The organism is Micromonospora sp. CA-244673, from assembly GCF_050948395.1.
GTDB lineage: Bacteria > Actinomycetota > Actinomycetes > Mycobacteriales > Micromonosporaceae > Micromonospora.
Genome location: NZ_CP192019.1, coordinates 7,061,929 through 7,116,687, shown reverse-complemented (window position 1 = coordinate 7,116,687; position 54,759 = coordinate 7,061,929). Strand labels below are relative to the sequence as shown.

Genomic DNA, 54,759 nt, shown 5'->3' with positions numbered 1-54,759 from the left:
CGCCACGCGTACGCGTGACCTGAGCAATGCGGTGCTGGACCGGGCGGCCCGGACGCGCTATGGGGCGCGCAGCTCGACCAGGGTCACCTGCGGCGGCGCGCCGACCCGGACCGGCGGGCCCCAGAAGCCGGCGCCGTTGGTGACGTAGACCTTGGTGCCGTCCACCTCGCCGAGACCGGAGACCACCGGCTGCTGGAGCTTCACGAGCAGGTTGAACGGCACCATCTGGCCGCCGTGGGTGTGCCCGGAGAGCTGGAGGTCCACGCCGAACTTCGCCGCCTCGTGCGCGGCCACCGGCTGGTGGGCCAGCAGCACCACGGGGCGGCTCGGGTCGCGGTCGCCGAGGGCCGCGGCGTAGTCGGCGGGGGCGGCCAGCCCGGTGCCGGTGGCCGTGACGTCGTTGACCCCGGCCAGGTCGAGCACGCCGCCCCGGGCCCGGATCTCCTGGCGCTCGTTCTGGAGCACCCGCAGGCCGAGCCGGTCCACCTCGCGCACCCACTCCTCCACACCGGAGTAGTACTCGTGGTTGCCGGTGACGAAGAAGCTGCCGTAGCGGGAGCGCAGGTCGCGGAGCGGTTCCGCGGCCGGGCCCAGCTCGGCCACCGAGCCGTCGACCAGGTCACCGACGACCGCCACCAGATCGGCGTCGAGCCGGTTGATCATCGCGACGATCCGCTCGGTGTGCGCCCGGCCGCGCAGCGGCCCGAGGTGGATGTCCGAGACGGTGGCGATGCGCAGCCCGTCCATGGCGCGGGGCAGCCTCGCGAGCGGGATCTGCACCCGGTCCAGCCGGGGCGCTCCCATCGCGGTGCGTACGCCGTACCCGGTGACGCCCGCGGCCGTGAGCCCGGCGAAGATCGCGGCCCCCCGGGCGAGCAGCAACCGGCGGGACGGGTCGTGGTCCGGCCGGTCCCCGGCGGGATCGCGGCCGTCCCGCGGTCCGGCCGCGCGCGGCCCGCTGTCCTCGCCAACCGGCAGCTCGGCCGACCCGGCGGACTCCGCCGCCACCGGCGCGGCGGGCGGCTCCGCGAGCGCGACGGGCGACGTGGCGGTGGGGCCGGTCGCCGCCGGTTCCGCGACGTGGCCGGTCGCGGAGGTGTCCGCCCGGCCGCCGCCGCCCGCCGGCACGAGCGCCGGCCCGCCGATTGCGCCGGTCGCGGCCCGCTCCCGGCGGCGCAGCACCAGCTTCGCCACCGCCATGGGCACTTCCAGCACCAGCAGCAGCACCAGCAGGTAGAACATCAGGGCCAGCCACAGGTAGCCCGGCCAGGCCAGCCAGTACGAGCCGTTGCGGGTGCCGACCATGGTCGCGGGCACCAGCAGCGCCAGCAGGAGCGCGATCACCCCGCCGGTCTTCCGCAGGCGGCCCGGGCGGGTGGTGTCCCGCACCAGCCGCTTCCACAGGTAGAGGTGGATCAGGGCGGTGACGAGCACAGCGAAGCCCACGAATGTCGCCATCGCCAACACGGGAGCCTCCCTCAGCCGCCGGCGAAGGGCGGCAGCACGTCGACCGTCGCCCCGGCCGGCAGCGGTGCCTGACGATCATGGCAGGCCACCCCGTCGACCAGGAAACTCGCCGCCTTCAACACCATGGCCAGCCGTTCGCCGTGCCGCTCGGTCAGCTCGTTGAGGAGCGCGTCGAGCGACCGGCCCGCGGCCACGGTCTCCTCGGCGCGGCCGGCCGCGGCCCGCGCGCCGGCGAAGTAGCGGACGGTGAGCTGCACCGGTCAGCCTCCGATCGCCGACATGGGGCGGGCGGGTTGCAGGAAGGTGGGGTCGTCGATGCCGTGCCCGGCCCGCTTGCCCCACATCGCGGCACGCCAGCGCCGGGCCAGCTCCTCGTCGTCCGCCCCGGCGCGCAGCGCGGCGCGCAGGTCGGACTCCTCGGTGGCAAAGAGACAGTTGCGGACCTGACCGTCGGCGGTGAGCCGGGTCCGGTCGCAGTCGCCGCAGAACGGCCGGGTCACGCTCGCGATCACGCCGACCCGGGAGGGGCCGCCGTCCACCAGCCAGGTCTCGGCCGGGGCCGCGCCCCGCTCGCCGGGGTCGGCGGTCAACGTGAACTCGGCGCGCAGGGCGGCGAGGATCTCGTCGGCGACGACCATGGTCGACCGGTCCCAGCCGTGCTGGGCGTCCAGCGGCATCTGCTCGATGAACCGCAGCTCGTAGCCGTGGGCCAGGGCGAATCGGAGCAGCGCGGGCGCCTCGTCGTCGTTGACCCCGCGCATCAGCACGGCGTTGATCTTCACGGGGGTGAGCCCGGCCGCCGCCGCGCCGGCCAGCCCGGCCAGCACGTCGGCGTGCCGGTCCCGCCGGGTCAGCCCGGCGAACCGCGCCGGGTCAAGGGTGTCCAGCGAGACGTTGACCCGGTCCAGCCCGGCGGCGCGCAGGGTCGGGGCGAGGCGGTCCAGGCCGATGCCGTTGGTGGTCAGCGAGATGCGCGGGCGGGGCTCCAGCGCGGCCACCGCCGACACGATGCGGGCCAGGCCGGGCCGGATCAGCGGCTCGCCGCCGGTGAAACGGACCTCGGTGACGCCGAGCCGGTGCACCGCCACCCGGATCAGCCGGACGATCTCGTCGTCGTCGAGCAGCTGCGGCCCGGCCAGCCAGGGCAGACCCTCGGCGGGCATGCAGTAGGTGCAGCGCAGGTTGCACTTGTCGGTCAGCGAGACCCGGAGGTCCCGGGCGACCCGGCCGTAGCGGTCGACGAGGACCCCGTCGGTCGTCGTCGGGGCGGCGGTCACCCGTCGACCGTAGCGCGTCCGGTGCCGCGCAGCGCGGCGCGGGCGACGGAGTCCACCGCGGCCCGGTACGCGGACCCGAACAGCGCGGTGTGCACCAGCAGCAGGTGGAGTTGGTGCAGCGGCGCCCGCTCCCGCCAGCCGTCGGCCAGCGGCCACGCCTCCCGGTAGGCGGCCGTGATCCGGGCGAGGTGCGGCGGGCCGCCGAAGAGGGCGAGCTGCGCCAGGTCGGTTTCCCGGTGGCCGCCGTGCGCGGCGGGGTCCACCAGCCAGACCCGGTCGTCGAGGCCCCACAGCAGGTTGCCGGGCCAGAGGTCGCCGTGGATCCGGGCCGGTGGCTCGTCGCCGCCGAACTCGGCGATCCGGTCGATCAGCTCCTCGACCCGGCCGGCCTCCCCGCTCGTGAGCGCCCCGTTGTCGACCGACATCCGCAGGTAGGGCTGCAGCCGCCGCTGGGCGAACCACTCCGGCCAGGGGCCCGGGTCGGGCGTGTTGTCCTGCGGCAGCGCCCCGATGAACCCCGGCCACTCGGCGCCGAAGGCGGGGGCCCCGGCGCGGTGCAGCCCGGCCAGCTCGCGGCCGAACAGCTCGGCCGCCTCCGGCGTCGGCTCGCCGGACTCGACCCAGTCGAGCGCCAGCAGCTCGGGCAGCGCCACCACCACCTCGGGCACGGCGACCGTGCCGGCGTCGCGCAGCCAGCGCAACCCGGCCGCCTCGGCCGTGAAGAAGCCCTCGGGTGCGGCCCGCTCCGCGTGCTCCGGCCAGGTCTTGGCGAAGACCGAGTGCCCGTCGTCCAGGGTGAGCCGGGACGCGGCGCAGATGTCCCCGCCGGAGACCGGCGTCTCCCGGATCCGCTGGTGCGTCAGGAAGGTCGGCAGGTGCTCCGGGTGTGCCCGCAGGTACGCCAGGTCCATGAGCGCAACGTAGCCGGTCCGTGGGGGCGGTGCGGGCCGTGTGCGGCTCCGCGCCGTGCCGCGCCTCCCCGACCTGGGCCGATACTCTCCGTATCTGTGGACAACCGGCGTGTCGTCCACAGGGCCTGTCGGGGTGGCACCCGTTCGCCGCACGCTCCCGGCATGAACTCCATCGAGCGTCCCCGCCTCGCCGTCCGCTCGCCGGCCGACCTCGTGGCCGCCGTGCCGTACCTGCTCGGCTTCCATCCCGCCGACAGTGTCGTGGTGGTGGCGATGCGCGGCCGGCGGGTCGTCTTCGCCGCCCGGGGTGACCTGCCCGAGCCGGGCAGCGACCCGCGCCCGGCCGCCCGGCACGTGGCCGAGGTGGTGGCCCGGCAGGGCACCGACGCCGCCACCGTGATCGGCTACGGTCCGGCCGCCCGCGTCACCGGCGCGGTCGACGCGGTCGGCGAGGCCCTGGACCGGGCCGGGCTGGTCGTCCTCGACGCGCTCCGGGTGACCGACGGACGCTGGTGGTCCTACCTCTGCGCCGAGCCGGCCTGCTGCCCGCCCGAGGGCACCCCCTACGACCCGGCGGCCAGCCAGGTCAGCGCGGCGGCCGTCTTCGCCGGCCAGGTGGCCCTGCCCGACCGCGCCGCGCTGGCCGCGCAGGTGGCCCCGATCGGCGGGCCGGTCCGGGTGGCCATGCGCCGGGCCACCGATCGGGCCCGCCGTCGCCTGACCGGGCTCGCCGGTGATCCCCCGGTCCGCTCGGCGGGGATGGCGGCGGTGCGCACCGCGTTCCGGCGGCACCGGCGCGGCGAGCGGCTCGGCGACGACGAGGTGGCCTGGTTGACCGTGCTCCTCACCCACCTCCCGGTCCGCGACCACGCCTGGTCCCGCACCGACGGCCGGGACGCCGACATCAGCCTCTGGACCGACGTGCTGCGCCGGGCCGAGCCCGAGCTGATCGCCGCGCCGGGCAGCCTGCTGGCCTTCGCCGCCTGGCGAGGCGGGCACGGCACACTGGCCGCGGTCGCCCTGGAACGGGTGCTCGCCGCCCACCCGGGCTATTCGCTGGCCGTGCTCCTCGACGACGCGCTCCGCCGCGGGCTGTCCCCGGCCGAGCTGGACGACTGGCCGACGACCGCCGGCACGGTGCTGCGCCGCCGCAAGCGGCGTCCCCGGCGGTGACCGGGTCAGCCGGCCACGCGCTGCGCCCCGGTGTAGACGTTCATGGTCGCGCCGCGCAGGAAGCCGACCAGCGTCATCCCGGCCTCCTCGGCCAGGTCGGCGGCGAGCGTGCTGGGCGCGGAGACCGCGGCGAGCAACGGAACCCCGGCCATCCACGCCTTCTGGGTCAGCTCGAAGCTCGCCCGGCCGGAGACCAGCAGCAGGTGCCCGGCCAGCGGCAGCCGGCGTTCCCGGACGGCCCAGCCGACCACCTTGTCCACCGCGTTGTGCCGGCCCACGTCCTCGCGCAGCACCACCAGCTCGCCGTCGGCGGTGAACAGCCCGGCCGCGTGCAGGCCCCCGGTGCGGTCGAAGGCACGCTGGGCCGCGCGCAGCCGGTCGGGCAGCCCGGCGAGCAGCTCGGCGGTCACCGCCAGCGGATCCTCGCGCACGGCGAACTGCGAGCGGGTCCGGACGGAGTCGATGCTCGCCTTGCCGCAGACCCCGCACGAGCTGGTGGTGTAGAAGTTCCGGGCCGGATCGGTGACGGGCTCCGGCACGCCGGGAGCGAGCACCACGTCGACCACGTTGTAGGTGTTCGGGGTCTCCGCGCCGGCGCAGAGCTGCGCGGTGCGCACGTCGTCGGCCGACCGGATCAGTCCCTCGGTGAGCAGGAAGCCGATCGCCAGGTCCAGATCGTCGCCGGGGGTACGCATGGTCACGGCGAGCGGTTTGCGCCGGCCCGGTCCCGCCGGGCCCACCCGGATCTCCAGGGGCTCCTCCACCGCCATGGTGTCCTGCCGGCGGATTCGCTCCCGCCCGTCGGCCGCCGCGTCGAGGTCGATCCGGAGCACACCCCGCCGGTCAGTCGCCCGTCCCATGCCGCCCATCCTGCCCCGCGCCCCGGGCCACCCGCACGGCGATGCCGCTGCGGTTACCGTGGGTCGGTGACGGCGTACGCGGCGGTGGTGCTCTCGGGTGGCGCGGCCCGCCGGATGGGCGGGGTGGACAAGCCGGCCCGGCCGGTCGGCGGCCGGCCCATGCTGCACCGGGTGCTGGCGGCGGTGGCCGACGCGGGCGAGCGGATCGTGGTGGGCCCGGCCGGCCCGGTGCCCGAGGGGGTCCGGGTGACCCGCGAGGAGCCGCCCGGCGGGGGCCCGGTAGCCGGGACCGCGGCGGGGCTGGCGCTGCTCGACCCCGGCACCGCCACCGTCGCCCTGCTCGCGGCCGACCTGCCGCTGCTCAGCCCCGCGGCGGTGGCCGAGCTGCGGGCCGCCCTCGACGGCTCGGCCGCCGGCGTGGCCTGCTACGTCGACGACGCGGGCCGCCGGCAGCAACTCTGCGCGGTGTGGCGGGTGAGCGCGCTCCGGACCGCCCTGGACCGGCTCGCCGTCGAGCGCGGCGGCACGGTCGACGGGGCGCCGGTGCGCGCGCTGCTGGCCGGCACACCGGTGCGGGAGGTGTCCTGGTCCGGGTCCGGGCCACCGCCCTGGTTCGACTGCGACACTGACGAGGACGTACGCCGGGCCGAGGAGTGGACGAGATGACGGTGATGGACGACTGGGTCACGGCGGCCTGCGCCGAGCTGGGGCTGGACCCGGCCGAGGTGCCGGTGCCCACCGTGCTCGACCTGGCCAAGGACGTGGCCCACCAGGTGCTGCGGCCGGGGGCGCCGGTCACGGCGTACCTCCTGGGGGTGGCCGTGGGGCGCGGCGCGGACCCGGCGGCGGCGGCCGCCCGGCTGAGCGCGCTGGCCGGCACCTGGCCCGTGGAGCTGGACGGGACCGCCCCCGCCGACTAGCGCCACCGGCCCGCTGTCCGATGCCGGTCGGGGTGATTGGCCCCCCTTCGTGCGTGGGTAGGGTGGCGAGGACGGACGGAGGCGATCATGACGGCAGACCACCCCTCGGCGCCGGCTGGTGAGCCCGCCGGCGCGACGCCGGAGCAGCACGAGTCGATCCTGCTTGACGAGCCGACCACGGCCGACCTGCGGGCGAAGGTGACCGAGGCCTGGCGGGAGTTCGCCCGCGCGTTGGCCGATCGGCTGCGTGGGCTGCCCGCGGGCGCGCACCTGGAGGTCACCCTCGACCCGACCGCCTCCGGCACCGGGGACGCCGTCTACTCGGTGAGCGTGGACGCCGGCGAGGAGGGCCGCCTCTCGGCGCGGGCGGTCGGCAACGCGACGCTGCCGCAGGGCTACCGGCTGGACCGGGCCGCGGTGGCCGACATGATCGCGCTCGGCTGGTCCCCGCCCGGTGTGGTGGCGGGCTCCGGTGAGCAGTTCGGCCTGGACTGCGTCGCCGACGAGGCCACCCGGCTGTCGGCCGTGCTGTCCCGGACCCTGCGCGACGTCTACGGCGCCCCGCACCCCGCCTTCCTGGTCTACCTGGTGCACGACGCCGAGGGGGAGCCGCTGCCGGAGGAGCCGCTCGGCACCGCGCGCAGCGAGTTCGGCCCGGACCGCGACGTGGAGGCCGACCTGGACGAGGCGCTCGCGGCGGCCGCCACGGCCCAGGCGGGCGAGAACGACGTGCTGGCCCTGGAGGAGCGGGTGCGCACGGTCGTCTCGACGATGCTGAAGTCCAAGGCCGACCAGGTGCAGGTCGACTCGGACGGCGACATCAACATCCGCGCTGGCTCGGCGATGGTCTTCGTCCGGGTGCGCGACAACCCGCCCCTGGTCGACGTCTTCTCCCCGGTGCTCACCGAGGTCGAGCCGACCGAGCGTCTCTACGTGAAGCTCTCCGAGCTGACCAACCGCATGCCGATCGGCCGGCTCTACTGCGCCGACGACACGGTGTGGGCCTCGATCCCGGTGTTCGGCCGCAACTTCCAGGCCACCCACCTGATGCTCGCCGTGCAGGTGATGACCGGGCTCGCCGACGAGCTGGACGACCGGCTGCACGGGGAGTTCGGCGGCAAGCGCTTCTTCGGCGAGGGGGACAAGCCGGCCCGCTCCCAGGAACACCGCACCGGCATGTACCTCTGACGCCCGCGGCGGAGGGAACGCCGAGGACGGCCGCGATCGGCCGGCGAGCCGGGGTCCGGCGCGGCGTCAGCGGACGTCGAGGAGGGTCTTGCCGACCGTGGCCCGGGACTGGATGGCGGCGTGCGCGTCGGCGGCCCGTTCCAGCGGGAAACGCTGCCCGATCAGCGGCCGGAGCCGGCCGGCGGCCCCCTCGGCGAGCGCCTGCTCGCTGAGGGCGCGCAGCTCGCCGGGTGTGCCGCCGGGGCGGACCAGGGCCACTCCCCGGGCTGCGGCCTCCGCCTCGGGCACGTCCGCCCAGGCGCCGCCGGCCAGCCCGAAACTGACCATCCGCCCGCCCCGGTCGAGCAGGTCGAAGGCCGCCCGGGCGAGCGGCCCACCCACCCCGTCGAAGACCACGTCCACCCCGCCGACGGCCGCCCGGACACGGTCCGTCCAGTCCGGCTCCCGGTAGTCGACCACCGGATCGAGGCCGCGCTCGCGGAGCAGGGTGACCTTGCGGGGGCCGCCGGCCGCGGCGACGACCCGGGTGCCGGCCGCGGTGGCGAGCTGGGTGAGCAGCCCGCCGACCCCGCCGGCCGCCGCCTCCACCAGCACCCGCTCGCCGGGCCGCAGCCCGGCCGCCCGGGCCAGCATGAGCGCGGTCCGGCCGTCGGCGAGCAGTGCCACGGCCGCGTCCAGCGGCAACCCGTCCGGTACGGGGATCGGGGCGCCCTCGTCCACCGCCACGCGTTCGGCGTACGCGCCGGTGCCGCCGGTGGTGCTGACCACCCGCCGGCCGAGCAGCGCCGGGTCCACCCCGGGGCCGACCCCGGTGACCGTCCCGCCGACGCCGTTGCCCGGGATCACCGGCAGGGCCGCGGTGAACGGGCCGAACCCGGTGGCCCGGAACATCGTCTCGACGAAGGTGATGTTCGCGTGCGCCACGTCGATGAGCACCTGTCCCGGGCCGGGCACCGGATCCGGCGCCGGTCCGGGCACCAGCACCTCCGGCCCGCCGAATTCCCGTAGCCACACCGCCCGCATGTCGCCTCCCCGCTGCCGCCCTCGGAACGTCCGGGTCCAGTTGACGACCTGAAGTGCGGTTCAGGTCAAGCCGACGAGGGGCCGACGCCGGGGGACTCGACCAGCCGGGAGAGGACGATGGTGCTGCGGGACGAGGTGACGAAGGATTCGGCCCGCAGCCGCTCCAGCGCCTCCTCCAGGTGCGCGATGTCGGCCGCCCGCAGGTGCACGAGCGCGTCCGCCTCGCCGGAGACCGTGTACGCGCCGACCACCTCCGGATGCCGGCGGGCGGCGGCGCCGATCTGGGCCGGGGTGGTCCGGCCGGCGCAGAACAGCTCGACGAACGCCTCGGTGGTCCACCCGACGGCGGCCGGGTCGACGACCGCGGTGAAGCCCCGGATGACCCCCGCCGATCGGAGCCGGTCGACCCGGCGCTTGACGGCGGGGGCGGAGAGTGACACCCGCGTGCCGATGTCCGCGTACGAGGCGCGGGCATCCGCCACGAGCAACGCAATGATTCGCTGATCAACCGCGTCTATCTGCAACGTTCCGCCTCTGGGAAGCAATGGTTGTGGCTGTTACCAAAGTTGTACCGTACCTACTCTTGGTGACCGTGAACCAGCAGCGAGTCCCGCGAAAGCGGACATATCTCATGTGCTCGCCCGAGCACTTCGCGGTCGAGTACGCGATCAACCCGTGGATGGACGTGACCGCCCCGGTCGACGCGGAGCTGGCGGTCAAGCAGTGGGACCGCCTGCGGGAGACCCTGGTCGGCCTCGGCCACGAGGTCCACCTGCTCACCCCCGGCCGCGGGCTGCCGGACATGGTCTACGCCGCCAACGGCGCGTTCGTGGTGGACGGCACGGTCTACGGCGCCCAGTTCAAGCACGAGCAGCGGGCCGCCGAGGCCGCCGTGCACCGGGCGTTCTACGAGGAGAACGGCTGGCGGTTCATCGCGCCGAGCGAGACCAACGAGGGCGAGGGCGACTTCGCCTACCTGCCGGAGGCGCACGGCGGGCTGATCCTCGCCGGTCACGGCTTCCGCACCGAGCTGGCCGCGCACGCCGAGGCGCAGGAGGCGCTCCACCGGCCGGTGGTCTCGCTGCGCCTGGTCGACCCGCGCTTCTACCACCTGGACGTGGCGCTCGCCTCGATCGACGACGAGAACATCGTCTACTACCCGGGCGCCTTCTCGGCGGCCAGCCAGAAGGTGCTCACCCAGCTCTTCCCCGACGCGGTGGTCGCGGACGACGAGGACGCCCTGACCTTCGGCCTCAACCTCGTCAGCGACGGCCTCAACGTGGTGCTGAACAGCGAGGCGACCCGGCTGGCCGGCAAGCTCAAGGCGGCCGGCTACCACCCGGTCCCGGTCGAGCTGGCCGAGCTGAAGAAGGGCGGCGGCAGCGTGAAGTGCTGCATCGCCGAACTGCGCCACTGAACGCACGGAAACAGGCGGTCTCCCCGAGGGGAGGCCGCCCGTTTCGCGTGCGCGGGGTGGATCAGCCGAGCGTGGCCAGCTCGTTGATCACGACGTTGGCGAGCATCCGGCCGTCGAGCTGGACCCGGCGCAGGTACCACTTCTGCTGCGGGGTGCGCGACTGGTTGAACTGCCAGGCGCCGCGCGGGCTGTCGATCTGGCCGATCTTGCCGAGCGCCAGGTTGACCTGCTGCGGGGTCGGGTTGTCACCGACCAGCCGGATCGCCTTGTCCAGCACCAGCGCGGCGTCGTACGAGGCCATCGCGTAGGTGGTGGGGGAGGCGTTGTACGTCTTGCGGTACGCCGAGGCGAAGACCCGGTTGGCGGTGTTGTTCAGGTCGGCCGAGTAGTTCAGCGCGGTCTCGATGCCGTTCTCCTCGATCAGCCCTCGCTCCTCGCCCTTCTCGCCGTCGTCGAGCTGGCCGAGCACGGTGCCCTCGGTGAGGAAGCCGGGCGCGTAGATGGGGCCCCGGTAGCCCTCGGCGTAGAGCTGCTTGACGAACTGCACGGCCTGCGCCCCGGTGTAGTGGCAGAAGACCGCGTCGGGTCCGGGCCGCCGGTCCAGGGCCTTGCGGATCGAGCCCGTGTAGACCCCCTTGCCGGGGTTGGGGTAGTCGGGGGTGAAGATCGGGTCATCGGCGAGCCGCCGGCCGCCCTGCTCGTAGCCGCGCCGGAGGCCGTCGATGACGTCCCGGCTGCTCTGGCCCTGGGTGCCGAAGATGGCGATCCGGCTGGACGCGTCCAGCGACTGCCGCAGGTACTCCCCGAGCGCCTCACCGGGCTCGTTCAGGACGTAGGAGGTGCGCCAGATGTAGACGACGCTCTGCAGGCTGATGGGGGAGGCGTTGGAGCCGATCAGCGGCATCCGTGCCTGCTCCACGGCGTCCCGGATGCCGAGCATCACGGCGGAGCTGACCACGCCGGTGAGCGCCAGCACGCCCTCCTTGACCAGCCGGTCGACGGCGGCCTGACCGGTCTTGGCGGTGTCGCCCTCCTCGGCCGGCACCACCGTCACCGGGTGGCCGCCGAGCTGCCCGTCGTTGAGGGTGAGGAACATCTGGAACCCGTTGGTGATCTCGTCCCCGATGACCTTGTTCGGGCCGCTGCCCGGGACGATCAGGCCGATCTTGATCGGGCTGCCCGGCTTGGCCTCGTCGGCGGTGTCGGTCCCGGAGCCACAGCCCGCCGCCAGCCCGGTGGTACCCAGTGCGGCCAGCAGTTGTAGCGCCCGCCTGCGGTTCATCTGCGACACCAATTTCCTTCCCGATGGAGCGGCCAGGGTGCAACGCCCCCTCGGCGTTCTACCTGCTCCGCGACGCTGCGTCAATGCCCGGAAGATCATCGTGAAGCGACCGCAACGCGGCCACGACCTGCGGCCAGGCCGCCGAGTCGGGTGCGATCAGCCCGAAATGCTCACATTCGGGCAGCTCCATCAGCGTGGCGGGACTGCCGGCGGCCCGGGCGGCCGCCACCCAGGACCGGCTGATGGTGATCGGAACCTGCCGGTCGAGAACCCCGTGCATGACTACCGTGCGTGTTTGCACGGGCACCAACGACGATGGATCCGTGGCCGCGTACCGGTCCGGGAAGTCGGCCGGGCCGCCGCCGAGCAGCGCGGCCACCGCGCCGGCGTCCAGGTCCAGCCGGTACGCCTCGGCGAGGTCCGCGACCGGCGCCAGCGCCAGCACGCCGCCGACCGTGGTCGGGGCGTGCGCGGCGACGTACAGCGCCAGGTGCCCGCCGGCCGAGTGGCCGACGACGATCGGTGGGACGGGGGCCACCAGGCCGGGCAGCGCGGCCGCGGCCAGCTTGGGCAGCGCCGCCACCCCGGCCAGCACGTCGGTGAGGGTGTGCGGCCAGCCTCCGCCCGGCTGGCCGGTGCGCCGGTACTCGATCTGGGCGACCGGGTGGCCGAGCGCGGCCAGCGCCGCCGCCATCGGGCCGGTGTGGGTGCGGTCGTACTCGGCCCGCCAGAAGCCGCCGTGCACCACGACCACGAGCCGGCGGGGCGGCCCGTCGCCGGCCGGCCGGCGCAGGTCGGCGCACTGGTCGGGGTGGTCGCCGTAGGCGACGGTGGCGTCCGGCGGCGGGGCCGGCCGGGTCAGCACGGCGCGCGGGTCTGCGGGCATGACGGCGACGGTAGCGCGTCCCGGCCGGGTGGTTCCGGCCCGGCAGCCGGACCGGGCGCGTGCGCGTGGTGGAGGTGGGTAAAGATGGGTCCCATGACCGAAGCGCGCTTCGCCGGACAGGACGACGAACAGGGCAACGATGGCATCCCCGGCACCGTGGTGGTGGTCGGGCCGGATGGCCGGCCGGTCGGCACGGTGCAGACCGAGGAGGGCCAGGGTGAGGATCCGGCCCGCCTGGTCGAGCAGCCCGCCAAGGTGATGCGGATCGGCAGCATGATCAAGCAGCTGCTGGAGGAGGTCAAGGCGGCGCCCCTGGACGACGCCAGCCGGCACCGGATGCGGGAGATCCACGAGCGCTCGATCGTCGAGCTGAAGGAGGGCCTCGCCCCCGAGCTGCGCGAGGAGCTGGAGCGGATCTCGCTGCCCTTCACCGAGGACCAGGCGCCCAGCGAGGGCGAGCTGCGGATCGCCCACGCCCAGCTGGTCGGCTGGCTGGAGGGGCTGTTCCACGGCATCCAGGCGGCGCTGGTCGCCCAGCAGATGGCCGCCCGCGTCCAGCTGGAGCAGATGCGCTCCGGACGGCAGGCGCTGCCCAGCGGCCCGGGCGGCGGGATGGTGCCGGGCATGCCGGGCATGCCGCAGGGCAACGAGGGCCACGCGCCCGGCCAGTACCTCTGACCGGCCGGGGCGCGAGCGCGCCCCGGCCGCTCAGGCCACCCCGAAGACCTGTTCGAGATACGCGGCCACGCCGTCGGAGGTGTTCGCCCCGGCGACCTCGTCGGCGATCGCCAGGACGGCCGGGTGGGCGTTGGCGACCGCCACCGCCCGGCCGGCCCAGGTCAGCATCGGCACGTCGTTCGGCATGTCGCCGAAGGCCAGCACGTCCCGCTCGTCGATGCCGAGTCGCGCCGCGTACCAGGCGAGGCCGGCCGCCTTGGTCACTCCGGCGGCGGAGATCTCCACCAGCCCGCTGTACGACGAGTGGGTCGCCTCGGCCAGCCCCTGCAGGGCGCCGGCCACCACCCGCACGAACACGTCCGGGTCCTGCTCCCCGGCCCGGGCCAGCAACTTCACCGCCGGGACGGCGAGCAGCTCCTCCGGCGACTCGATGGCCCGGATCGCGTCGGCGTCGGCGTCCCAGCGCAGCGGGTAGTGCGCCTCGTGCCGCATCTGCCGGCTGTCCACGATCTCCACCGCGAAGCTCACCTCGGGCACCTCGGCCCGGAGCCGCCGGGCCACCTCGGCCAGCAGCTCGGGGGCGAGTGGATCGGCGCGGAGCACCTCGTCGGTGACCGGGTCGTACACCACCGCGCCGTTCGCGCAGATCGCCGGCAGGGGCTCGGCGAGCTGGTCGTACACGAGCTGGAGCCAGCGGATGGGACGGCCGGTGACCAGCACGACCGGCGTGCCCGCCGCGGAGATCCGGGCCAGCACCGCCGCGGTGCGCGGGCTGAGCGTCCGGTCGTCCCGGAGCAGCGTGCCGTCGATGTCGGTCGCGACGAGCCGAGGTGCCTCTCCCATCACCGGGAGAGTAGTCGGTCCAGGTAGACCGCGACGCCGTCGTCGTCGTTGCGCAGGGTGATCTCGTCGGCCGCGGCCCGCACCTCCGGGTGCGCGTTGGCCACCGCCACGCGGCCCCAGCCGGCCCACTCGAACATCGGCAGGTCGTTCGGCTGGTCGCCGAAGACCAGCACCTCGGCCGGGTCGACGCCGAGCCGCTCGGCGACCACGCTGAGCCCGGTGGACTTGTCCACACCGGGCGGGCAGATCTCGACGAAGCCGAGCCCGGCCTGGGTGAGTGTGGCCAGCTCGGCCGGGACGATCCGGCGGCCGACCGCCAGCAGCTCGTCCACGTGGTGGTCGGCGGTCCGCGCGAACGCCTTGAGCACGTCGCAGGAGAGGCACTCCGCGCGGCTGCGCGCCTCGAACCGGTCCGGGTAGGGCCAGCTCGGGTGGTAGTCGCCCCAGAGCGGCGCGTCGGGCTCGTCCGACGCCTCCACCATCACGGTGAGCGGGCCGACGGCGGCCTCCAGGTCGGCCAGGATCCGGGCCAGCACGCTGCCGGACAGGCGCTCATCGCGCAGCACCAGCGGTCCCGCCGGGTCGCTCTGGTCGACCACCCGGCCCCCGCCGGCCATCACCAGGAAGTCCGCGGCGCGGATGTCGTTGCGGGTCAGCTCGGTCAGGCGCGGCCCCCGGCCGGTGGCGCCGACCACCGGGATCCCCGCGGCCCGCACCCGGTCGAGCACGTCGTGGGTGTAGGCGGAGACGGTCTCGTCGCTGCGGACGAGCGTGCCGTCGAGGTCGGTGGCGATCAGCTTGGGCAGTCCCGGGCGGATCATGGTTCCTCCTTCGCCCGCCGCCGTCGCGTCGGCCGTCCAGGTCCTCGGTGCCGCGGCCACCGGACGGCGGGCAGCAACCGTATCTCGCGGAACGGGTCGCAACCATGGCTTTTCGGCGAATCGGACACCAACCCGCGGCGGCCGTCCGGTGTCCCCCTCACGGCCCGCTCCGCAGGTGCGGTCGGGCGGGCGAAGGGCCTGGTCGCCGGCCGGTCAGCGGGGCGGTTCGGGCCGGGCGAAGGGCGTGGTGGGCTGCACGCTCAGGTCGGCCGGGGCCGGCGGAAGCTCGTCCTCGGCCGCCCGGCGCCGGCTCCGCCCGGACCAGCCGTCCGGCGCCTCGTCGGCCGGCTCCGCCCGGGGCTCGTCCACCCGGCCGTCCGGCCTGGCGCCGGCCCGGCCGGACAGGTGCAGCGCGGCGGCCAGCAGCACCGTGGCGAGGAAGGCGGTGACCAGGCCGCGCCCGTGCTCGACCTGCAACCGCTGCTCGGCGGGGAAGAAGAGGGCGCGGCGGCTCACCTCCTGCAGGGAGAAGGCGGTCGCGGTCAGCACGGCCAGCAGGGCCGCCGCGAGACCGAGACCCGCGAGCCGGGCGTGCTGCCGCACCGGGGGCGCGCCGCGCAGCGCCAGGGCCACGGCGACCGCCAGGCCGAGCAGTCCCACCAGGTACGCCACCCCGAAGCCGCCCACCTCCGCGACCCCGCTCGGAAGCCGGATCGTGCTGCTCCCGTCCGGGCCCTCGTTGGGGACGGTCACCACCAGCCACTCGCCGATCAGCGAGGCGACCGCGGCCACCGCGCCGAGGCCGGCGAGCACCGGCGGAAGGCGGTGGTCCCGGCCCAGGCCGGCGAGTGAGCGCCCGACCCGGCCGGGCGGGGCCGGTTCGGCGTCGCCCCACTCGACGACGGTCGTGTCGTCGGACCGGTTGTCCTGCCTGGGGATGGGGGGATCCTGGGACATCGGCCACCTTCCCGTACGCGGGCCTGGGTCGAATCATGGCACAAGCGGCACCCGGTGACAGGGAGCGCAAGCGCGCAGGCCGGTGCGGGCCGGGCAGCTTTCGGTTAGCGTCGGTGCCATGCCTATCCGTACCGCTTCCGCTCGTTGGCAGGGCAACCTCACCGAGGGGTCCGGCACCGTCCGCACCGGCAAGGGCGGCCTCACCGGCAACTACTCCTTCAAGTCGCGCTTCGAGGAGGGCGAGGGCACCAACCCCGAGGAGCTGATCGGCGCCGCACACGCCAGCTGCTTCTCGATGGCCCTCTCCAAGCAGCTCGCCGACGCGGGCGCCACCGACGCCTCGGTCGAGACCACCGCCACGGTGCACTTCGACAAGACCGACGCCGGCATGACCGTGACCCGGATCGACCTGGAGACCGTCGGCCAGGTCCCGGGCCTGGACGAGGCCGAGTTCACCAAGCTGGCCGAGGCGGCCAAGGAGAACTGCCCGATCTCCCGGCTGCTCTCCCCGGGCGCGCAGATCACGCTGAACGCCCGCCTGGGCTGACCACGCCCGACACGGCAAGGGTGCTCCCACCGGGCGCCCTTGCCGTGTCGCGCGCCGATCGTGAAGGGTGGCCGGGCCGCGTGGCCGTGCAGATGAGCCGGGAGCGGTTCGAGGAGCTCGTCGGCGAGGCGCTCGACGAGGTGCCCGAGGAGCTGCTCGGGCTGATGAGCAACGTGGTCATCCTGGTCGAGGACGACCCGCCGCCGGGCGAGGACCTGCTCGGGCTCTACGAGGGGCACGCGCTCACCGAGCGGGGCTGGGACTACGCCGGCGTGCTGCCGGACCGCATCCTCATCTACCGCAACCCCATCCTGGGGATCTGTGACACCGAGGACGACGTCGTGGACGAGGTGGCGGTGACGGTGGTGCACGAGATCGCCCACCACTTCGGCATCGACGACGCGCGCCTGCACGCCCTCGGGTGGGGCTGACCGGGCCCGCGGCGCGCCCCGCTCGGCTGATCCCCGCTGTTGCGCGGGTCCCCTAACCTCCGGTGCAGGCACATCCCGATGCAGGAGGAAACCCATGCGCAGCGCGCTGTTCTCCGCGGAGAACCTTGAGAAGGAGTCCCAGCAGCCGGGCATGCGGCTGCAGAACTCCAAGATGCTGAAGATCGAGCTGAACGGCGAGGCGATGGCCCGCGTCGGGTCCATGGTCGCGTACCAGGGTCAGGTGCAGTTCCAGGCGCTCGGCTCCGGCGGCATCGGCAAGTTCATCAAGCAGCGGCTCACCGGTGAGGGCGTGCCGCTGATGAAGCTCTCCGGGCGCGGCGACGTCTTCCTCGCCGAGCTCGCCAAGGACGTGCACATCATCGACCTGGAGCCCGGGGACGCCCTGTCGATCAACGGCTCCAGCGTGCTGGCCTTCGACGCGACCCTCCAGTACGACATCAAGATGGTCGGTGGCGCCGGGATGGCGTCCTCGTCCGGCCTGTTCAACTGCGTCTTCACCGGCCACGGCCGGATCGCGATCACCACCAAGGGCACCCCGGTGGTGCTCAACGTCGACCAGCCCACCTACGTCGACCCGCAGGCCGCGGTCTGCTGGTCGGCCAACCTCCAGACCGGCTACCACCGGGCCGAGCAGCTCGGCCTGGGCACGCTGCTGGGCCGGAGCACCGGCGAGGCGTTCACGATGAGCTTCGCCGGTCAGGGCTTCGTCGTGGTCCAGCCCTCGGAGGAGCCTCCGGTGCAGGGCAGCGGCGCCCAGCAGCAGCAGGGCGGCCTGCTCGGCGGCCTGCTGCAGTGACCGTCCGGTGCGCGGGGCGCCCGCTCCGGGCGCCCCGCCACCGTCAGTTCAGCTCGCCGGCGCGCAGCCGGGTCAGCCAGGCCGCCGCGTCCGCGTAGTCGGTGTCGGAGAGGCCGGCCGGAGCGGGGACCGGCCGGTCGCCCGCCGCCGGGCTCCAGCGGTGCCGGGGGTACGACCCGAGGAAGCGCACGTCCGCGCAGACCCGGCGCAGCCCCTGCAACGCCTCGCCGAGGCGCACGTCGCCGACGTGGCCCGTGCAGTCGAGGAAGAAGACGTACCGGCCGAGCGCCTCGCCGGTCGGACGGGACTCGATCCGGGTCAGGTTCACTCCGCGGGTGGCCAGCTCCGTGAGCACCGAGAGCAGCGCGCCGACCCGGTCGTGCGCGATGTAGACCGCCAGCGAGGTCACGTCGTCGCCGGTCGGGGGCGGGGGCGGGCCGGGACGGGAGACCAGCGCGAACCGGGTCACCGCGTCCGGGTGGTCGGCGATCTTGTCGGCGAGCACGGCCAGCCGGTGCCGGGTGGCGCCGATCGGGGCGCAGATGGCGGCGTCGTACTCGCCGTTCGCCGCGCCCGCCGCGGCGGCGCCGTTGGACAGCACGTCGACCACCGTGGCGTCGGGCAGGTGGTCGCGGAGCCAGCCCCGGCACTGGGTGGACGCCTGCGGGTGGGCCGCCACGGTGCGCACCTCGGCCAGCGCGACGCCGGAGCGGGCGGCGAGGACGAATTCGACCGGCAGGATCACCTCACGGGTGATCACCAGGGGCTCCCCCTCGGCCAGCTCGTCCAGGGTCACGCCGACGGCGCCGCCGATCGAGTTCTCCATGGGCACCAGCGCCGCGTCCGCCTCGCCCGCCCGTACGGCGTCCAGCGCCTCGCCCACGCTGCGCGCCGGCGTCCGGCCACCCCGCTCGGCGGCGGGGACGGTGCGCAGCGCCTGCTCGGCGAAGGTGCCCTCGGGACCCAGGTAGACGAAGCGGGTCGGCGGTGTTCCCGGCATGTCGACCAGACTACGCACCGGGGGTGCCGTCGCAGGCCAGGGTCCGGATGCCGGACGGGCCGGCGGCCCGCACCTCCACGCCGCACACGTCGGTGCCCGCGGTGACCAGTTCCAGCGCGGTGGGCCGGCCCCGGGTGACCACCTGGAGTTCCTCGTGCCCGCTGACCGCCAGCACGGTGTACTGCCAGCCCTCCGCGCAGAGCGGGCCCGTCCGCACCGTGACCCGGACGTCGCGGGGCAGCACCCGGGCCGAACCGCGCAGCAGGGCGATCACCCGGTCGCCGGACGGGCCGGACCGGCAGGGCGTGGCGGTCGGGTCCGGGGTGGGCGCCGTGCGGGCCGGCCCGGTCGGGGTCACCGGTGCGGCCGGCGTCGCGCTGGGGGTGGCGGAGGCGGTCGGGGCGGTGGTCGCGGAGGCGGCCGGGTCGGTCAGCTGGGGCGGCGCGCCGCAGCCGGCGAGGGCGAGCAGGGCGGCCAGCACCACCGGGAGGCGTCGGCGGGCGGGGTGGGGCGGGATGCAGGGCACGGTGCGATCCTCGGCATCGACGGATGTCGTCATGGCCGGTCGGCCGAGCCCATCGTAGGAGGATCACCCGGGCGGGTGAAGTCAGGTCTGGACCCGGTGCCCGGCCCGTTCCAGGGCGTTCGTCGCCTCGACCAGTCGCACGGCGGGCACCAGCAGGTGGTCGGTGTCGTACGTGCAGAAGGCCACCACGTTGACCCGGGCCCGGGCGAGCGGGTCGATCAGTGCGGCGAGGGTGCCGGTGACCGCCGCGTCCAGCGGGCCGACCAGCCGCAGGCAGCGCCATTCGGTCTCCACGTCCGCCCCGGCGGGCGCCCGCTCGGCGGGGCAGATCACCGAGACGCCGTCGGCGGTCCAGCTCACCGTCACCACGTCGCGGTCGCCCAGCGCGCCCCAGGTGTGCGGGGGCAGCATGGTGCCGGCCGGCAGGCGGCACACCGCGTACGCGCCCGGCAACAGAGCGACATCGAGCATGAGGGCACCCTACGGCCTCCGCGTGGCTGTGCCCCAGCACCGCCCGGTGCGGCGATCGCCACACATTCCCGCAGGTCAGACCGCCGAGAAGAAGGAGAGCGAGCCGGCCACCTGGCCGTCGGTGAGCACCGGCGTGGAGATGGCGTCGACCGTCGTGCCCGCGTCGGAGCCGGGCCCCTGGACCCGGAGCAGCCCCCGGGCCAGCCGGCCGGAGTGCACCGCCAGCAGCGGCGGGATCTTGTCGGTCTCCTGCTCGGTCAGCTCGCTGGGGCTGGCCGTGAAGTCGACCAGGCGCAGGCCGCCCTCCAGCAGCGGCCGGCCGATCACGTCCTCCGGGGCGCCGAGGCAGAGCAGGTCGCAGCCGGACGAGGAGATCGCCACCACGGTGGTGTCGGCGTCGATCAGCAGGCAGGGCTCGGCGGCCTGGGAGACCATGCCGGACCACCGCCCGACGTTGTCGGACTCCTGCTCGGTGGGCGTCCCCGCCGGAGGCACGAACACTTCCGAGAGCGAGAGTTCGACGTGGGCCACCGCGCCTCCTATGTACACCGACGGTCTGTCCACGCTAGCCGGTCGTCACGACGACCGCCCGACCGCGCTGCGTCTCCGGTGGCCGGAGCCGCACGGGGTCCGGGGCTCGGCGGGACCGGGGGACAGGTGTCGGTGCGACGGTGCCCGGTGCCGGGCGGCCGGCGACGGCGCGGGCCGACGGAACCACCGGGGCGGACCCGCGGACCGCGTGGCGTCGCCGGAGACGTTACCGGCGGGCGGCCCGCTTGTCAGCGGCCGTTCGGCCCTCGTCGTACCACCGGTAGTCGGCCGCTGGACGGTACGTGCCGTTGAGCCACGTCGACGGGGACTGGGCGACCCGGGAGAGCTTCTCGGCGGTGGCCGGACTGATCCGGTTGCCACCGGCCACGAGCAGGCGGTCCAGCTCCCGGTGGGTGGCCATGAGGCAGTCCTTGGGCAGGCCGTAGACGCTGATGACCCCGGAGCCGACGAAGGTCAGCACGGGGCTCACCGGGATCGGCAGGCCGACGGCGTCGGAGAGGGCCTTGCTGGCCCGCTTGGCGTCGCGGCGCGCCTCGGCCACATAGGGCGGACGCTTGCCGTTGATCTGCACGACGTCGCCGGCGACGAGCACCCGGGCCCGGCCGTGGTCGGCGATGGTGACCGCGAAGAGCCCGCTCGGCCCGATGGCCAGGAACCCGGCCCGCTCGTCACGGGTGCGGTCGAGCAGGACGTCCGCGGCGTCGGTGCGGGGCCACTCGATGACGTGCCAGGCGGGGCCGAGGTGGTCGAGTTGACCGAGGGCCCGGGCCCCGGCCGCCTCCAACCGGCGGGCCCCCCGCTCGGCCCGCCGACGGCGGGCCCACTCCAGCGGAGTCGGTCGGGCCGGCTCGAGCACCGAGGTGGACTCGACCCGGGGGTGCGGCACCGAGACGGGCGGCAGTGCCCGGCTCGGTACGGCTCGGCGAGCGGGAAAGACAGTCATCGCGACCTCCGGCAAAAGGTCTCTCGAAGTTATGTCTCCACTACCCTACGTTGCGCCCCCCGGTGCTCGGCAAGTTGGAGCGCCGGAATGAGTGCGGATGAATGCCATATTCATTCACACTTCTTTTCTCGGATGGTGCGGAAGCCTGTCCTAGGCTGCGAAGGTGACCCACTACGTGGACAGCGAGGTCGGTCGGCTCGGCACGGTGCTGCTGCACCGCCCGGGGCCGGAACTCGCCCGCCTCACCCCACGCAACAACGACTCCTTGCTCTTCGACGCTATCCCATGGGTGGGCCGGGCGCAGGAGGAGCATGACGCCTTCGCGGCCGCCCTGCGGTCCCGCGGGGTCGAGGTGCTCTACCTGGCCACCCTGCTCGCCGAGACCCTCGCCGTGCCGGACGCGCGGGCCGAGCTGACCGAGCTGGTGCTCCGCTCGCCCCGGCTGGGCGACACCCTGCGCCGTCGCGTCGCCGACCACCTGACGTACCTCGACCCGGCCGCGCTGGCCGACGTGTTCGTCGCCGGGCTGGCCCACGAGGAGCTGCGGATCGGCCCGGACCGCCCCGGCGGTCTGGTCTGGACACTGATGGACCGGCACGACTTCGTCATCGACCCGCTGCCCAACCTGCTCTTCACCCGTGACTCGTCGGTCTGGATCGGGGACCGGGTCGGGGTGACCAGCCTGGCCATGCCGGCCCGCCGGCCGGAGACCACGCTGACCGACGCGATCTACCGCCACCACCCGCGGTTCGTCGGCACCGAGTTCGTCTACCACCCCGAGCTGGAGCACCTGGAGGGCGGTGACGTGCTGCTGCTCGCGCCGGGGGTGCTCGCCGTCGGGGTGGGCGAGCGGACCACGCCGGCCGGGGCGGAGCGGCTGGGCCGGCAGGTCTTCGCCGCCGGGCTCGCGCACACCATCCTGGTGGTGCCGATCGCCCAGGAGCGGGCCACCATGCACCTCGACACGGTCTGCACGATGGTCGACGTCGACGCCGTGCTCATGTATCCGAACATCGCCAGCGAGCTGTCCGCGTACACGGTCATCGCCGGCGCGGACGGCGAGGACCCGCGGGTCGACGGCCCGGCGCCGTTCCTGCGGGCCGCCGCCGACGCCATGGACCTCGACCAGCTCCGGGTGATCGACACCGGGCTGGACCCGGTCACCGCCGAACGGGAGCAGTGGGACGACGGCAACAACACGCTCGCGCTCGCCCCCCGGCTCTGCGTGGGCTACGAGCGGAACGTGGAGACCAACGCCCAGCTCGAACGGGCCGGCATCGAGGTGATCGCCATCGCCGGGTCCGAGCTGGGCTCCGGCCGGGGCGGGCCCCGCTGCATGTCCTGCCCGCTGGTCCGCGAGCCGCTGGGCCTCAGCGCAGGGTGAGCTGGCGGCCGAGCAGGCCCTGGCGGGCCCGGCGCCCGGCCGCGTCCAGCGGCTCCCGCTCCTCCAGCGCCTCGGCGTACCGCTTGGCGAAGCCGGTCACCGGCTCCTCCCAGTCGGCGGCCGGGACGTCCTCGGGCAGGTCCCAGACCGGCACCAGGCGGCCGTGCGCCCGGAACATGCCGGCGAAGCGGGTGTCGTCGCCCAGGGTCAGCGTGCCGGCCACGCTCAGCCGGGACAGGGCGTCCAGCGCGGCGTCCTCGTCGTCCGGCAGCACCCAGCGCACGTGCGCCTTCTCGGGCACCTGACACCAGTACGCGGCCCGCGCCGCGGCCAGCTTGACCGTCGGGTAGATCGCCGCGTTGGCCCGCTCCAGGGACGCCTGCACGCCCGGGTCGTCGGCGGCGCCCGGGTCGAGCCAGAACTCGAAGCCGTCGTGCATGGTGATCTCCAGCGGCCCGTCCACCAGGATGTCCTGGAGGCGGGGGCCCGGCCCGGGCAGTGGCGGCACGCTCACCTGGCTGCCCGGCTCGGTCCGCAGCGCGCAGAGCAGCGCGTCGGCCAGGTCCCGCGAGACGTCACCGGACTGCTGGTGCCGCTGGAGGCCGATGAAGACCCGCCCGTCCGGCTTGGTCATCGCCGGGGCGGCCATCGGCAGCACGGTGGCCAGGGTCACCGGCCGGTCGCCGTGCTCCTCGACCAGCTCGGGGGTCAGCCGCAGCGGCGCGGAGGCGGCCGGGACCAGTTCGCGCAGGGCGATCCACTCCGGCTCGTCGACCAGGCCCTCGAACGGTCGGGGCACGAAGACGTCGCGCACCTTCTCCCGCTTCGGGGTGGCTTCGGCGGCCCGCTGGCTCTTTCGACGCTTGCTCACGGCGACACAGCCTAGATGCCGGACCGGACGGCCGTGGGCAGGACCCGCCTCCCCGGTCGGCTCAACCGGCCACGACCAGGTCCGGACGCGTGCAACCGGTCGGGTCGAACTCGGCCCAGACGCTCTGGCCCAGGCCGTCCCGCTCGACGCCCCAGCGGCTGGCCAGCCCGGAGACGATGTGCAGGCCGCGCCCGTCGACGGCGTCCGGGGTGGCGACACGCATGAGCGGGCCGGAGGCGGAGCCGCCGTCGGTCACCCGGAGCTGGACGGTCAGTCCACCGGCCGCCGCTCGCAGCCGCCAGGCCACCCGGACCACTCCCCCGGGCAGCGGGTCGGCGTGCCGGACGGCGTTGCCGACCAGCTCGGCGAGGACGGCCACCAGGTCGGCCAGCAGGGGCGGGGGTACGACGTCGGCCAGTTCGTCGGCGAGCCGGTGCCGGGCCAGGCGCGCGCCGGTGGCGTGGTGGGGCACCACCACGCACCATGATCGTTCGGCCGAGCCCGTCCCCACCGTCGTTCCTTCCCCACCCCGGTGCGGGCCGGGTTTACCCCCGTGGCAGCCGCACCTCTGCGACGGTACCCCCACCGGCCCTCGGTCGTAGGGATACCCATCCATTCTGCTGTTCAACGATCTGCCGGACGAGATAGAGCCCCAGCCCGGCTCCCGGGTAGCGGCGCCGGTCACCGGACTCCCCCTGCCAGAACCGGTCGAACGCCCGTTCCACGTGCTCCGGCCGGATGCCGATGCCCCGGTCGGCGACCCGGAAGGAAACCGTGCGTTCGTTCGCCTCGGCGCAGACCTCGATGGGGGTGTCCGGCAGCGAGTACTTGCCGGCGTTGGTGCTCAGCTCGGTGAGCACGGTGGCCAGGCTGTGCCGGTCGCCGAGCGCCTTGGGCAGGTCGACCGGCAGGTCGAGGACCACCCGGTGCCGGACGTCCGCCGGCAGGTCGGGCACCGCCGCCCGCAGGGCGTCGGCCAGGTCGAACGGGGCGGCCGGCTCGCCGCCGGGGCGGTTCTCGGTGGCGGCGGTGAGCAGCCGGTCGACCAGCCGGGCCAGCTCGTTCGCGCGCTGGCCGATGATCCGGGCGGCCTGCCGCCGGTCGTCGTCGCTGAGCGACTCCCAGTGGTCGGTGAGGGTGTCCGCGTACCCCTTGATCACGGTGACCGGGGTGCGCAGCTCGTGGCTGGTCACCGCGACGAAGAGGTCCCGGTCGTTGTCGCGCCGCTGCTGGTCGGTGATGTCGCGGAAGGTGACCACCCGCAGGGTGCCCGGCCCGGGCAGCTCGCCGGAGGTGATCCGCAGCCAGCGGCCGTCCGGCAGCCGGTGGTCGAGGACCTGCCCGGACGGGGGGAGCGGGAACGGCAGCGGCTGACTGAGCGCCTCACCGGCGGGCCGCCCGGTCACCTGGGCGGCGGCCGGGTTCCAGAGCCGCACGTGGTGCTCGCGGTCCACCACCGCCAGGCCGTCGGCGAGCGCTGCCACCACCGGGCCGTCGCCGTGCACCGGCAGCCCGGTCTGGTCGCCGTACATGTGGGCGATGCAGGCGGCCACGTAGCCGACCACGGCCCGCTGGGAGGCGTCCAGCGGCTCGCCCTCCGGGTAGAGGGCGTGCAGGCTGCCCACGGTCAGGCCGCCGATCTCGGCGCGCGCCAGGATCATCCGGCGCAGCCCGCGCGCGGCGACCTCGTCGGCCAGCGCGCCGGGGATCGCGTCGACCCGGACCTCGCGTACCGGCGGGCCGGAGAGCAGGCAGACGGTGGCCGGGTCGGTGGCCGGCAGCGGGCGGCCGGTGACGAACTCGGCGCTGCCGGTCGCCGCGATCACCCGGCCGCCGGTGGGAGCGAACTCCACGAACACCAGGCCGGCCGCGCCGACGGCGGGCTCCACCTCGCGGAGCAGCCGGGTGAGCACGGCCAGGCCGGCCTCACCCGAGTTGATCATCTTGATCACGCTGGTGTGGCCGGCGATGAGGGCGGTGAAGTCGGTTCGCTCCGGCATGTCCCGAGTGTGCCCCGCCGCCCGGTGCGGGGACACCCCCGGCCGGGCGACCGCACCCCGGTCGGACCGGCTGCCCTCACCGGCCCAACCGGGCCAACGTCCGGGCCGGGCGGTCGGTGATCACCCCGTCGACCCCGGCGGCCAGCACCAGCTCCAGGTCCGCCGGCTCGTTCACCGTCCAGACGTAGACCTGGTTGCCGGCGGCGCGCAGCGCGGGGACGAGCTGCGGACGGGCCCGGACCAGGCCGATCCCCGGCCCGGCGATCCGGGTGCCGAACGGCAGCCGGCCCAGCCGCAGCCAGCGCGGCAGCACCTCCAGCAGCAGCACCGTGGGCAGCGCCGGGGCGAGGTCGCGGATCCGGCGTACGGCGAGCGGCGAGAAGGACATCACGGTGACCCGGACCGGGTCGTCCGGACCGGGCTCGGCCAGGCCGTACCGGCGCAGGACGGTGACCAGGCGGCGCTCGACGTCCCGCCCGTAGCGGGACGGGTGCTTCGTCTCGATCAGCAGCCGGACCGGCCGCCCGGCGGCCAGCACCGCGTCGAGCAGCCGCTCCAGCGTGAGTAGCCGGGTGTGCGACTCGTCGAGCCGTTCGTCCCCGTCGGCCGCCACACCGCCGGGGTGCCACGAGCCGAAGTCGAGCGCCTCCAGCTCGGCGAGCGTCCGCGCGCTGACCAGCCCGCGACCGTTGCTGGTCCGGTCCAGCCGGCGGTCGTGGACGCAGACCAGGTGCCCGTCCCGGGTGAGCCGGACGTCGCACTCCAGCCCGTCCGCGCCCTCGTCGAGGGCGCGCAGGTAGGCGGCGAGGGTGTGTTCCGGCAGGTCGTACGACGCGCCGCGGTGTGCGAAGACCAGGGGGACGGTCATGGCCGCGTCGCGCCTCAGGCGACCCGGCCCGGCTGCCCGTCGTCGGTGACCACCGGGCGGCCGGCGGCGGCCCAGTCGCCCATCCCGCCCTCGACGTTGCGCACCTGGTCCCAGCCGTTGCGCATCAGGTAGGCGACCACCTGCGCGGACCGCCCGCCGGAGCGGCAGATCACGGCCACCTCGCGGTCGTCGGGCACCTCGGCCATCCGGGCGGGCAGCTCGGTCATCGGCAGGTGGTGGGCGGCCGGCGCATGGCCGGCGGTCCACTCGTCGTCCTCCCGGACGTCGAGCAGGTAGACGTCGTCGGGCACGGCCGACGCGGGCACGCTGGGAACCTGTGGTCCGAACACGGCTACCAAGCCTAGACGGCCCGTCCGGTCAGAGGCGGTTGACCCAGCGGGGATTGGCGGCGGCCCACTCCGGCATGCGGGTGCCGCGCAGCGCGTCGAAGAGCCCGCCGCCGCCGCTGTCCAGCACCACGTAGGAGACCTGGTCGATGGTCTGCGGGTAGGAGGGCACCTGGACGCCGTGCAGGGCGTCCGCGGGCAGCCCGCGGAGCGCGAGGAGCAGGTCCTCCAGGGGTACGCCGTTGCTGTCCAGGGTCAGCGCCCCGCCGGCCGCCCGGAGCACCCGGTCCAGCTTCACCGGGTCGCTGCGCAGGTGGGTCTGGCCGGCCCGGTCGAGCACCGCCCGGAGCATCTGCTGCTGGTGTCGCTGCCGGTCGAAGTCGCCGCCGGGCAGGTCGTAGCGCTGCCGCACGTAGTCCAGCGTCCGGGCGCCGTCCATCTGCTGGCAGCCGGTGTCGAACTGGGTCTTCGTGTGGATCGACCGGACCGGGGTGTCGACGCACATCCGGATACCGCCGAGCAGGTCGATGACCTGTTTGAAGCCGGAGAAGTCGATCAGCGCGGCGCCGTCGAAGCGGACCCCGGTGAGCCGGGCCAGGGTGGCGCTGAGCAGCCGGGCCCCGGCCTCGCCACCGCCGCCGTGCTCGTACGCCGCGTTGACCTTGTCCTGGCCGCCGCCGTAGCCGGACGCCGCCGGGATGGCGACCAGCAGGTCCCGCGGGACGGAGATCAGGTACGCCTGCCGGAGCCCGGCCGGCACGTGCACGATCAGGATGCTGTCCGAGCGCTGGTCCTCGGGGTTCGCGCCGGGCCGGTGATCGGAGCCGATCAGCAGGTAGTTGAGCGGGCCGGAGAGGTTGGTACGCGACTTCCGGGCCGACGCGTCGAGCAACTGTTCCTTGGTGACCGTGCGGTCGTACCGGTTGGTGAGCCAGTGCAGCCCGGCCACGCCGAGGGTGGCGAGCAGGAGCAGCGCGAGACCGGCGCCGAGCAGGAACCGGGACCAGCGGGCGGATCGACCCCGCCCGCGTGCGTTCCGTGCTGGCCTGGACGTGACATACCCCCCGTAGCCGCGACATGAGACCCGCTCACGTCAGGCTACGGGGGGAAGCCCCGGGCGGTGCCGCTTTCGCCGCGGCTACCGGCCGGTCACCAGGTCATTTGCGGGTGGACAGGACGGACGGGTTCGACACCACGAAGTCCGCGAGCTTGTCCTTCTTGACCGCCTGGAACATCTCCATGGTCGTTTCGTTGAACTTCTCCCGGCCGTTGCCGGCGCTGCTGTAGGTGCCGCCGTTGGTCCGGAGGGTGACCAGGTCGTTCCCGCTGACGCCCTTGAGCGTGTAGATGAAGGTCGCCATCGGCACGCCGCCGGTGTCCAGGATGAAGGCCTTGCCGGCCGCCTTGATCAGCGCGTTCAGCTTGATCGGGTTGGTCAGCATGCCCTTGTCGGTGGCCTTCTTGGCCATCGCCTTGATCAGCTGCTGCTGGTTCTGCTGCCGGTCGTAGTCGCTGTTCGGCAGGCCGTAGCGCTGGCGGGCGTAGTCGAGGGCCTCCCAGCCCTCCATCTCCTTGCAGCCCTTCTTGTGCACCACCGGAGTCATCGCCTTGCCGGTCTTCTTCGCGTCCGCGTTCCACATCGGCTTGCCGTCGACCATCATCATGTGGTGCGACTTGACCTCGTGGCTCACGCAGATGCGCACGCTGCCGAGGGCGTCGATCACGTTCTTGAAGCCGCCGAAGTTGATGATCGCGGCGCCGTCGAAGCTGATGCCGGTCATCGACTTGATGGTCTTGGCCATCAGCTGGGCGCCGCCCTCCCAGCCGCCGCCGTTGCGGGCGCCGATCTGGAAGGCTGCGTTGATCTTGTCGGTGCCGCCCCGGTAGCCGCTCTTCTCGAAGGCCGGGATCTGTGCCTCGGTGTCCCGGGGGATGGAGATCAGATAGGCCTGGTCGTGGGTGGCCGGGATGTGCAGGATGATGATCGTGTCCGAGCGGACGTCGTCGGCGGCCCAGCGCTGGCGGGCGTCCACGCCGAGCAGCAGCATGTCGATCGGGCCTTCGAGGCTGTTGCCGCCCTCGGCGTCGGTCTTGCCCGCCTCACCGAGCAGGTTGCCCTGGTCGATGCTGCTGGTCGCCTGACCGATCACCGCCTTGCTGCCGACGATCGCGACACCGCTGGTCATCATCAGCACGGCACCGAAGATCACGGTGAGCTTGGCCCAGAACGGGTCCTTGCGCTTGGTGCGCTTCTTCCCGCCGCCGGGCCCGCGGCCGCCGTGGCCGGGCTGCGTGGGGATGATCGGGGGAACCCGCCCGGGCGAACCGGGCTCCAGTGACTGAGGGCGACGGCTGGTCTGGACCGGCATGCGTGCTCCAGCTCGGTGATCGGGGGCGGGACCACTGTACGTATCTGTTCCCGTTCTCGCGACCTCGTGCGAGGGCTATTCCCGTCAATCTCGGCCAATGGCTCAGGGTTGTGACCGAACGGCCAATTGAAAAGATCCGGTCGGCGGTTGGCTCACCGTGGAAAGAGCCTTGACCGCCGACCGGATGTGTTGCCTCGCGGGGGCGGCGTCAGCCGCCGCTCCCGTCGGTGTCGGTCTTCTGGTTGGCCTTCACCCAGTCGGCCATCGTGTCCGCCGCGATGGCCTTGTACATCGCCAGCGCCTTCTCCCGGTCGGAGACCACCACCGACTGGCCGTCGACGGTCTGGCCCCCCAGGTTCGGGCTGGTGAGGAAGGTCAGGTTCTCCCCGCGCAGGTTGCGGAACTGCAGCGCCATGTCGGTCAACGAGAATCCCTGGTCGACCGTGACGGCGGCGGTGACCGCCTTGAGGAAATCGTTGAGCTTCTTGGGGTTGGTCAATGTCCCCGTGCTGGCCGCCTTGTCCATCAGCGCCTTGAGGAACTCCTGCTGGTGGCGCATCCGGGCGAAGTCGCCGTCGGGGAACTGCTTGCGCTGCCGGACCCAGTCCAGGGCCTCGGCGCCGTTCATGTGGTTCACGCCCTTGGTGAACGTCCGGTACGGCTTGTGGATCGAGTTGATGGTCCGCTCCACCTTGAGGTCCACCCCACCGAGAGCGTCGGTGACCTCCTTGAAGCCGCCGAAGTCGATCGCCATGACGTGGTCGATGCGGACGTCGCTGAAGCACTCCACGGTCTTCACCGCGAGCGGCAGGCCGCCGAACGCGAAGGCAGCATTGATCTTGTTGCGCGAGCCCGAGTCGCAGGACGCGCCGGCGCTCTCCGGGATCGGCACGTAGAGGTCACGCGGGATCGAGACCAGGTAGGCCTGCTTGTGGTCGGCCGGGATGTGCATGACGATCAGCGTGTCCGCCCGCCACTTGCCGGCGGCGTCCACCTCGGCGTCCGGGTCCCGCGAGTCGCTGCCGACCAGCAGGATGTTCAACGCGCCGTCGACCTGCTTGGCCGGCCGGCCCCCGGTGATCTGCGAGAAGGGGTCCGTCCGGGCCAGATCGCCGTTGAGGTTGCGGGCGTAGAGCCAGGCGCCCGCGCCGCCGAGCAGCGCAAGCACCAGCACCGCGACGCCGGCCACCAGGCCGATGCGCCCCCACCTCGGCCGCGGGCCGCGCCGGCCGGGACCGCCGGCGCCGCCGCCGGGCCCGCCCGGCCCGGCCGGTCCGCCCGGACCCCCGGGGCCGCCGGAGCGCGGCTCGTCGTCGTGCGAGGGGTACCAGCGGGCGTCGGTCGCGCGGGCACGCCCGGTGGTGCCCTGGCCGGAGCCGGGAACCTGGGCGCGGCCCGCGCTCCGACTCAGACGTGCGGGAAGCGGGACGCCGGCAGACGAGGTCGCTGACATGTAACCGAGGGTAGGTCGGCGGAGCCACCCGCGCCCTGAGGCGCAGCCGGGTGTCAGCCTCCTCCCAGCGGGAGTCAGTACCCTAGCCGGCCGCGGAAGTACGCGATCGTGCGTCGGAGGCCGTCTTCGGGCGTCACGGTGGGCTCGTATCCCAGCAGCTCACGGGCGAGCGTCAGATCGGGGCGCCGCTTCTCCGGATCGTCGGCGGCGCGGGTGATGTAGCTCACCTCGGAGCTGCTTCCGGTCAGTGACACGATCGTCTCGGCCAGTTGCCGCATCGACATCTCGTGCTCGGTGCCGCAGTTGATCGGGCCGGTCTGGGTCGAGTCGAGCAGCAGCAGGATGCCCCGCACCAGATCGTCGACGTAGCAGATCGACCGGGTCTGGTTGCCGGTGCCGTGCACGGTGATCGGCTCGCCGCGCAGCGCCTGGGAGATGAAGGTCGGGATGGCCCGGCCGTCGTCCGGCCGCATCCGCGGGCCGTACGTGTTGAAGATCCGGACGATCGCGGTGTCGGTGCCCCGGCTGCGGTGGTAGGCCATGGTGGCCGCCTCCGAGAAGCGCTTGGCCTCGTCGTAGACGCTCCGGATGCCGATCGGGTTGACGTTGCCCCAGTACGTCTCGCGCTGCGGGTGCTCCTTCGGGTCCCCGTACGCCTCGGAGGTGGAGGCCATCAGGAACCGGGCGCCGTCGGCGGTGGCCCGCTCCAGCAGGTGCAGGGTGGCCACCGAGCCGACCCGCAGGATCTCCACCGGCAGCTTCTCGAAGTCGGTGGGGCTGGCCGGGGAGGCCATGTGCAGGATCCCGTCGAACCGCTCGGCCATCGCCGGGTGGTCGGTCGGCAGGCCCTCGGAGATGTCCGCCTCGATCAGCGTGAAGGTCGGCTTCTCGAGGAGGTGGGCGATGTTGTCCTTGGAGCCGGTGACGAAGTTGTCCAGCACCACGACCGTGCACCCGCGGTCGACGAGCCGGTCGACCAGGTGGGACGGGACGAAGCCGGCGCCGCCGGTGACGAGAATGCGATGTCCGGAGCCGAAGCGGGGAGCGACCTTCATGCCGGCCAGCCTACTCAAGCCGGTGGGCCGGAGCCGTCGTCGGCTCCGGCCCGCCGGGGGTGGGGGGTGTGATCAGTGCGCGCCGGCGCCGGTGACCGAGCGCACCTCCAGTTCGGCGTACTTCTCCTCGTCCTGCTCCTTCGACAGCAGCGTGCCGATCCAGCCGCAGAGGAAGCCGATCGGGATCGAGATGATGCCCGGGTTCGACAGCGGGAACCAGTGCCAGTCGTGGTCGGGGAACATGGCCGTCGGCGCCCCGGAGACCACCGGGGAGAAGAAGACCAGCACCACGGCGGCGAGCAGGCCGCCGTAGATCGCCCAGACCGCGCCCGAGGTGTTGAACCGCCTCCAGAACAGGCTGTAGAGGATCGCCGGCAGGTTGCCCGAGGCGGCGACCGCGAAGGCCAGCGCCACCAGGAACGCCACGTTCAGGCTCTGCGCGAAGATCGACAGCACGATGGAGACCGCGCCGATCACCAGGGCGGAGATCCGGGCGACGTTCACCTCCTGCCGCTCGGACGCCTGGCCGTCCTTCACCACGTTGGCGTAGAAGTCGTGCGCCAGGCTGGACGAGGAGGCCAGGGTGAGCCCGGCGACCACCGCCAGGATCGTCGCGAAGGCGACCGCCGCGATGATCGCCAGCAGTGTCGCCCCGCCCAGGTCCCCGCCGAAGAAGTCGATGCCGAGCGCCTCGGCGAGCTGCGGCGCGGCCGTGTTTCCGGCCTTGTCCTGCGCCGTGATCGCCTGACCGCCGACCAGCGCCGCCGCGCCGAAGCCGAGGGCGAGGGTGAGCAGGTAGAAGGTGCCGATGATGCCGATGGCCCAGAGCACGCTCTTCCGGGCCGCCTTCGCGGTCGGCACGGTGTAGAAGCGGATCAGGATGTGCGGCAGGCCGGCGGTGCCGAGCACCAGCGCGATACCCAGCGAGAGCAGGTCCATCTTGCTGTAGAAGGTCTTCAGCGCGTCGCCGGGTGTCTCCACGCCGTAGCGCAACCCGGGTTCGAGGAAGGCCGCGCCCTTGCCCGACTGCTTGGCGGCGTCACCCAGCAGCGAGGACAGGTTGAACTTGTAGTGCGCCAGCACCAGCAGGGTCATGACGATCGCGCCGGTCATCAGCAGGAACGCCTTGACGATCTGGACGTACGTGGTGCCCTTCATCCCGCCGACCGTGACGTAGATGATCATCAGGGCGCCGACCATGATGATGGTGGCCACCTTGGCGGTGTCGGCGTCCATGCCGAGGAAGGTGGTGCCCGGCTTGATGCCGAGCAGCAGGGCGACCAGCGCCCCCGCGCCGACCATCTGGGCCAGCAGGTAGAAGATCGACACCGTGATGGTGGAGACCGCGGCCGCGGTCCGGACCGGGCGCTGGCGCATCCGGAAGGCCAGCACGTCGGCCATCGTGTACCGGCCGGAGTTGCGCAGCAGTTCGGCCACGAGCAGCAGCGCCACCAGCCAGGCGACCAGGAAGCCGATGGAGTAGAGGAAACCGTCGTAGCCGTACAGGGCGATGAGGCCGGCGATGCCCAGGAAGGACGCGGCGGACATGTAGTCGCCGCCGATGGCCATGCCGTTCTGGAAGCCGGAGAAGGACCGGCCGCCGGCGTAGAAGTCGGTGGCGGTCTTGGTCTGCCGGCTGGCCCAGACCGTGATGGCCAGCGTGATCGCCACGAAGACCAGGAAGAGCGTGATCGTCAGGTTGCGGGCGGTGGTGCTGCCCGCCTCAGCCGCGAGGACCGCGTTCATGGCTCACCTCCCCCATCTCGGCGCGGATCCGGTCGGCGACCGGGTCGATCTTCCGGTCGGCGAACCGCGAGTAGAGCCAGGCGATGACGAACGTGGAGACGAACTGGAGCAGGCCGAAGACCAGGGCGACGTTGATGTTGCCGACCAGCTTCGTGCCCATGAAACCCCGCGCGTACGCGGAGAGGATGACGTAGAGCGCGTACCACAGGAAGAACGCGACGGTCATCGGGAAGACGAAGCCGCGCAGCGCGCGCCGCAACCCGGCGAACTCGTCCGACCGCTGGACGGCGAGGTACCGTTCCGCCGCCGACTCGGCGGGTGCGGACGCGGGTGTGTCCGTGGACATCTGTGGATCACCACCTTCGCAGGCGTGGGGAGTTTTCGCGCACGGTAGAGAGCGCGCTCCCCGCCGGGGAAGGCCGCGATCGGCCATGGTCGACGCCTGCGCCGAACGGCAGTCCGGCTGCGCCGAGTGACCCAGGTCACTCCGGTCAGCGGTCGGTGGTCAGTCGGTCAGCCCCCGGTAGCGACCGCGGTAGTGGAGCAGCGGCGCGGTCTCCTCGGCCAGGTCGACCGCCTCGATGGTGGCCTCGACCAGCAGGCCCCAGCCGTACTCCCGGGCGGTGTCGAGCCGGCACCCGGCCCACCCGCCGGCGTCCGCGGGCACCGGCCCGTAGGGGGTGTCGGTCCAGGAGTCGAGGGCGAAGAGGCCGCCCGGGGACGGGAAGAGCCCGGCGAACCGGTCGGCGAGCTGCCGGTGCCCGGGGCCGAGCGGAGCGACGGCGAACCGGCCCGCCTCCTCGACCGCCGCCCACAGCTCCGACTCCGGGTCGACCAGCCCGAGCAGCCGGTCCGGCTCCCCCTCGGCCACCAGGGTGGACGAGACGGTCAGCCCGGCCGGGCCGGGCGCCGTCCAGAGCGTCACCGGCGCGGCCAGCCGGCCGCGCAGCCGGCGGACCGGCGAGCGCTGCCCGGCCGGTACGGCGAACGGGTCGGTGTGATGGATCTCGGCGCCCGGCTCATGATTCACGTGAAACATTGTGCCGCCCCGGGCCCGCGCCCAGCCGAGGAAGCGCTGGTGCAGGTCCCGGGCTCGCGGAAGCTGCTCGCCGGCCTCCGCCATGAGGTGACCCAGATAGAGCAGCAGCGCGGTCCGATCGTGCCGGTACTCCGTCAGCAGCGCGAGCCGCGCCGGCTGGCACGGCCAGTGCGCCCCGCACACCCGGCACCGCCACGCGGGCCGCATCGCCACGTGCGCCCGGCCCGGCCTCGTCCAGATCTTGGACGAATTCGGCCCCTCAGCGGGCCGTTTCCGTCCAAGATCTCGGCGGTCGTCTCCCATCACGCCTCCCCGGGAAGGGGTCGCCCCGGCCGGGGGATGGCCGGGGCGACCTGCCGCAGGACCAACCTGCTCGGGGTGGTGCTGGTGCGGGACAGCAAGGATCCGGCCGGGCCGACGCTCGCCTTCACCCCGGACGCCTGGCGTTCCCTGATCACGAGCCTCCGCCGGGCCGATCTCGGCTGAGCGCCCTACGCTGCCGGGCATGTCTCTCGTCCCACCGCAGCAGCTCGCCCAGGACCGGGTCGTCACCGCCGACGCCATTCTCGGCGGTCAGGTCGACCTGCGCGCCTACCCCCACCGGCACCTCGTGGTCACCGCCAAGCACTCCTGGGGGCGCAGCGGGTTCCGGCCGCTCATGGAGGCGGTCGAGCACCTGTCGAACTACGGCTGGGAGCTGGTCAACGTGACCAGCGTGGGCGACGGCCACCACCTCTACGCGGCGATGCGCCGCACGGCCTGACTCGCGAATCTTGGACAGTTACCGTTCCGGTCGAACGGAAACTGTCCAAGATCCCTCGCCTACGCGTCGAGGGAGCGGCGGGCGGCGGCCAGCACCTCCGGGTCGGCGCAGCCGGCGGCGTACCCGGCGATCCGGCGGCGGATGTCCCGGCCGAGCAGCCAGACCCCGATCCGGTCGGCGACCGGGCGCAGGAACGCGGGCCGGCACCGGAAGTTGTAGCGCCAGGTGGCCACCGTGGTGCCCGGGTCGGGGCCGGGCGCGAACCGCCAGCCGCCGCCGAACCGCTCGAAGAACCACGGCCCGCGCACCATCTTCATGCCCACGTTGGTGGGCGGCGCCCAGGAGACGTACTCGCTGACCATGACGAGGCCGTGCCGGGACCGGGTGAAGGTGCGCACGCCCTTGCCGGGCCGGGTCGCCCCGTCGACGAAGTGCTGCTCCCGGACGAAGGGGTCCCAGCGGTAGCGGACCGGCGCCACGGTCTGCGACACCGCGAAGGCCAGCTCCGGGGGCACCGGAACGGTGGTCACCGCCTCCACGACCGGCATCAGCGCCTCGGGGTGACCGCGGCCAGCAGTTCCGGCTGGCGCCGGTCCAGCGCGTCCCCGGCCAGGTACGCGCCGAGCAGCGCGGCGCCCAGCCCGTACGCCAGGCCGATCGGCAGCGCCAGCCAGAGCCAGACGTCGCCGAGCAGCGCGGCGGCCACCACCAGCGGCACGGCGGCCGTGGCCGAGGCCACCATGGACACCAGTGCGTACAGGCTCCGCGCCATCCCGGCGCCGGTGTTCATGGCGAACGGGTTGCTGGTCTCCGGCAGCGAGTAGCCGCCGAGCACCGAGACGGCTGCGTTGATCGCCAGCCCGCAGCCGTACGCGGCGAGCAGCCCGCCCGCCATCAAACCGAACCAGCCGGGCCGGCCGAGGACGACGGCCAGCACCGCGGCGACCGCGGCGAGAATCGGCACCACGTAGAGCGAGAACGCGACCATCCGGGCCCGCAGCTCCACCCGCCCCGGCACGCCCGCCACCACGTTGGCCGCGTACGCGCTGCCGTCGAAACCGAACTGGTTGGCCAGGGTCACTGATGCGAGCACACCGACGAACAGCATCGAGAGGCTCACCAGCACCGGGGACGAGTTGGCCGTGGCCTCGCCGAACGCCGCCCCGCCTTCGGTGGCCAGCCGGGACCCGCCCAGGTTGACCATCAACGGCACGAAGATGCCGACCACCGCCACGGTGATCAGGTTGGCCCGCCGCCGGGCGTCGCGCCACCAGTAGCGGCACTCCCGGGCGACCAGCGCGCCGAACCGGTCCCGCCGGGCCCAGCCCACGGCCCGGGGGAAGAGCTGCCCGACGGGCGCGCCGGCCACCGTGCCGCGCCGGTCCCGGGCCGGCCCGCCGCTCGCCGCGCCCACCATTGCCGACTCCAGCGACCGGGACCACCACAGGAGAAGCAGGCCGATCGTCGCCACGGTGATGAGCAGCTTCAGCCCGGCCGCCGCGGCGTTCCCCTCGGCCACCTCGACGCCGGCCGTCCAGGGCGCCCCGAACGGGGTCCAGCCGACCACCCGGGCCACCCCGGTCAGCCGGTCCCAGTCGGCCTGCTCGACCGCGCCGAGCACCAGCAGCTGCAACGGGCCGAGCAGGGCGGCGAGCACCGCGAGCAGCACGGCGGCCAGGTCGCGTACCCGGCGGGAGCGGAGCATGGTCGCGAAGGCGCTGGTCACCGCGCGGGCGGCGGCCACGCAGAGCAGCAGGCCGAGAAGCACCCCGAGGACCCCGACCAGCGCGGCGAACCAGCCGCCCAGGACGCCGGCGGTGACCACCAGCCCGCCGACCATGAGCAGCGTCGCCACCACCGGGACGCTGACCAGGGCGGCCGCGAAGAGACCGGTGACCAGGGTGCGGCGGGAGAGCGGAAGCAGCGCGAACCGGGCCGGGTCCAGGGTCTCGTCCACACCGAAGAAGACCAGCGGCAGCAGCAGCCAGCCGAGGGTCAGCAGGCCGCCGCCGAAGGCGGCGGTCATCAGCGCGTACCGGGACTCGCCGGCCAGGCCGGGCGCGGCGAGCAGGAAGAAGCCCCCGACGGCGAACCAGAGCCCGAACAGCACACCCCCCACGAACATGGCGATCCGCCAGGCCTGACCGCGGAAGTTGTTGCGCAGCACCCGCAGCTTCAGCCGGACGAAGTGCCGGGGGGAGACGGCCCGGGCCGGCCGCTCGGCGGCGGTCACCGGGACAGCCACGACAGCTCCTCGCCCGTCGCCGTCCGCCCGCCGACGACCTCGACGAAGACCTCCTCCAGCGACCGTTCGCCGCGGACCTCGGTGAGCGTGCCGACCCGCTTGATCCGGCCGTCGGCCAGGATCGCCACGTGCGAGCAGAGCCGCTCGACGACCTCCATGACGTGGCTGGAGAAGACGACCGTGCCGCCGCCCACCACGTAGCGGTGCAGGATGTCCCGGATCAGGGCCGCCGAGACCGGGTCGACCGCCTCGAACGGCTCGTCCAGCACCAGCAGCCGGGGGCCGTGCAGCAGCGCGCAGGCCAGGCCGATCTTCTTCTTCATGCCGGCCGAGTAGTCGACCACCAGGGTGCGGCCGGCGTCGGTGAGCGCCAGCACGTCGAGCAGTTCCGCCGCCCGCTGGTCGACCACCGCCGGGTCCATGCCGCGCAGCAACCCGTGGTACGCCAGCAGCTCGGCCCCGCTGAGCCGGTCGAAGAGGCGTACCCCGTCGGGCATCACACCGAGCAGCCCCTTGGCGCGTACCGGATCGGCCCACACGTCGTACCCGAGCACCCGGGCCTGGCCGGCGTCGGGCCGCAGCAGGCCGACGGCCATGGAGAGGGTGGTGGTCTTGCCGGCCCCGTTCGGGCCCAGCAGTCCGTAGAACGAGCCGGCCGGCACGTCGAGGTCGACGCCGGCGACCGCGACCTTGGTGTCGAACCGCTTGGCCAGGCCACGGAGGGACAGCGCCGGGTGCTGATCGGTCATGCCCACGACCGTAGCCCGCCCCGACCAGTAGCCGATCCGGCCAGAGGAGGATCTTCGGGTCCTCCTTCAGCCGTACCGCCGTCCCGCTAGAGACGCAGCGTCTCCGGGGTGTGCAGGCGGAGCATGGTGACGCCGACGTCCCGGGGGAGCCGCCGCCGGGTGGCCATCGACACGGCCACCATCACGGTGAACGCCAGCGGCACCGTCCACGCGGCCGGCTGGGTGGTGAGCGTGGCCGGCCAGCCGGACAGCGGCGGGCCGAGCACGGTGAGCAGCACCGCGCCGATCGCGGCGCCGCCGCCGGCCAGCACCCCGGCCGCCGCGCCGAGGTCGGTCAGGCCGCGCCACCAGATGCCCAGCACCAGCAGCGGGCAGAAGCTCGACGCGGCCACCGCGAAGGCCAGCCCGACCACCTGGGAGACGTCCAGCCCGGAGACGTTCAGCGCGAGGACCGCCGGCACCCCTCCGGCGATCACCGTGGCGAGCCGGAAGCCGCGCACCGAGCCGCGGCCCAGGACGTCGGTGGAGATCACCCCGGCCACGCTGGTGAGCAGGCCGGACGAGGTGGATAGGAAGGCCGCGAACGCCCCCGCGGCGACCAGTGCGGCGAGCAGCCGGCCGGTGGTGCCGTCGCCCAGCGCCGCACCGGGCAGCAGCACCACCACGGCGTCGGTCTGGCCGGTGACCAGCAACTGCGGCGTGTAGATCCGGCCCAGCACGCCGTAGATCGTCGGCAGCAGGTAGAAGACGCCGACCAGGGCCAGCACCACCAGCGTGGTGCGCCGGGCGGCGGCGCCGTCGGGGTTGGTGTAGAAGCGCACCAGCACGTGCGGCAACCCCATGGTGCCGAGGAAGGTGGCCAGGATCAGCGAGTACGTCCCGAACAGCCCCCGGTCGTCGTCGCCGGCCGTGTCGGGCAGCAGCCAGTCGGTGGCGGCGGTGGCCGCGCCGGAGACCTCGGGCACCGGATCACCGGCGGCAAAATCGAGGCGGTCGCCGGGGCGTACCTCCCGGGTGTCGCCGTCGGGCATGGTGAGCGTCGCGCGGTGCTCGACCACGACGGTGGTCGCGGTCCGGAACGCCGGCCCGTCGGGCGGGGTCACCGCCGGGCGGGCGTCGGCCTGCCACTGCAACGCCAGGAAGATCGCGGGTACGGCGAGAGCGGTGAGCTTCAACCAGTATTGGAAGGCCTGCACGAAGGTGATCGCCCGCATCCCGCCCAGCGCCACGTTCGCGGTCACCACCACGGCCACCAGCAGCGCGCCCACCGGATAGGGCGAGCCGGCCACCGTGGCGAGGGTCAGCCCGGCGCCCTGGAGTTGCGGCACCAGGTAGAGCCAGCCGATGAAGATCACGAAGACGGTGGCGAGCTTCCGCAGGCGCCGCGAGCCGAGCCGCACCTCGCAGAAGTCGGGCAGCGTGAACGCCCCGGAGCGGCGCAGCGGGGCGGCCACGAAGAGCAGCAGCGCCAGGTAGCCGGCGGCGAAGCCGACCGGGTACCAGAGCACGTCGACGCCGTACTTGAGGATCAGCCCGGCCACGCCGAGGAAGCTCGCGGCCGACAGGTATTCCCCGCCGATCGCGGCGGCGTTCCAGGTGGGGCTGACCGCCCGGGAGGCGACCAGGAAGTCGGAGGTGGTCCGGGCCAGCCGCAGCCCGTAGAAGCCGATCCCGACGGTGACCAGGGTGACCGCCACGATCGCGGGGACCACATAGCCGTTGCCCATCAGCGCTCCGGCCGCTGGACCAGGTCGGTGAAGTCCTGCTCGTTGCGTTCCGCGAGCCGCACGTACGCCCAGCCGACCCCGATGAGGAACGGGAAGGCGGCCACCCCGAGCAGCAGCCAGGGCAGGTTGACGCCGAGCAGGGTGACCCGGCCGACCGAGGGCGCGATGGCGAAGAGCCAGGGCAGCCCGCCCAGCCCGATCAGCACCAGCAGGCTCAGCCGCAGGGCCAGCGAGAGCTGGGCCCGCATGAGGCCCTGCACCAGCGTCTCGCCGACCCGGGTCTGCTGGGTCAGCTCGGAGCGGGTGCGCTCGGCCCGGCTGCGCGGCCGGGCGACCTCGGCCAGCACGACGCGGGTCCGCCGGGGTGGCTGCGGGGCGCGCGGGGCGGGGACCGGAGCTACCCGGTCGGGCCGCCCCGGAACGTCCTGCTCCTCCGCTCCGGTCATCCCCGGCAGTCTCGCCTGATCAGCGGGAATGTCAAGGGTGCCGGGGACGGGCCTGTGGACAACGTGTGGACAACGCTTCACTCCTGTGGACAACCCGGTGGATGACGGCCGCCTCGTTGTGGACGACGGAGCGGGATGTCAGGGTGAGCCGGTAGAGAGGAGCCTCGACCGGGGCGGCCCCGCGTTGGCCCCGGCCGACGTGCTCACCGTCGCCGACGTTCTCCGGACCGATCAGCCGTTCCCGCTCGTGCTGCCCGTCGGCGACATTTTCTGATCGTTCCCCGGAACCTTCCGGCCGCCTGGTGAGTGGAACAGGTGGAGAGGGGAGGTGGCGGTGTCCGACGGCGAGCTGATCTCCGAGTTGTACGCCGGCTGTTTCCGCCGGCTGGTCGTCCAGCTGTACGCGGTGACCGGTGATCTGAGCGAGGCGCAGGAGGCGGTCCAGGAGGCGTTCACCCGTGCCCTGGCCGCGCCCCGGCGAATCGCCGGCCTGGACAACCCCGAGGCGTGGCTGCGCCGGGTGGCGGTGAACGTGGCCCGGAGCCGGCACCGGCGCCGGCGGCTGTTCGACACCCTGCTCCGGCGGCTCGGGCCAGCGCCCGTGGTGGCCGACCGGTCGCCCGAGCACCTGGCCCTGCTCAGCGCGCTGCGCGAGCTGCCCGAGGGTCAGCGGCAGGCCCTGGCCCTGCACTACCTGGTCGACCTGCCGGTGGGCGAGGTGGCGGCGACCCTCGGCGTCTCCCCGGGCACGGTCAAGTCCCGCCTCTCCCGCGGCCGGCAGGCCCTGGCGGCGCTGCTCGCCGACTCCGATACCACCGAGACCAGCATCGGGAGGATCGATGTCCGATCGTGAGTTCACCGGCTTCCACGTCGATACCGTGGCCGAGGCCGTGCGCCAGCCGCCACTCGCCGACCTGCGGACGGCGGCGCGGTCCCGTCGGCGACAGCGGACCACCGGGTTCGCGGTCGCTGCGGTCGTCATGGCGGGTCTGGTGGTGACGCCGCTGTTCGGAGGGTCGAACGGGTCCGGCTGGGCCGGCCCGGACCAACCGCCTGCCGGTCCTGCGCGGGCCGGCGAGGTCGTCCTGACGAGCCGGGACTCCGGCGTGGCGGTCATCCGGATGGAGTGCGCGCTGCTCTTCTCGCACAGTGTGGACGAGGGGCGCAGCTGGTCGGACTGGGACGCGGCCCGTTACGAGGCCGAGAGCTGCCCGACCAACAGCGCGGGCAACCGGAACGCAGATCTGGAGTACGCCGTGCTCAGCAACGGCATCTACCTGGTGCGTGATGGCGAACGCGATCTGCTCAGCACCGACCACGGTCGCACCTGGCAGGATGCGGACGAGGCCACCGTGCCGGTCGCCGACTTCCCCAAGCGGGCGCGACCGGTCTTCTGCCAGCAGGGCTGCGCCGCGGTCCGGGAGCCACTGGCCGTGGACGATGCCACCTCGACGGTCTACCGGCTGACCGGGAAGTCGCCGTCTTCGTACCCGCCGTTCAGCATCTACCCGGCCGTCGACGGCTCGATCTGGGTGACGTACTGGCCGGGCGAGGCTGCCCAGCCGATCGTCGCCCGCAGCGCCGACCGCGGTGCGAGCTGGGTGAGTTGGCGCCCGCAAGCCGGCGCCGATGTCGTGGCGGTGCTCGGGGTGGACGCCCGGGAGGGTTACCTGTTGATCCAAGCGACGCCACCGCCCGGCTCCACCGTGCCGACCGGCCCTGCCCGGCTGCTGCGGACCACCGACGGGGCGCGGACCTGGGCGGACACCGGCACCGACCTCCCGGCGACCCAGCAGATACCGTTCCTCACGATCGGTGCCGACGGTGCCGTGCTGGTTCCGTTCGCCTTCGCCGACACGCCGGATCTGTCTGCGAAGCTCCTGGTCAGCCGCGACGGCGGGCGCCACTTCACCGTGTCCCGCGACTATCGGGCGCAGGAGGGCACGGGCGCCGTCGCTCCGGGTCTGGCCTGGCTGTACGGCCGCGACGACCCCTCCGACACCGGGCCGGATCACGTGATCGTCACCACCGACGGCACGACCTGGAAGCGCTTCGCGCTGCCGCACTGAACTCGCGTCGGCGCGGCCCGGTGAGGCCGCGCCGACGGGAGGGTTCAGTCGAGCCCGATGCGCACCGGATCGGCGGTGGCGGAGCCGAGCCAGGTGTGCGGGTTGCCGAACCAGCACCAGCCCAGCTTCGGCGCGCCCTGGCTGATCCAGAGCGCCGGCACCCGCTTGTCCCCGCAGCGGGAGCCGACCAGCGAGAAGCACCGGTTGCTGGCCAGCGCCGGCGGGTGCAGGGTGACGAAGGCGAGGCCCTCGTCGATGGTGATCGGCAGCCGGCCCCGCTCGGTCATCTGGGTCAGCGCGGTGGACGGCGGCAGGTTCCGGTACTCCTCGCCCCGGTCCACGTCGAAGAGCAGGTAGGCCGGCCCGGGCGGCACCTCCAGCTCCTTGATCGGGTCGAACGTCGGCAGGTCGTCGGCCGGGAAGTTCCGGTCGAGGATGCCGGGCTTCCGCTTGCCGGCGAGCGTGGTCAGTGCGATCCGCTCCTGGACGGGCACCAGCTCGCGCGTGGTCACCAGCAGGAAGGGCACCCGCCCGTCGGTGGGCGCGGCCAGGTCGGCCGCCCCGGCGACGGCCCGTGTGCGGAGCGGGGTGAGCAGGTCGCGGAAGGCGGGCTCGGTCAGCCCGGCCAGGGCCGGGTAGCCGAGCTCCACCAGTCGGTCGAGTTGCCGGTCGAATTCGGTCGCGGCGTCGTAGCGGCTGTCGGGCATGCGGCCTCCATCTGTCGTACGGCGTCCCGTACAGCGTACGACAACGGACGCCTATTCCCGACCGGCGGAAGAATTCTGAGATCAGCGGTTCCAGTCCTGCTTGGCCGCGCGCACCAGCTTGTCCTTCAGCTCCCGGGTGTGCCGGCGGCTCACCGGCAGCTCGGCCCCGTCGATCACCACCACGTAGCCGGAGTTGACCAGCCGCAGCTCGGCGATCAGCTTGAGCTGCACGAGGTAGGACCGGTGGACCCGGACGAACCCCGCGTCGGCCCAGCGCTCGGCGAGGGTGGCCAGCGAGACCCGGACCAGGTGCGAGCCGTCCGCGGTGTGCAGCCGGGCGTAGTCGCCCTGCGCCTCCACCCAGCGCACCGCCGAGCGGGGCAGCATCCGGGTGGTCCCGGCCAGCTCGATCGGGATGGTCGGATCCTCCTCGGCCCGGGCCAGCGCCGCCGGGTGCGAGGGGACCACCCGCGACCCGATCACCCGGCGCAGCGACTCGGCCAGGCGCTCGGCACGGACCGGCTTGCGCACGTAGTCCGTGGCGCCCAGGTCGAAGGCGTCCACCGCGCCGTCGTCGTACGCGGTGACGAACACGATGGCCGGCGGCCGGGCGAACCGGCGCAGCACCCGGGCCAGCTCCATGCCGTCCAGCCCGGGCATCCGGATGTCCAGGAAGACCACATCCACGTCGCCGTCGCGCAGCACGCGCAGCGCCTCGGTCGCGTCGCCGGCCGTGTGCAGCCGGGCCACCCGGGGGTCGGCCCGCAGGTGGTACGCCAGCTCGTCCAGGGCCGGCGGCTCGTCGTCGACCGCCAGCACGCGGAGAAACCCGGTCGCGGCGTTCATGACGTCGCCCGTACCCCGGGGTGGAACTTCGGCACGCGCATGCTGACCTTCGTACCCGAGCCCAGGCCGGTCTCGACGATCAGGCCGAACCCGTCCCCGAAGGCCGACCGGAGCCGCTCGTCGACGTTCGAGAGGCCGACGTGCTGGCCCGGGTCGTCGGCCGGGTCGCTACCGGCCCCGGCGAGCTCGGCGATGCCGGCGGTCAGCGTCGTCGGATCCATCCCCACCCCGTCGTCCTCCACCGTGATGTGGCACTCGGCGCCCGCGTCCCGGGCCTCGATGCTCACCATGCCGGTGCCCGGCTTGCGGGACAACCCGTGCCGGACCGCGTTCTCCACCAACGGCTGGAGGCAGAGGAACGGCAGGGTCACCGGCAGCACCTCCGGGGCGATCTGGAGGCGCACCTGGAGCCGCTCACCGAAGCGGGCCCGCTCGATCGTCAGATAGCGGTCGATCGAGCGCAGCTCCTCGGCCAGCGTGGTGAACTCCCCGTGCGCCCGGAACGAGTAGCGCGTGAACTCGGCGAACTCCAGGATCAGCTCCCGGGCCCGCTCCGGGTCGGTGCGGACGAACGAGCCGATCGCGGTCAGCGCGTTGTAGATGAAGTGCGGGCTGATCTGGGCGCGCAGCGCGCGTACCTCGGCCCGGGCCAGGCGCTCCCGGGACGAGTCCAGCTCGGCCAGGGCGAGCTGGTCGCCGGCCCAGTGCGCGGTCTCCAGGGTCGCCTGCACCAGACCCGGGGCCGGCCGCTCGCCGGCCAACGCCACCAGCGCACCGACCACCCGGCCGTCGGCGCTCAGCGGGGCCACCACCGCGCCCCGGACCGGGCAGTCCACCAGGTCGCAGTGCAGCTCCGACTCGCGCAGCACCGTCGAACGCCCGGTGCCGACCGCCCGCCGGGCCGCCCCGAGCAACTGGTCGCCGTGGTGCGCGCCGTGCCCGTCGAGGGCGAGCAGGGCCTCCCGGTCCGTCAGGGCCAGCCCGGCCGCGCCCACCAGGGCCCGCAGATGGCGTACGGCCTTCGCCGCCCCCGCCGCGCTCAGGCCGCCCCGCAGCGGCTCGGCGGCGAGCCCGGCGGTGTGCAGCACCTCGTAGGTGGCCCGCTGGGTGGCCGTGGCGATGCCCCGGCGGGCGCGCAGCCGCAACACCGCCCACAGCGCCGCGGCCAGCGCGGTGACCAGCGAGACGACGCCGAACACGGCCGAGAGGTTGCCACCCACGCCCGCGATCCTGACGGGTGGCGGCCCGGAGCGCTAGTACGCGCCCTTACGGGCGAGCACCACCCCGACGGTCCGCCACAGGATGCTCAGGTCGTACGCCAGCGACCAGTTGTCGACGTAGTAGAGGTCGAGCCGGACCGCCTCGTCCCACGAGAGGTCGGAGCGGCCGGAGACCTGCCAGAGGCCGGTCATGCCCGGGCGGACCAGCAGCCGGCGCCGGACGTCGCCCAGGAAGTCACCGTCGTCGGCGGGGAGCGGACGCGGGCCGACCAGGGACATCTCGCCCCAGAGCACGTTGATCAGCTGGGGCAGCTCGTCCAGCGAGGAGGCGCGCAGGAAGCGGCCCACCGGGAAGACCCGCGGGTCCTGCTTCATCTTGAACAGCATGCCGTCGGTCTCGTTCTGGTCGACCAGGCCGGCCAGCCGCTCCTCGGCGTCGACGTACATGGTCCGGAACTTCCAGACCCGGAAGGTGCGCCCCTCGTGCCCGACGCGGGGCTGCCGGAAGAAGACCGGACCGGGGTCGGAGATCCGGATGGCGATGGCGACCGCGGCGAAGAGCGGGGCCAGCAGCAGCAGGCCCAGCCCGGCGCCGACCCGGTCCATCAGGCTCTTGACAAGCAGGGCCGGCCCGGACAGGGTCGGCTCCTCGACGTGCAGCAGCGGCAGGCCCTCGATGGGGCGGATGTGCACCCGCGGGCCCGCGATGTCGGTGAGCTGTGGCGCGACCACCAGGTCGACGCCGGAGCCCTCCAGTTGCCAGGCCATCCGGCGCAGCTCGCCCGGCTCGGCGCTGGCCGAGCCGCAGACCGCGATGGTGTCGCCGCCGACCTCCCGCACCAGCGCGAGCACGTCCCGGCCGGCGTAGACCGGCACCGGGGTCTCGATGCCCCGGGCGGCGGCGTACCCGTCGGTGAGGTGGATGGCCACCGGGACCAGGCCGGCCCCCGGGTTGCGGGTGACCGCGGTGAAGACCTCCAGGCACTCCGGCAGGGTCCCGACCAGCACCATCCGGTGCCCGGCCTGGCCGATCTTGCTGCGGACCGCGTGCAGCGTGGCCCGGGCGATCATCCGGCCCAGCAGGATCAGCAGCATGGCGCCGAGCAGCGCGAAGCCGACCGTCCACCGGGACAGCGAGTAGGTCTTCGTCGCGAAGGCGATGAAGGAGACGGTGGCGGCGACCGCCACGCCGGCCCGGGTCACCCGCTTGAACTCGTCCGGCCCCAGGCCGAGGTAGCGCCGGTCGTAGGCGCGGTTGCCCCACAGGATGAGCAGCCAGCCGAGCGGCAACAGCAGGAACGCGACGGTGTAGAACCACGACTGGGGCGCGTGCCGGAAGCCGGAGTCGGCCTGCTCGAAGATCTGGATGGCCAGGTAGCTGGCCAGCGCCGCGGCGCCGAAGTCGAGCAGCAGGAGGATCGCGATGTAGGGGCGATGCCAGCGGGACACCCGGCGGCGGGCGCGGGCCCATGCCAACCGGGGTACGCCGTTGTGCGACGGCGGAGTCGGCGGCTGGATCTCGAAGCTGTCGACGTGCCGCACGCTCTCGCTCCGGCCTGTGTTGGTTACCGGGCGCTGGAGGCTTGTCGTCACCTCAACCCATGTCCTCCCGCATGACACGCGCCCTCACTCGCCGTGAGGGCCCGGGTCGCCCACCGTCCCAGTCTCCCACGCGGGCCCGGCCCGGACCGCCCCCAGAGGGAGAAGCCGTCCGATGATGCTCGCGAGGATCTGGCCGGCTCCGAGTCGGTTGTGAAGCCGGGGACCGAGCCACTATACCGATGGATGGCGGCCCCGGTAGAGGTGCGGAGTGGGACCTTCGGCGATCCGCGGACGATTCCTCTCCGTAACCGGGGAGTGTGGTTACTCACCGTACGAGGCGGGACAACCGTCGGTCAGCCAGCGGCTTGCCGCCGGTCTGACAGGTGGGACAGTACTGGAGGCTCGAATCGGCGAACGAGACCTCCCGCACGAGGTCGCCACAGACCGGGCAGGGCAACCCCTTCCGGGCGTGGACCTTCAGCCCGGAGCGCTTCTCGCCCTTCAGCTCGGCGGCCCGCTGCCCCATCGAGCGCCGGACCGCGTCGCCGAGCACCGCACGGGTCGCCGCGTGCAGCGTGGCGAGCTGGTCGTCGGTCAGCCGGTCGGTGATCGCGAACGGGGAGAGCTTCGCCGCGTGCAGGATCTCGTCGGAGTACGCGTTGCCGATCCCGGCGAGCACCGACTGGTCGGTCAGGACCCCCTTGACCTGCCCCCGGCGGCTGCGCAGCCGGGCACCGAAGGTGGCCAGATCGGCCTCCAGGGCGTCCGGGCCCAGCTTGCCCACCCCCGGCACCAGGGCCGGGTCGGTCACCAGGTACGCGGCGAGCTTCTTCTGCGTGCCCGCCTCGGTCAGGTCGAACCCGGAGCCGTCGTCGAGGCGTACCCGCAGGGCGATCGGGCCCTTGCCGGGGCGCAGCGGGGCGGTCGACGGGAACGCCTCCCGGTAGTGCAGCCAGCCCGCCCGGGCCAGGTGGACCACCAGGTGCAGGCCCTCGTCGAACCGGACATCCAGGAACTTGCCGTAGCGGGCGGCGCCGACCACCGCCCGGCCGGCGACCGCGCTCGGCGGCGGGTCGTACGTCTTCAGCGCGCTGATCGCGGCCACCTCGAACCGCTCGACCCGCCGGCCGACCGCCCGCTCGCGCAGGTAGCCGGCGAGCGCTTCCACCTCCGGTAGTTCAGGCACCGTACAAAGGTAGCCTTCTTTGCCGTGAGCGCGAGGAATGAGCTTGCGAGTCCCGCAGTCGCGAACGAGAGGCGAGCTCCGTGAGAATCGTGGTGGCGCACAACCGGTACCGGGAAGCCCAGCCCTCCGGCGAGAACACCATCGTCGACGCGGAGATCGCCCAGCTGACCGCGGCCGGGGTCGAGGTGCTGCCGTTCCTGCGCAGCTCCGACGAGATCCCCGCGATGTCGAAGCCGGCCAAGGCGCTGCTGCCGATCTCGCCGATCTGGGCCCCGAAGGCCCAGCACGACCTGGACCGCCTGCTCGCCGAGCACCGCCCGGACGTGCTGCACCTGCACAACCCGTACCCGCTGCTCTCGCCCTGGGTGGTGCGGACCGCGCACAAGCGCGGCGTGCCGGTGGTGCAGACGGTGCACAACTACCGCCAGGTCTGCTCCTCCGGGCTCTACTTCCGCGACGGCGTGATCTGCCAGGACTGCCGGGGTCGGGCGCTGGGCGTGCCGGCGATCGTGCACCGCTGCTACCGGGGCTCCCGGGCACAGAGCGCCCTGATGGCCACCACGCTCGCCGTGCACCGCCCGACCTGGAAGTCGGTGGACCGGTACATCGCGCTCACCACCGCGGTCGCCGACCACCTGCGCGACTACGGCATCCCGGACGAGCGGATCGTGGTCAAGCCCAACGCGGTGCCCGACCCGGGGACGCCGGCGCCGCCCGGTGACGGGTTCCTCTTCATGGGCCGGCTGAGCCCGGAGAAGGGGCTCGACCTGCTGCTGAACGCCTGGCGGCGGCATCCGGTGGGGTCGCTGGGCCCGCTGCGGATCGCCGGCGACGGCGAGCTGCGCCCGCTGGCCGAGGCGGCCGCCGCCGAGCGGCCCGACGTGGTCTACCTGGGCCAGCTCGACCGGGCCGGGGTACGCGCCGTGCTGGCCGACAGCGCCGTGGTGCTGGCCACCTCCACCTGGCACGACGTGCTGCCCACCGTGATCATCGAGGCGCTGGCCAGCGGCCGGCCGGTGCTCGGCACCGCGCTGGGCGGCATCCCGTACCTGGTCGGCGCGGACGACCCCCGGGAGCCCGCCGGCACCGGCCCGGCCGAGGTGGCCACGGCGGCGCCCGGCGACGGGCACGTCTCCCTGCCCAGCGGGGTGCAGCGCGGCGAGGCCGGCTGGGTGGTCGCGCCCGACCCGGAGGCGCTGGCCGCCGCCCTCCCCGTGGCCCGGGCCGGCGCGCCAACGCTCGCCCCGGCCGCCCGCACCCGCTACGAGCGCACCTTCCACCCCGACGTGGTGACCAAGCGCCTCATCGACATCTACGCGGCCGTAACCCCCACCCCCCACTGACCCCACCCCCCGCCCTCACCGCGGCGCCACTCGGCAGCGTTGATCATGAAGTTATTGCCTCCGGAAGACGCATTCCGGGGCAATAACTTCATGATCAACGGGGTGGAGGCCGGCTGACGGTGAGGCGAGGCCTCACCGTCAGCGGAGGGAGGCGCGGGCGGAGAAGGCGATGCTGGCCAGGAGGAAGCCACCGTTGACGATCGTGAAGGCGACGATCACCCAGACGGTCAGGGCGGGGGCCACGGTCAGGACCAGGCCGGCCAGGAAGATCACGGCGCCGTAGTCGCGGACCAGCTTCGCCAGGCGGACCGGGAGCGAGGTCGAGGTGACCATGCTGGCCGCGTTGGGGCCGGCCTGCATCACCGAGGTGACCAGGTTGACCATCCAGGTGCCGGCGAAGACCGCCACCAGCCAGGTGGGCGTCGACGGGCGCTGCGCCACGGCGGTCGCGCCGAGCGCGGTGACCAGGGCGATCTGGGCGGCCACGTCACAGAGCACGTCGACCCGGGCGCCGGCCGCGCTGCCCTGCCCGGTGACCCGGGCGAGCTGACCGTCCGCGCAGTCCAGCGCGTACGCGATCTGCCAGGCGACCAGGGCGACCAGCCCGACCGCCCAGGCCGGGACGGACCCCGCCGCCACGTCGTCGGCGAGCGCGACCACGGTGACCGAGGCGGCCAGGCCGAGCACCAGGTTGGTGATGGTCAGCGCGGTCGGGCGCAGCCCCAGGCGCTGGGCGACCAGCGCGAAGGCGGCACCGATCCACTGGCTGATCGACTCGCTGAACAGGCCGCCGCCCCGGTTGACCCGGTGGAAGTCGGCGACGGAGGGGCGGGACGGCTCAGCCGAGGTGGTCGCGGAGTGCACCGGCGTAGTCTGCCAGCCGCTCCCGCGTCTCGGTAGGCGACATCGCCAGGTGTTCGAGGATGGTGTAGCGGTCCGGCCGGGTGGCCGGAGCGAACTGCACCGCCTCCACGAACTGCTCGTCGGTCAGGCCCACGTCGGCGGGCAGCCGGGGCAGGCCGTGCCGGGCCAGGCAGGCCGACATCTCGGTGAGCTTGCGCTCGTCGCCCCGGAGGAAGGTGCAGAACAGGGCGCCCAGCCCGGCCAGCTCTCCGTGCGAGGCGGTGCCCGGGTAGAGCGAGTCGACGGCGTGCATGATCTCGTGGCAGCCGCCGCTGGCCGGGCGGCTGGTGCCGCAGACCGCCATGGCCAGGCCGGTGGAGATCAGCGCCTCGGCGAGCACGGTGACGAAGCTGTCGTCGCTCATGTCGCCCCGGTGGGCGAGCACCGCCTCGGCGCCCATCCGGGCCAGCGAGGCGGCGAGGCCGTCGACCGGCTCCCCGCGGACCTGCCGGGCCAGCTCCCAGTCGGCCAGGGCGCTGATGTTGCTCACGACGTCGCCGATGCCGGCCCGGTTGTGGCGCTCCGGCCCCGCCTCGACGAAGTCCAGGTCCACGATCACGGCGATCGGGATGTGCACCCCGTAGGAACCCTTGATGCCCTCGGTGACCAGGCTGGCCACCGGCGAGGCGATGCCGTCGTTGGCCAGCGCGGTCGCCACGGTGACCATGGGCAGCCCGCGCCGGGTGGCCGCGTACTTCGCCACGTCGATGGTTTTGCCGCCGCCGATGCCCACCACCGCGTCGTACGACCGGTTGCGCAGCTTCGCGCCCAGGTCGTCGGCGGCGTCCAGGGTGCCGCCGGCCACGGTGAACAGGTCGGCCGACCGCAGCGAGGGGCGGATCAGCTCGGCGATCTGCTCGCCCTGCCCGGGGCCGACCACCACCGCCACGTCACCGCCGGCGGAGATCCGCCCGTCGGCCAGGATCGCGGCCAGGTCGGCCACCGCACCGCGCCGCACGTCGATGTGCAGCGGGGTGAGGATCGTCCGGGCTAGTAGCGGCACGCGATCTCCCGCGCCCGGGCCAGGTCGGCGTGGTTGTCGACCTCGACCCAGGAGACGTCGCCGATCGGCGCGGCCCGCACCTCGCCGCCCCGGTCGGCGAACTCCTGGTAGCCGTCCTCGTAGTAGAGGTTCGGGTCGCGCCGCCAGGTCGCCTCCAGGGCGTCGGCGAGCGCGCCCGCCACCTGCGGCTCGATCAGCGTCGCGCCGATGTACTCGCCGTACGCCTCGCCCGGGTCCATCAGCTTGGTGATCCGGGTGAGCTGGCCGGCCGCGTCGAAGGTGGTCTTCATCTCCTCCTCGGCCAGCGCCTTGATGTTGTCGACGGCCAGCAGGATGCCGGGGCCGCGCTCGGCCAGCAGGGTCTTCTCCACGCTCACCGGGTGCACGGTGTCGCCGTTGACCAGCAGCACCCCCCGGGAGAAGTGCTCCCGGGCCAGCCAGAGCGAGTACGCGTTGTTCCACTCCTCGGCCTTGTCGTTGTGCACGAGGGTGATCGTGACGCCGTACTTCTCCTCCAGCGCGGCCTGCCGCTGCCGGACCGCGTCCGCCGCGTAGCCGACCACGATCACGACCTCGGTCAGCCCCACCTCGGCGAGGTTGCGCAGGGCGATGTCGAGGATGGTGGTCTCCCCGTCGACCGGCACCAGGGCCTTGGGCAGGGTGTCGGTGTACGGGCGCAGCCGGCGCCCCGCACCGGCGGCGAGCACCATCCCGATCATGCCGGCACCATCCTCTTCTCGACTGCGCTCCACTCGGTGGAGGATATCGTCGTGCCGCGGCCGGCCGTGGTTCAGCCCGGCAGGGCCGCCAGGTCGGCGAGCAGCTCCAGGCGTTCCTCGGCGGCGAGCACCGCCCACGGGCCGGCCGCCCGCCGGTCCGTCTCCTGCTCGATCGCCAGCCGCTCCGGGCCCGCGGGCAGCTCGACGACGCTGGCCGCGGTGTGCCCCGCCGCCGTCCACGCCGCCGCGTGCGCGTCCGCGCGGTGGTAGCGCAGCGTGCCCAGCCGGTTGAGCAGCAGCACCCCGGGCGGGGTGCGGTCCGGCTCGTGCGGCGGGGCCATGGTCGCGAAGGCGCCGGGCCCCGCCGACGCGAACGCGTAGGCCAGCACCCGGCCCAGCGCGGGGACCAGCCGCGCCACCCGCTCGTCGTGCCCCGCCCACAGTTCCTCGGTCACCTCGGCGTGCACGCCGAACAGCTCGGCCAGGAAGGCCAGCCCGCGCTCGGTGGCGCAGAAGCCGCCGTCCGGGAAGCGCTGGATCATCCCGTACGCGACCTGCTTGTCCAGCGCCCGCTGGCAGGCGGCCGGGTCCCGGTAGCGGGTCACCGCCGCGAAGCCTGCGGCGTCCACCGTGCCGCCCGGTACGGCCAGCCGGGTGCGGAACTCCACGAGGAAGCCGGTGGCGGCGGGTCCCCCGTACCGGGAACTCAGTTCCGCGCCGCCGCCGTCGCGGCCGGCGAGCATGCCGGCGACGAAGGCCCGGTCGACGGCCGGGGCGACCAGCCCCGCGAACCGGTGCGGCGGCAGTTCGACGGCGTCGCCCGGGCCGACCCGGTGCGTCGGAGACCGCGGAGCGCCGCGGCCCGGAATCGTCGCGCTCACAGACCGATCGAACGCAGGGCGGCGAACGCGTTCTCGGCGATCCGCCGGATCAGCCCGTCGTTGAGGTCGCGGTGCTCGTCGAGCAGGTCGACGTCCTGCTCCGCCAGCCAGCGGAACTCGGTGTGCTTGCCCGCCTCCAGCCGGGGCCGGCTCAGGTCGCCGTCCACCCGGACCAGGAAGTCGGTCTCCACCCGGGTCAGCCCGTCGTCGCCGGTGTACCGGTATTCGCCGACCTGGCCGAGCACGTGCGAGACGGTCCAGCCGGTCTCCTCGGTGACCTCCCGGCGCAGCGCGTCGTCCACCTCCTCGCCCGGTTCGAGGTGGCCGCCGACGATGTCCCAGCAGTTGGGGAAGAGACGCCGCTCGGGGGACCGGCGCTGGATGAAGATGCGGCCGTCGTCGTCCACGATCAGCGCGCCGGCGCAGCGGAGGGGCTCGGTGGGCACCTCACGACAGTAGCGATCCGGGGCCGTTCGTGGCGATGCCCGGTCTTGTCCCGTTCCGCATCGATGGCCCACCATGTCCGTACCGAGGCCGCCGTCCCACAGGAGTGATGTGATGCAGGTACGGGAAGCGATGTCCAGTGAGATTCTCGTGGTCGGCCCGGAGCACACGCTCCGCCAGGCGGCCCGGATGATGTCGGCCCGGCGGGTCGGGTCGGCGGTCGTGATCGACCCGGACTCCGAGGGGGTCGGGATCATGACCGAACGCGACGTGCTCAACGCGATCGGGGCCGGGCTCGACCCCGACGTCGAACGCACCGGAGCCCATCTGACCTGGGACGTGGTCTACGCGGGCCCGGACTGGACCGTGGAGGAGGCGGCCGCCGCGATGGCCCGGGGCGGCTTCCGGCACCTGGTGGTGCTCGACGGCCGGGAGGTGGCCGGGGTGATCTCGGTACGCGACCTCATGCGGGTCTGGGCGCGGGAGCACACGGCGCCCCGGGTCTGAACCGACGACGGAAAGGGCGATGGCCCGGCCGATACCGGCCGGGCCATCGTCGTGTCGTACCGCCTCGGGTCAGGGGCCGACGAAGACGGCGGTGCCCCGCCAGTCCACGTTGTCGACGCCCGGGCCGCTGCGCACGGTGGCGGAGCCGGTCGGCGCGCCGTCCGACCACGCCATCGAGGAGAGGTTGCCGGTGGTGCGGGAGACGACGTAGAGGTTGTCGCCGTCCAGGAACAGGCCGTTCGCGTCGGCGAAGGCCGTGGTGCCGGTGACCGTGCTCCGCTCGGCACCGACGACGCCGGTGTCGGGCGTGAACCAGCGCCAGAACAGGGTGCTCTGGCCGGCCAGCGTGTAGTAGATGCGGCCGCCGGTGTAGAACATGGCGGTCACGTTGGGCAGCTCGGCGGAGAAGTTGACCGTCATGCCCGCGTAGGTCGAGCCCTCCGGCGCGGAGCCGGTGACGACCAGGTCCCACTTGGCGTCGTGGTACGGGTCGAGCTTCTTCGGGGTGCCGAACGCCTCGCCGTCGAACGAGCGCTTGTAGAGGTCGCCGTTGACGCCGTAGAACAGGTCACCGCCGACCCAGAAGGCGCCCTTCACCGTGGACCACCGGGTGCTGTCCGAGTTGGCCACCGTGGTCGCGTTGCCCACCTCGGTAGCGCCGTCGTACGACCGCTTGGTGATGCTGTCCACCGTGGTGGCCGGCGGCACCGGCGGGAGCTTCACGATCTCGATGCCCTGGACCAGCGGGTTCTCCACGACGCGACCGAAGTCGATGTCGATGTTGCCGTCGCTGGTGACCGCGAAGGCCCGCATGGTGCCCTTGTTGGTGGCGCCGATGGCGGCGATCGCGTCGAAGTCGTTCAGCTTGAGCACGCCGTCGATGCTGACGTCGAACTTGCGCTTGCCGGCCGTGGCGGTGCCGTTGAAGCGGTTGGCCAGGTAGAGCCGCACCTGGACCGGGGTGCCCGCCGGGACCGGGAAGTCCCACTGCATGTCCGGGGCGGTCGCCAGGTCCCAGCGCTCGCTGTTGTACAGCGCCACGGGAGTGCCGGCCGGCACGGTGGCGTCGAGCGTCGCGTTGGTGGTGTACGTCGAGACGTTGCTACCCGTGTTGTGGTAGCTGCTCGGCGCCGCCACGGTGTCCGCGGCCCAGGCCGGCCCGCTCGACGCGGCCAGCTCGTCGCCACCGGCGTTGACCCGGTAGAGGATGTCCGCCGCGTCCGGCGTCGGTGCGGTCTTCACGATCTCGATGCCCTGGACGAGCGGGTTCTCCACCACCCGGCCGAAGTCGATGTCGACCACGCCGTCGCTGACCAGGGAGAAGGACCGCATGGTGC

At 73.6% G+C, this 54,759-nt stretch carries 62 protein-coding genes (1 of these 62 only partly in view); 17 read left to right on the top strand and 45 right to left on the bottom strand.

All coding sequences use genetic code 11. The features are described from left to right. Positions 1–57: 57 nt before the first annotated feature. Genes ACQP12_RS32855 through ACQP12_RS32840 form a run of 4 tightly spaced genes read right to left on the bottom strand, consistent with a single transcriptional unit; the run spans position 58 to position 3,655 of the window. The gene (locus ACQP12_RS32855) at positions 58–1,467 is read right to left on the bottom strand and encodes a metallophosphoesterase (protein WP_433283976.1); all 1,410 of its coding nucleotides are present in this window, start codon (positions 1,465–1,467) and stop codon (positions 58–60) included. A gap of 11 nt (positions 1,468–1,478) precedes the next feature. Next, entirely contained in the window at positions 1,479–1,724 is a 246-nt protein-coding gene (locus ACQP12_RS32850; RefSeq protein WP_433283974.1) for a MoaD/ThiS family protein, read from the bottom strand. A gap of 3 nt (positions 1,725–1,727) precedes the next feature. Beyond that, positions 1,728–2,744, bottom strand: a complete 1,017-nt coding sequence (gene moaA / locus ACQP12_RS32845; protein ID WP_357944268.1) for a GTP 3',8-cyclase MoaA — start codon at positions 2,742–2,744, stop codon at positions 1,728–1,730. Beyond that, entirely contained in the window at positions 2,741–3,655 is a 915-nt protein-coding gene (locus ACQP12_RS32840) for a fructosamine kinase family protein (RefSeq protein WP_433283971.1), read from the bottom strand. The genes moaA and ACQP12_RS32840 overlap by 4 nt, the downstream gene beginning before the upstream one ends. Positions 3,656–3,817: 162 nt before the next feature. Here ACQP12_RS32840 and ACQP12_RS32835 point away from each other — a divergent pair, with 162 nt between their 5' ends. Beyond that, on the top strand, positions 3,818–4,828 hold the full coding sequence (locus tag ACQP12_RS32835; RefSeq protein WP_433283969.1) for a DUF4192 domain-containing protein: 1,011 nt from the start codon (positions 3,818–3,820) through the stop codon (positions 4,826–4,828). A gap of 5 nt (positions 4,829–4,833) precedes the next feature. Here the strand turns inward: ACQP12_RS32835 and fdhD are convergent, their stop codons facing one another. Next, a complete protein-coding gene (fdhD, locus tag ACQP12_RS32830; protein WP_433283967.1) occupies positions 4,834–5,688 on the bottom strand; it encodes a formate dehydrogenase accessory sulfurtransferase FdhD in 855 nt (284 codons plus the stop codon). Positions 5,689–5,754: 66 nt separating this feature from the next. On the opposite strand from fdhD, the gene mobA reads away from it, so the two are divergent. The 3 genes from mobA (at position 5,755) to ACQP12_RS32815 (ending at position 7,796) form a co-directional block, all read left to right on the top strand. Then, positions 5,755–6,354, top strand: a complete 600-nt coding sequence (gene mobA / locus ACQP12_RS32825; protein ID WP_433283965.1) for a molybdenum cofactor guanylyltransferase — start codon at positions 5,755–5,757, stop codon at positions 6,352–6,354. Then, entirely contained in the window at positions 6,351–6,608 is a 258-nt protein-coding gene (locus tag ACQP12_RS32820; RefSeq protein WP_357944279.1) for a DUF6457 domain-containing protein, read from the top strand. The genes mobA and ACQP12_RS32820 overlap by 4 nt, the downstream gene beginning before the upstream one ends. Before the next feature lie 87 nt (positions 6,609–6,695). Further along, entirely contained in the window at positions 6,696–7,796 is a 1,101-nt protein-coding gene (locus ACQP12_RS32815; RefSeq protein WP_357944281.1) for a T3SS (YopN, CesT) and YbjN peptide-binding chaperone 1, read from the top strand. A 66-nt stretch (positions 7,797–7,862) separates the two neighbouring features. Here ACQP12_RS32815 and ACQP12_RS32810 read toward each other — a convergent pair whose 3' ends face one another. Together ACQP12_RS32810 and ACQP12_RS32805 are read right to left on the bottom strand one after the other, a co-directional pair. Further along, positions 7,863–8,819, bottom strand: coding sequence for a zinc-binding dehydrogenase (locus ACQP12_RS32810; protein ID WP_433283962.1), 957 nt, complete (start codon positions 8,817–8,819; stop codon positions 7,863–7,865). Positions 8,820–8,884: 65 nt separating this feature from the next. After that, positions 8,885–9,343, bottom strand: coding sequence for an Lrp/AsnC family transcriptional regulator (locus ACQP12_RS32805; RefSeq protein WP_091265141.1), 459 nt, complete (start codon positions 9,341–9,343; stop codon positions 8,885–8,887). 107 nt (positions 9,344–9,450) lie between these two features. Here ACQP12_RS32805 and ddaH point away from each other — a divergent pair, with 107 nt between their 5' ends. After that, positions 9,451–10,236, top strand: a complete 786-nt coding sequence (gene ddaH / locus ACQP12_RS32800) for a dimethylargininase (RefSeq protein WP_433289564.1) — start codon at positions 9,451–9,453, stop codon at positions 10,234–10,236. A 61-nt stretch (positions 10,237–10,297) separates the two neighbouring features. Here ddaH and ACQP12_RS32795 read toward each other — a convergent pair whose 3' ends face one another. Both ACQP12_RS32795 and ACQP12_RS32790 read right to left on the bottom strand, forming a co-directional pair. Then, a complete protein-coding gene (locus ACQP12_RS32795) occupies positions 10,298–11,527 on the bottom strand; it encodes an ABC transporter substrate-binding protein (protein WP_433283959.1) in 1,230 nt (409 codons plus the stop codon). 49 nt (positions 11,528–11,576) lie between these two features. Then, complete coding sequence (locus ACQP12_RS32790; protein ID WP_433283957.1) at positions 11,577–12,404, bottom strand: alpha/beta hydrolase family protein; 828 nt, start codon at positions 12,402–12,404, stop codon at positions 11,577–11,579. Between the two features lie 84 nt (positions 12,405–12,488). Between ACQP12_RS32790 and ACQP12_RS32785 the strand changes: the two genes are divergently transcribed. Then, entirely contained in the window at positions 12,489–13,082 is a 594-nt protein-coding gene (locus ACQP12_RS32785) for a bacterial proteasome activator family protein (protein WP_357944295.1), read from the top strand. A gap of 30 nt (positions 13,083–13,112) precedes the next feature. On the opposite strand, the gene ACQP12_RS32780 is transcribed toward ACQP12_RS32785, so the two are convergent. From ACQP12_RS32780 to ACQP12_RS32770, 3 genes are all read right to left on the bottom strand, one after another. After that, positions 13,113–13,925, bottom strand: coding sequence for an HAD family hydrolase (locus ACQP12_RS32780; RefSeq protein WP_433283955.1), 813 nt, complete (start codon positions 13,923–13,925; stop codon positions 13,113–13,115). After that, entirely contained in the window at positions 13,925–14,746 is an 822-nt protein-coding gene (locus ACQP12_RS32775) for an HAD family hydrolase (RefSeq protein ID WP_433283953.1), read from the bottom strand. The genes ACQP12_RS32780 and ACQP12_RS32775 overlap by 1 nt, the downstream gene beginning before the upstream one ends. A 213-nt stretch (positions 14,747–14,959) precedes the next feature. Next, on the bottom strand, positions 14,960–15,703 hold the full coding sequence (locus tag ACQP12_RS32770; protein ID WP_433283951.1) for a hypothetical protein: 744 nt from the start codon (positions 15,701–15,703) through the stop codon (positions 14,960–14,962). 118 nt (positions 15,704–15,821) lie between these two features. On the opposite strand from ACQP12_RS32770, the gene ACQP12_RS32765 reads away from it, so the two are divergent. From ACQP12_RS32765 to ACQP12_RS32755, 3 genes are all read left to right on the top strand, one after another. Next, positions 15,822–16,250 (top strand): OsmC family protein, encoded by a 429-nt coding sequence (locus ACQP12_RS32765; protein ID WP_433283949.1) that lies wholly within the window; start codon positions 15,822–15,824, stop codon positions 16,248–16,250. An 86-nt stretch (positions 16,251–16,336) separates the two neighbouring features. Further along, a complete protein-coding gene (locus ACQP12_RS32760; RefSeq protein ID WP_357944606.1) occupies positions 16,337–16,681 on the top strand; it encodes a metallopeptidase family protein in 345 nt (114 codons plus the stop codon). A 94-nt stretch (positions 16,682–16,775) separates the two neighbouring features. After that, on the top strand, positions 16,776–17,498 hold the full coding sequence (locus ACQP12_RS32755) for an AIM24 family protein (RefSeq protein ID WP_433283947.1): 723 nt from the start codon (positions 16,776–16,778) through the stop codon (positions 17,496–17,498). Positions 17,499–17,541: 43 nt separating this feature from the next. On the opposite strand, the gene pheA is transcribed toward ACQP12_RS32755, so the two are convergent. The 5 genes from pheA to ACQP12_RS32730 form a co-directional block, all read right to left on the bottom strand. Further along, positions 17,542–18,498, bottom strand: coding sequence for a prephenate dehydratase (gene pheA, locus ACQP12_RS32750; RefSeq protein ID WP_433283945.1), 957 nt, complete (start codon positions 18,496–18,498; stop codon positions 17,542–17,544). A gap of 10 nt (positions 18,499–18,508) precedes the next feature. Further along, the gene (locus tag ACQP12_RS32745; RefSeq protein WP_433283943.1) at positions 18,509–19,024 is read right to left on the bottom strand and encodes a hypothetical protein; all 516 of its coding nucleotides are present in this window, start codon (positions 19,022–19,024) and stop codon (positions 18,509–18,511) included. A gap of 81 nt (positions 19,025–19,105) precedes the next feature. Beyond that, a complete protein-coding gene (locus ACQP12_RS32740; protein WP_433283941.1) occupies positions 19,106–19,495 on the bottom strand; it encodes an ACT domain-containing protein in 390 nt (129 codons plus the stop codon). 75 nt (positions 19,496–19,570) lie between these two features. Further along, the gene (locus ACQP12_RS32735; RefSeq protein ID WP_433283939.1) at positions 19,571–20,026 is read right to left on the bottom strand and encodes a PAS domain-containing protein; all 456 of its coding nucleotides are present in this window, start codon (positions 20,024–20,026) and stop codon (positions 19,571–19,573) included. Between the two features lie 226 nt (positions 20,027–20,252). After that, positions 20,253–20,990, bottom strand: a complete 738-nt coding sequence (locus ACQP12_RS32730; RefSeq protein ID WP_357944319.1) for a hypothetical protein — start codon at positions 20,988–20,990, stop codon at positions 20,253–20,255. Between the two features lie 163 nt (positions 20,991–21,153). Here ACQP12_RS32730 and ACQP12_RS32725 point away from each other — a divergent pair, with 163 nt between their 5' ends. After that, positions 21,154–22,374: an arginine deiminase gene (locus ACQP12_RS32725; protein WP_433283937.1), complete on the top strand. Its 1,221-nt coding sequence runs from the start codon at positions 21,154–21,156 to the stop codon at positions 22,372–22,374. On the opposite strand, the gene ACQP12_RS32720 is transcribed toward ACQP12_RS32725, so the two are convergent. From ACQP12_RS32720 to ACQP12_RS32665, 12 genes are all read right to left on the bottom strand, one after another. Next, positions 22,361–23,245, bottom strand: a complete 885-nt coding sequence (locus ACQP12_RS32720) for a DUF5926 family protein (protein WP_433283935.1) — start codon at positions 23,243–23,245, stop codon at positions 22,361–22,363. The genes ACQP12_RS32725 and ACQP12_RS32720 overlap by 14 nt on opposite strands. A gap of 61 nt (positions 23,246–23,306) precedes the next feature. Further along, positions 23,307–23,723, bottom strand: a complete 417-nt coding sequence (locus tag ACQP12_RS32715; protein ID WP_433289562.1) for an ATP-binding protein — start codon at positions 23,721–23,723, stop codon at positions 23,307–23,309. Between the two features lie 67 nt (positions 23,724–23,790). Next, positions 23,791–25,245, bottom strand: coding sequence for an ATP-binding protein (locus tag ACQP12_RS32710; RefSeq protein ID WP_433283933.1), 1,455 nt, complete (start codon positions 25,243–25,245; stop codon positions 23,791–23,793). A gap of 76 nt (positions 25,246–25,321) precedes the next feature. Next, positions 25,322–26,113 (bottom strand): glycerophosphodiester phosphodiesterase, encoded by a 792-nt coding sequence (locus tag ACQP12_RS32705; RefSeq protein ID WP_357944331.1) that lies wholly within the window; start codon positions 26,111–26,113, stop codon positions 25,322–25,324. A gap of 14 nt (positions 26,114–26,127) precedes the next feature. Beyond that, complete coding sequence (locus ACQP12_RS32700) at positions 26,128–26,463, bottom strand: rhodanese-like domain-containing protein (RefSeq protein WP_433283931.1); 336 nt, start codon at positions 26,461–26,463, stop codon at positions 26,128–26,130. A 28-nt stretch (positions 26,464–26,491) separates the two neighbouring features. Beyond that, positions 26,492–27,409: an LCP family protein gene (locus tag ACQP12_RS32695; RefSeq protein ID WP_433283929.1), complete on the bottom strand. Its 918-nt coding sequence runs from the start codon at positions 27,407–27,409 to the stop codon at positions 26,492–26,494. 208 nt (positions 27,410–27,617) lie between these two features. Next, entirely contained in the window at positions 27,618–28,829 is a 1,212-nt protein-coding gene (locus tag ACQP12_RS32690; protein WP_357944340.1) for an LCP family protein, read from the bottom strand. A gap of 208 nt (positions 28,830–29,037) precedes the next feature. Beyond that, positions 29,038–30,282: an LCP family protein gene (locus ACQP12_RS32685; protein ID WP_433283927.1), complete on the bottom strand. Its 1,245-nt coding sequence runs from the start codon at positions 30,280–30,282 to the stop codon at positions 29,038–29,040. Between the two features lie 74 nt (positions 30,283–30,356). Beyond that, positions 30,357–31,337 (bottom strand): NAD-dependent epimerase/dehydratase family protein, encoded by a 981-nt coding sequence (locus tag ACQP12_RS32680; protein WP_433283925.1) that lies wholly within the window; start codon positions 31,335–31,337, stop codon positions 30,357–30,359. A gap of 72 nt (positions 31,338–31,409) precedes the next feature. Then, positions 31,410–33,083 carry a solute symporter family protein gene (locus ACQP12_RS32675; protein ID WP_433283923.1) on the bottom strand — a complete coding sequence of 558 codons (1,674 nt, stop codon included), beginning with the start codon at positions 33,081–33,083 and terminating at the stop codon, positions 31,410–31,412. Next, entirely contained in the window at positions 33,061–33,429 is a 369-nt protein-coding gene (locus tag ACQP12_RS32670; protein WP_433283921.1) for a DUF485 domain-containing protein, read from the bottom strand. The genes ACQP12_RS32675 and ACQP12_RS32670 overlap by 23 nt, the downstream gene beginning before the upstream one ends. A gap of 159 nt (positions 33,430–33,588) precedes the next feature. Continuing rightward, positions 33,589–34,206, bottom strand: a complete 618-nt coding sequence (locus ACQP12_RS32665; RefSeq protein ID WP_433289560.1) for a flavin reductase family protein — start codon at positions 34,204–34,206, stop codon at positions 33,589–33,591. Between the two features lie 255 nt (positions 34,207–34,461). On the opposite strand from ACQP12_RS32665, the gene ACQP12_RS32660 reads away from it, so the two are divergent. Then, complete coding sequence (locus ACQP12_RS32660) at positions 34,462–34,608, top strand: DUF397 domain-containing protein (protein ID WP_433283919.1); 147 nt, start codon at positions 34,462–34,464, stop codon at positions 34,606–34,608. A 19-nt stretch (positions 34,609–34,627) separates the two neighbouring features. Beyond that, positions 34,628–34,885, top strand: coding sequence for a hypothetical protein (locus ACQP12_RS32655; protein WP_357944358.1), 258 nt, complete (start codon positions 34,628–34,630; stop codon positions 34,883–34,885). 59 nt (positions 34,886–34,944) lie between these two features. Here ACQP12_RS32655 and ACQP12_RS32650 read toward each other — a convergent pair whose 3' ends face one another. From ACQP12_RS32650 to ACQP12_RS32630, 5 genes are all read right to left on the bottom strand, one after another. Further along, on the bottom strand, positions 34,945–35,433 hold the full coding sequence (locus ACQP12_RS32650) for an SRPBCC family protein (protein ID WP_433283917.1): 489 nt from the start codon (positions 35,431–35,433) through the stop codon (positions 34,945–34,947). Then, positions 35,433–37,130 carry an ABC transporter permease gene (locus ACQP12_RS32645; RefSeq protein WP_433283915.1) on the bottom strand — a complete coding sequence of 566 codons (1,698 nt, stop codon included), beginning with the start codon at positions 37,128–37,130 and terminating at the stop codon, positions 35,433–35,435. Before ACQP12_RS32645 ends, ACQP12_RS32650 begins: the two co-directional genes overlap by 1 nt. After that, a complete protein-coding gene (locus ACQP12_RS32640) occupies positions 37,115–37,879 on the bottom strand; it encodes an ABC transporter ATP-binding protein (RefSeq protein ID WP_433283913.1) in 765 nt (254 codons plus the stop codon). The genes ACQP12_RS32645 and ACQP12_RS32640 overlap by 16 nt, the downstream gene beginning before the upstream one ends. Before the next feature lie 86 nt (positions 37,880–37,965). Beyond that, positions 37,966–39,606, bottom strand: a complete 1,641-nt coding sequence (locus tag ACQP12_RS32635; RefSeq protein WP_357944370.1) for a cation acetate symporter — start codon at positions 39,604–39,606, stop codon at positions 37,966–37,968. Continuing rightward, on the bottom strand, positions 39,606–40,052 hold the full coding sequence (locus ACQP12_RS32630; RefSeq protein ID WP_433283911.1) for a hypothetical protein: 447 nt from the start codon (positions 40,050–40,052) through the stop codon (positions 39,606–39,608). Before ACQP12_RS32630 ends, ACQP12_RS32635 begins: the two co-directional genes overlap by 1 nt. Positions 40,053–40,137: 85 nt before the next feature. On the opposite strand from ACQP12_RS32630, the gene ACQP12_RS32625 reads away from it, so the two are divergent. Genes ACQP12_RS32625 through ACQP12_RS32615 form a run of 3 tightly spaced genes read left to right on the top strand, consistent with a single transcriptional unit; the run spans position 40,138 to position 42,121 of the window. Then, positions 40,138–40,326: a hypothetical protein gene (locus tag ACQP12_RS32625; protein ID WP_433283909.1), complete on the top strand. Its 189-nt coding sequence runs from the start codon at positions 40,138–40,140 to the stop codon at positions 40,324–40,326. A 54-nt stretch (positions 40,327–40,380) separates the two neighbouring features. Then, a complete protein-coding gene (locus ACQP12_RS32620) occupies positions 40,381–40,905 on the top strand; it encodes a sigma-70 family RNA polymerase sigma factor (RefSeq protein ID WP_433283907.1) in 525 nt (174 codons plus the stop codon). Continuing rightward, positions 40,892–42,121, top strand: coding sequence for a WD40/YVTN/BNR-like repeat-containing protein (locus ACQP12_RS32615; protein ID WP_433283905.1), 1,230 nt, complete (start codon positions 40,892–40,894; stop codon positions 42,119–42,121). The genes ACQP12_RS32620 and ACQP12_RS32615 overlap by 14 nt, the downstream gene beginning before the upstream one ends. 44 nt (positions 42,122–42,165) lie before the next feature. Here the strand turns inward: ACQP12_RS32615 and ACQP12_RS32610 are convergent, their stop codons facing one another. From ACQP12_RS32610 to ACQP12_RS32590, 5 genes are all read right to left on the bottom strand, one after another. Continuing rightward, a complete protein-coding gene (locus ACQP12_RS32610; RefSeq protein WP_433283903.1) occupies positions 42,166–42,828 on the bottom strand; it encodes a DUF5701 family protein in 663 nt (220 codons plus the stop codon). 81 nt (positions 42,829–42,909) lie between these two features. Further along, the gene (locus ACQP12_RS32605) at positions 42,910–43,674 is read right to left on the bottom strand and encodes a LytR/AlgR family response regulator transcription factor (RefSeq protein ID WP_154229174.1); all 765 of its coding nucleotides are present in this window, start codon (positions 43,672–43,674) and stop codon (positions 42,910–42,912) included. Beyond that, positions 43,671–44,894: a sensor histidine kinase gene (locus tag ACQP12_RS32600; RefSeq protein WP_357944389.1), complete on the bottom strand. Its 1,224-nt coding sequence runs from the start codon at positions 44,892–44,894 to the stop codon at positions 43,671–43,673. Before ACQP12_RS32600 ends, ACQP12_RS32605 begins: the two co-directional genes overlap by 4 nt. A gap of 33 nt (positions 44,895–44,927) precedes the next feature. Then, positions 44,928–46,436, bottom strand: coding sequence for a sugar transferase (locus ACQP12_RS32595; protein ID WP_433283900.1), 1,509 nt, complete (start codon positions 46,434–46,436; stop codon positions 44,928–44,930). A 325-nt stretch (positions 46,437–46,761) separates the two neighbouring features. Continuing rightward, complete coding sequence (locus ACQP12_RS32590; protein ID WP_433283898.1) at positions 46,762–47,622, bottom strand: Fpg/Nei family DNA glycosylase; 861 nt, start codon at positions 47,620–47,622, stop codon at positions 46,762–46,764. A gap of 80 nt (positions 47,623–47,702) precedes the next feature. On the opposite strand from ACQP12_RS32590, the gene ACQP12_RS32585 reads away from it, so the two are divergent. Continuing rightward, entirely contained in the window at positions 47,703–48,965 is a 1,263-nt protein-coding gene (locus tag ACQP12_RS32585; RefSeq protein ID WP_433283896.1) for a glycosyltransferase family 4 protein, read from the top strand. Positions 48,966–49,103: 138 nt separating this feature from the next. Here ACQP12_RS32585 and ACQP12_RS32580 read toward each other — a convergent pair whose 3' ends face one another. From ACQP12_RS32580 to ACQP12_RS32560, 5 genes are all read right to left on the bottom strand, one after another. Then, on the bottom strand, positions 49,104–49,829 hold the full coding sequence (locus tag ACQP12_RS32580; RefSeq protein ID WP_433283894.1) for a CDP-alcohol phosphatidyltransferase family protein: 726 nt from the start codon (positions 49,827–49,829) through the stop codon (positions 49,104–49,106). Continuing rightward, positions 49,804–50,871: an iron-containing alcohol dehydrogenase family protein gene (locus ACQP12_RS32575; protein ID WP_357944402.1), complete on the bottom strand. Its 1,068-nt coding sequence runs from the start codon at positions 50,869–50,871 to the stop codon at positions 49,804–49,806. The genes ACQP12_RS32580 and ACQP12_RS32575 overlap by 26 nt, the downstream gene beginning before the upstream one ends. Next, positions 50,859–51,590 (bottom strand): phosphocholine cytidylyltransferase family protein, encoded by a 732-nt coding sequence (locus ACQP12_RS32570; protein ID WP_357944405.1) that lies wholly within the window; start codon positions 51,588–51,590, stop codon positions 50,859–50,861. Before ACQP12_RS32570 ends, ACQP12_RS32575 begins: the two co-directional genes overlap by 13 nt. Positions 51,591–51,661: 71 nt before the next feature. Further along, positions 51,662–52,471, bottom strand: coding sequence for a hypothetical protein (locus ACQP12_RS32565; RefSeq protein ID WP_433283891.1), 810 nt, complete (start codon positions 52,469–52,471; stop codon positions 51,662–51,664). Next, on the bottom strand, positions 52,468–52,917 hold the full coding sequence (locus ACQP12_RS32560) for an NUDIX hydrolase (RefSeq protein ID WP_433283889.1): 450 nt from the start codon (positions 52,915–52,917) through the stop codon (positions 52,468–52,470). The genes ACQP12_RS32565 and ACQP12_RS32560 overlap by 4 nt, the downstream gene beginning before the upstream one ends. Positions 52,918–53,029: 112 nt before the next feature. Here ACQP12_RS32560 and ACQP12_RS32555 point away from each other — a divergent pair, with 112 nt between their 5' ends. Beyond that, positions 53,030–53,422, top strand: a complete 393-nt coding sequence (locus tag ACQP12_RS32555) for a CBS domain-containing protein (protein WP_148429006.1) — start codon at positions 53,030–53,032, stop codon at positions 53,420–53,422. Between the two features lie 69 nt (positions 53,423–53,491). Here ACQP12_RS32555 and ACQP12_RS32550 read toward each other — a convergent pair whose 3' ends face one another. Then, positions 53,492–54,759, bottom strand: partial view of a malectin domain-containing carbohydrate-binding protein gene (locus ACQP12_RS32550; protein WP_433283887.1) — the 3' portion only. The gene runs 1,774 nt beyond the window's last position; 1,268 of the gene's 3,042 nt are visible here — the last part of the coding sequence; its start codon lies beyond the right edge, outside the window — the gene reads right to left on this strand; the stop codon is at positions 53,492–53,494.

Coding starts and splice junctions, on each gene's coding strand:
- ACQP12_RS32840 (WP_433283971.1), bottom strand. CDS start 3,655: ATGGACCTGGCGTACCTGCGGGCACACCCGGAGCACCTGCCGACCTTC.
- ACQP12_RS32835 (WP_433283969.1), top strand. CDS start 3,818: ATGAACTCCATCGAGCGTCCCCGCCTCGCCGTCCGCTCGCCGGCCGAC.
- fdhD (WP_433283967.1), bottom strand. CDS start 5,688: ATGGGACGGGCGACTGACCGGCGGGGTGTGCTCCGGATCGACCTCGAC.
- ACQP12_RS32820 (WP_357944279.1), top strand. CDS start 6,351: ATGACGGTGATGGACGACTGGGTCACGGCGGCCTGCGCCGAGCTGGGG.
- ACQP12_RS32815 (WP_357944281.1), top strand. CDS start 6,696: ATGACGGCAGACCACCCCTCGGCGCCGGCTGGTGAGCCCGCCGGCGCG.
- ACQP12_RS32810 (WP_433283962.1), bottom strand. CDS start 8,819: ATGCGGGCGGTGTGGCTACGGGAATTCGGCGGGCCGGAGGTGCTGGTG.
- ddaH (WP_433289564.1), top strand. CDS start 9,451: ATGTGCTCGCCCGAGCACTTCGCGGTCGAGTACGCGATCAACCCGTGG.
- ACQP12_RS32790 (WP_433283957.1), bottom strand. CDS start 12,404: ATGCCCGCAGACCCGCGCGCCGTGCTGACCCGGCCGGCCCCGCCGCCG.
- ACQP12_RS32785 (WP_357944295.1), top strand. CDS start 12,489: ATGGGTCCCATGACCGAAGCGCGCTTCGCCGGACAGGACGACGAACAG.
- ACQP12_RS32780 (WP_433283955.1), bottom strand. CDS start 13,925: ATGGGAGAGGCACCTCGGCTCGTCGCGACCGACATCGACGGCACGCTG.
- ACQP12_RS32775 (WP_433283953.1), bottom strand. CDS start 14,746: ATGATCCGCCCGGGACTGCCCAAGCTGATCGCCACCGACCTCGACGGC.
- ACQP12_RS32770 (WP_433283951.1), bottom strand. CDS start 15,703: ATGTCCCAGGATCCCCCCATCCCCAGGCAGGACAACCGGTCCGACGAC.
- ACQP12_RS32765 (WP_433283949.1), top strand. CDS start 15,822: ATGCCTATCCGTACCGCTTCCGCTCGTTGGCAGGGCAACCTCACCGAG.
- ACQP12_RS32755 (WP_433283947.1), top strand. CDS start 16,776: ATGCGCAGCGCGCTGTTCTCCGCGGAGAACCTTGAGAAGGAGTCCCAG.
- pheA (WP_433283945.1), bottom strand. CDS start 18,498: ATGCCGGGAACACCGCCGACCCGCTTCGTCTACCTGGGTCCCGAGGGC.
- ACQP12_RS32740 (WP_433283941.1), bottom strand. CDS start 19,495: ATGCTCGATGTCGCTCTGTTGCCGGGCGCGTACGCGGTGTGCCGCCTG.
- ACQP12_RS32730 (WP_357944319.1), bottom strand. CDS start 20,990: ATGACTGTCTTTCCCGCTCGCCGAGCCGTACCGAGCCGGGCACTGCCG.
- ACQP12_RS32710 (WP_433283933.1), bottom strand. CDS start 25,245: ATGCCGGAGCGAACCGACTTCACCGCCCTCATCGCCGGCCACACCAGC.
- ACQP12_RS32705 (WP_357944331.1), bottom strand. CDS start 26,113: ATGACCGTCCCCCTGGTCTTCGCACACCGCGGCGCGTCGTACGACCTG.
- ACQP12_RS32690 (WP_357944340.1), bottom strand. CDS start 28,829: ATGCCGGTCCAGACCAGCCGTCGCCCTCAGTCACTGGAGCCCGGTTCG.
- ACQP12_RS32685 (WP_433283927.1), bottom strand. CDS start 30,282: ATGTCAGCGACCTCGTCTGCCGGCGTCCCGCTTCCCGCACGTCTGAGT.
- ACQP12_RS32680 (WP_433283925.1), bottom strand. CDS start 31,337: ATGAAGGTCGCTCCCCGCTTCGGCTCCGGACATCGCATTCTCGTCACC.
- ACQP12_RS32675 (WP_433283923.1), bottom strand. CDS start 33,083: ATGAACGCGGTCCTCGCGGCTGAGGCGGGCAGCACCACCGCCCGCAAC.
- ACQP12_RS32670 (WP_433283921.1), bottom strand. CDS start 33,429: ATGTCCACGGACACACCCGCGTCCGCACCCGCCGAGTCGGCGGCGGAA.
- ACQP12_RS32665 (WP_433289560.1), bottom strand. CDS start 34,206: ATGGCGGAGGCCGGCGAGCAGCTTCCGCGAGCCCGGGACCTGCACCAG.
- ACQP12_RS32660 (WP_433283919.1), top strand. CDS start 34,462: ATGGCCGGGGCGACCTGCCGCAGGACCAACCTGCTCGGGGTGGTGCTG.
- ACQP12_RS32655 (WP_357944358.1), top strand. CDS start 34,628: ATGTCTCTCGTCCCACCGCAGCAGCTCGCCCAGGACCGGGTCGTCACC.
- ACQP12_RS32650 (WP_433283917.1), bottom strand. CDS start 35,433: ATGCCGGTCGTGGAGGCGGTGACCACCGTTCCGGTGCCCCCGGAGCTG.
- ACQP12_RS32640 (WP_433283913.1), bottom strand. CDS start 37,879: ATGACCGATCAGCACCCGGCGCTGTCCCTCCGTGGCCTGGCCAAGCGG.
- ACQP12_RS32635 (WP_357944370.1), bottom strand. CDS start 39,606: ATGGGCAACGGCTATGTGGTCCCCGCGATCGTGGCGGTCACCCTGGTC.
- ACQP12_RS32630 (WP_433283911.1), bottom strand. CDS start 40,052: ATGACCGGAGCGGAGGAGCAGGACGTTCCGGGGCGGCCCGACCGGGTA.
- ACQP12_RS32615 (WP_433283905.1), top strand. CDS start 40,892: ATGTCCGATCGTGAGTTCACCGGCTTCCACGTCGATACCGTGGCCGAG.
- ACQP12_RS32610 (WP_433283903.1), bottom strand. CDS start 42,828: ATGCCCGACAGCCGCTACGACGCCGCGACCGAATTCGACCGGCAACTC.
- ACQP12_RS32605 (WP_154229174.1), bottom strand. CDS start 43,674: ATGAACGCCGCGACCGGGTTTCTCCGCGTGCTGGCGGTCGACGACGAG.
- ACQP12_RS32570 (WP_357944405.1), bottom strand. CDS start 51,590: ATGATCGGGATGGTGCTCGCCGCCGGTGCGGGGCGCCGGCTGCGCCCG.
- ACQP12_RS32555 (WP_148429006.1), top strand. CDS start 53,030: ATGCAGGTACGGGAAGCGATGTCCAGTGAGATTCTCGTGGTCGGCCCG.